49 protein-coding genes (2 of these 49 cut by a window edge) are annotated in these 57671 nt (G+C 33.6%); 30 read left to right on the forward strand and 19 right to left on the reverse strand.

Features of this window, described 5'->3' with window-relative positions; genetic code table 11:
* The 8 genes from MODO_RS03755 to MODO_RS03790 all read right to left on the reverse strand — a co-directional run.
* On the reverse strand, positions 1-380 hold the 5' portion of the coding sequence (locus MODO_RS03755) for a redoxin domain-containing protein (RefSeq protein ID WP_006259042.1). It extends 751 nt beyond the left edge of the window; 380 of the gene's 1131 nt are visible here — the first part of the coding sequence; the start codon lies at positions 378-380; its stop codon lies off the left edge, out of view.
* Between the two features lie 99 nt (positions 381-479).
* Positions 480-866 (reverse strand): DUF423 domain-containing protein, encoded by a 387-nt coding sequence (locus MODO_RS03760; RefSeq protein WP_006259041.1) that lies wholly within the window; start codon positions 864-866, stop codon positions 480-482.
* An 8-nt stretch (positions 867-874) separates the two neighbouring features.
* Positions 875-1819: a transglutaminase domain-containing protein gene (locus tag MODO_RS03765; protein ID WP_006259040.1), complete on the reverse strand. Its 945-nt coding sequence runs from the start codon at positions 1817-1819 to the stop codon at positions 875-877.
* Positions 1820-1842: 23 nt separating this feature from the next.
* Positions 1843-2688, reverse strand: coding sequence for a substrate-binding domain-containing protein (locus tag MODO_RS03770; RefSeq protein WP_006259039.1), 846 nt, complete (start codon positions 2686-2688; stop codon positions 1843-1845).
* A gap of 118 nt (positions 2689-2806) precedes the next feature.
* Positions 2807-4312 (reverse strand): succinyl-CoA:acetate CoA-transferase ScpC, encoded by a 1506-nt coding sequence (gene scpC / locus MODO_RS03775; protein WP_006259038.1) that lies wholly within the window; start codon positions 4310-4312, stop codon positions 2807-2809.
* A 688-nt stretch (positions 4313-5000) separates the two neighbouring features.
* On the reverse strand, positions 5001-5873 hold the full coding sequence (locus tag MODO_RS03780) for a nucleoside phosphorylase (protein ID WP_006259037.1): 873 nt from the start codon (positions 5871-5873) through the stop codon (positions 5001-5003).
* Positions 5874-5889: 16 nt separating this feature from the next.
* Positions 5890-6237: a translation initiation factor gene (locus MODO_RS03785; protein WP_006259036.1), complete on the reverse strand. Its 348-nt coding sequence runs from the start codon at positions 6235-6237 to the stop codon at positions 5890-5892.
* A 230-nt stretch (positions 6238-6467) separates the two neighbouring features.
* Complete coding sequence (locus MODO_RS03790; RefSeq protein WP_059050638.1) at positions 6468-7415, reverse strand: isopenicillin N synthase family dioxygenase; 948 nt, start codon at positions 7413-7415, stop codon at positions 6468-6470.
* Between the two features lie 246 nt (positions 7416-7661).
* On the opposite strand from MODO_RS03790, the gene MODO_RS03795 reads away from it, so the two are divergent.
* The 3 genes from MODO_RS03795 (at position 7662) to MODO_RS03805 (ending at position 9482) form a co-directional block, all read left to right on the forward strand.
* Positions 7662-7898 (forward strand): hypothetical protein, encoded by a 237-nt coding sequence (locus MODO_RS03795; RefSeq protein WP_006259033.1) that lies wholly within the window; start codon positions 7662-7664, stop codon positions 7896-7898.
* A 40-nt stretch (positions 7899-7938) separates the two neighbouring features.
* Positions 7939-8427 (forward strand): Cys-tRNA(Pro) deacylase, encoded by a 489-nt coding sequence (ybaK, locus tag MODO_RS03800; protein ID WP_059050640.1) that lies wholly within the window; start codon positions 7939-7941, stop codon positions 8425-8427.
* A 269-nt stretch (positions 8428-8696) separates the two neighbouring features.
* Positions 8697-9482 (forward strand): hypothetical protein, encoded by a 786-nt coding sequence (locus tag MODO_RS03805; RefSeq protein WP_006259031.1) that lies wholly within the window; start codon positions 8697-8699, stop codon positions 9480-9482.
* 45 nt (positions 9483-9527) lie between these two features.
* Here MODO_RS03805 and MODO_RS03810 read toward each other — a convergent pair whose 3' ends face one another.
* The gene (locus tag MODO_RS03810) at positions 9528-10508 is read right to left on the reverse strand and encodes a PhoH family protein (RefSeq protein ID WP_006259030.1); all 981 of its coding nucleotides are present in this window, start codon (positions 10506-10508) and stop codon (positions 9528-9530) included.
* Positions 10509-10601: 93 nt separating this feature from the next.
* Between MODO_RS03810 and MODO_RS03815 the strand changes: the two genes are divergently transcribed.
* The 5 genes from MODO_RS03815 (at position 10602) to dnaN (ending at position 15355) form a co-directional block, all read left to right on the forward strand.
* Positions 10602-11438, forward strand: coding sequence for an SAM hydrolase/SAM-dependent halogenase family protein (locus tag MODO_RS03815; protein ID WP_006259029.1), 837 nt, complete (start codon positions 10602-10604; stop codon positions 11436-11438).
* 10 nt (positions 11439-11448) lie between these two features.
* A complete protein-coding gene (locus MODO_RS03820) occupies positions 11449-11745 on the forward strand; it encodes a putative quinol monooxygenase (RefSeq protein ID WP_006259028.1) in 297 nt (98 codons plus the stop codon).
* Between the two features lie 8 nt (positions 11746-11753).
* Positions 11754-12470, forward strand: a complete 717-nt coding sequence (gene gldF / locus MODO_RS03825; RefSeq protein ID WP_016649504.1) for a gliding motility-associated ABC transporter permease subunit GldF — start codon at positions 11754-11756, stop codon at positions 12468-12470.
* Positions 12470-14155: a gliding motility-associated ABC transporter substrate-binding protein GldG gene (gene gldG, locus MODO_RS03830; RefSeq protein ID WP_059050642.1), complete on the forward strand. Its 1686-nt coding sequence runs from the start codon at positions 12470-12472 to the stop codon at positions 14153-14155. Before gldF ends, gldG begins: the two co-directional genes overlap by 1 nt.
* An 81-nt stretch (positions 14156-14236) precedes the next feature.
* A complete protein-coding gene (gene dnaN / locus MODO_RS03835) occupies positions 14237-15355 on the forward strand; it encodes a DNA polymerase III subunit beta (protein WP_006259025.1) in 1119 nt (372 codons plus the stop codon).
* Positions 15356-15489: 134 nt separating this feature from the next.
* Here the strand turns inward: dnaN and MODO_RS18940 are convergent, their stop codons facing one another.
* Entirely contained in the window at positions 15490-15711 is a 222-nt protein-coding gene (locus MODO_RS18940) for a hypothetical protein (RefSeq protein ID WP_006259024.1), read from the reverse strand.
* A 167-nt stretch (positions 15712-15878) separates the two neighbouring features.
* Positions 15879-16382 carry a hypothetical protein gene (locus tag MODO_RS03840; protein ID WP_006259023.1) on the reverse strand — a complete coding sequence of 168 codons (504 nt, stop codon included), beginning with the start codon at positions 16380-16382 and terminating at the stop codon, positions 15879-15881.
* A gap of 351 nt (positions 16383-16733) precedes the next feature.
* Here MODO_RS03840 and MODO_RS03845 point away from each other — a divergent pair, with 351 nt between their 5' ends.
* The 4 genes from MODO_RS03845 to MODO_RS03860 all read left to right on the forward strand — a co-directional run bounded on the left by MODO_RS03845 (position 16734) and on the right by MODO_RS03860 (position 22191).
* Positions 16734-17474 (forward strand): sensor histidine kinase, encoded by a 741-nt coding sequence (locus tag MODO_RS03845; protein WP_006259022.1) that lies wholly within the window; start codon positions 16734-16736, stop codon positions 17472-17474.
* The gene (locus MODO_RS03850; protein ID WP_006259020.1) at positions 17440-18150 is read left to right on the forward strand and encodes a LytR/AlgR family response regulator transcription factor; all 711 of its coding nucleotides are present in this window, start codon (positions 17440-17442) and stop codon (positions 18148-18150) included. Before MODO_RS03845 ends, MODO_RS03850 begins: the two co-directional genes overlap by 35 nt.
* Before the next feature lie 111 nt (positions 18151-18261).
* Complete coding sequence (locus tag MODO_RS03855) at positions 18262-20529, forward strand: cation:proton antiporter (RefSeq protein ID WP_006259019.1); 2268 nt, start codon at positions 18262-18264, stop codon at positions 20527-20529.
* A gap of 171 nt (positions 20530-20700) precedes the next feature.
* Positions 20701-22191, forward strand: a complete 1491-nt coding sequence (locus MODO_RS03860) for a hypothetical protein (RefSeq protein ID WP_006259018.1) — start codon at positions 20701-20703, stop codon at positions 22189-22191.
* A 22-nt stretch (positions 22192-22213) separates the two neighbouring features.
* Here the strand turns inward: MODO_RS03860 and MODO_RS03865 are convergent, their stop codons facing one another.
* From MODO_RS03865 to MODO_RS03875, 3 genes are read right to left on the reverse strand one after another with little or no spacing between them, the layout of a single operon-like run.
* On the reverse strand, positions 22214-22627 hold the full coding sequence (locus MODO_RS03865; protein WP_006259017.1) for an EamA family transporter: 414 nt from the start codon (positions 22625-22627) through the stop codon (positions 22214-22216).
* A gap of 9 nt (positions 22628-22636) precedes the next feature.
* Positions 22637-23965 (reverse strand): hypothetical protein, encoded by a 1329-nt coding sequence (locus tag MODO_RS03870; protein ID WP_006259016.1) that lies wholly within the window; start codon positions 23963-23965, stop codon positions 22637-22639.
* 23 nt (positions 23966-23988) lie between these two features.
* A complete protein-coding gene (locus MODO_RS03875) occupies positions 23989-24936 on the reverse strand; it encodes a metallophosphoesterase (protein WP_006263470.1) in 948 nt (315 codons plus the stop codon).
* A gap of 659 nt (positions 24937-25595) precedes the next feature.
* Here MODO_RS03875 and acnA point away from each other — a divergent pair.
* Positions 25596-28322, forward strand: a complete 2727-nt coding sequence (gene acnA, locus MODO_RS03880; protein WP_006263471.1) for an aconitate hydratase AcnA — start codon at positions 25596-25598, stop codon at positions 28320-28322.
* A 202-nt stretch (positions 28323-28524) separates the two neighbouring features.
* Here acnA and MODO_RS03885 read toward each other — a convergent pair whose 3' ends face one another.
* From MODO_RS03885 to MODO_RS03895, 3 genes are all read right to left on the reverse strand, one after another.
* On the reverse strand, positions 28525-29358 hold the full coding sequence (locus tag MODO_RS03885) for an OmpA/MotB family protein (RefSeq protein WP_006259013.1): 834 nt from the start codon (positions 29356-29358) through the stop codon (positions 28525-28527).
* A 79-nt stretch (positions 29359-29437) separates the two neighbouring features.
* Positions 29438-30436, reverse strand: coding sequence for a glycosyltransferase family 2 protein (locus tag MODO_RS03890; protein WP_059050644.1), 999 nt, complete (start codon positions 30434-30436; stop codon positions 29438-29440).
* A gap of 346 nt (positions 30437-30782) precedes the next feature.
* Positions 30783-31247: a type I restriction enzyme HsdR N-terminal domain-containing protein gene (locus MODO_RS03895; RefSeq protein WP_059050646.1), complete on the reverse strand. Its 465-nt coding sequence runs from the start codon at positions 31245-31247 to the stop codon at positions 30783-30785.
* Between the two features lie 54 nt (positions 31248-31301).
* Between MODO_RS03895 and holA the strand changes: the two genes are divergently transcribed.
* From holA to MODO_RS03960, 13 genes are all read left to right on the forward strand, one after another.
* Positions 31302-32306 carry a DNA polymerase III subunit delta gene (holA, locus tag MODO_RS03900; RefSeq protein WP_006261083.1) on the forward strand — a complete coding sequence of 335 codons (1005 nt, stop codon included), beginning with the start codon at positions 31302-31304 and terminating at the stop codon, positions 32304-32306.
* A gap of 12 nt (positions 32307-32318) precedes the next feature.
* Positions 32319-32507 (forward strand): CAL67264 family membrane protein, encoded by a 189-nt coding sequence (locus MODO_RS03905; protein ID WP_006259008.1) that lies wholly within the window; start codon positions 32319-32321, stop codon positions 32505-32507.
* A 1370-nt stretch (positions 32508-33877) separates the two neighbouring features.
* On the forward strand, positions 33878-34807 hold the full coding sequence (locus MODO_RS03910) for a DUF6731 family protein (RefSeq protein ID WP_059050648.1): 930 nt from the start codon (positions 33878-33880) through the stop codon (positions 34805-34807).
* Positions 34800-35237, forward strand: coding sequence for a hypothetical protein (locus MODO_RS03915; protein ID WP_059050650.1), 438 nt, complete (start codon positions 34800-34802; stop codon positions 35235-35237). Before MODO_RS03910 ends, MODO_RS03915 begins: the two co-directional genes overlap by 8 nt.
* A 109-nt stretch (positions 35238-35346) precedes the next feature.
* Entirely contained in the window at positions 35347-37692 is a 2346-nt protein-coding gene (locus MODO_RS03920) for a type I restriction-modification system subunit M (protein WP_059050653.1), read from the forward strand.
* 11 nt (positions 37693-37703) lie between these two features.
* On the forward strand, positions 37704-38723 hold the full coding sequence (locus MODO_RS03925) for a virulence RhuM family protein (protein WP_059050655.1): 1020 nt from the start codon (positions 37704-37706) through the stop codon (positions 38721-38723).
* 1 nt (position 38724) lies between these two features.
* Positions 38725-40005, forward strand: coding sequence for a restriction endonuclease subunit S (locus tag MODO_RS03930; protein WP_059050657.1), 1281 nt, complete (start codon positions 38725-38727; stop codon positions 40003-40005).
* Positions 40006-40261: 256 nt separating this feature from the next.
* The gene (locus MODO_RS03935; protein ID WP_059050658.1) at positions 40262-40627 is read left to right on the forward strand and encodes a GxxExxY protein; all 366 of its coding nucleotides are present in this window, start codon (positions 40262-40264) and stop codon (positions 40625-40627) included.
* A 5-nt stretch (positions 40628-40632) separates the two neighbouring features.
* Positions 40633-41274: an 8-oxoguanine DNA glycosylase OGG fold protein gene (locus MODO_RS03940; protein ID WP_059050660.1), complete on the forward strand. Its 642-nt coding sequence runs from the start codon at positions 40633-40635 to the stop codon at positions 41272-41274.
* A gap of 9 nt (positions 41275-41283) precedes the next feature.
* Positions 41284-44334 (forward strand): type I restriction endonuclease subunit R, encoded by a 3051-nt coding sequence (locus MODO_RS03945; RefSeq protein ID WP_059050662.1) that lies wholly within the window; start codon positions 41284-41286, stop codon positions 44332-44334.
* Between the two features lie 147 nt (positions 44335-44481).
* The gene (locus MODO_RS03950) at positions 44482-46647 is read left to right on the forward strand and encodes an McrB family protein (RefSeq protein WP_081316879.1); all 2166 of its coding nucleotides are present in this window, start codon (positions 44482-44484) and stop codon (positions 46645-46647) included.
* A 6-nt stretch (positions 46648-46653) separates the two neighbouring features.
* Positions 46654-47961: an McrC family protein gene (locus tag MODO_RS03955; RefSeq protein ID WP_059050666.1), complete on the forward strand. Its 1308-nt coding sequence runs from the start codon at positions 46654-46656 to the stop codon at positions 47959-47961.
* A gap of 331 nt (positions 47962-48292) precedes the next feature.
* Positions 48293-49087, forward strand: coding sequence for a YoaK family protein (locus tag MODO_RS03960; RefSeq protein ID WP_006261103.1), 795 nt, complete (start codon positions 48293-48295; stop codon positions 49085-49087).
* Between the two features lie 143 nt (positions 49088-49230).
* Here the strand turns inward: MODO_RS03960 and MODO_RS18945 are convergent, their stop codons facing one another.
* Positions 49231-49413 (reverse strand): hypothetical protein, encoded by a 183-nt coding sequence (locus tag MODO_RS18945; RefSeq protein ID WP_006259006.1) that lies wholly within the window; start codon positions 49411-49413, stop codon positions 49231-49233.
* A 397-nt stretch (positions 49414-49810) separates the two neighbouring features.
* Here MODO_RS18945 and ettA point away from each other — a divergent pair, with 397 nt between their 5' ends.
* Both ettA and MODO_RS03970 read left to right on the forward strand, forming a co-directional pair.
* Entirely contained in the window at positions 49811-51499 is a 1689-nt protein-coding gene (gene ettA / locus MODO_RS03965; protein ID WP_059050668.1) for an energy-dependent translational throttle protein EttA, read from the forward strand.
* A gap of 382 nt (positions 51500-51881) precedes the next feature.
* The gene (locus MODO_RS03970) at positions 51882-52613 is read left to right on the forward strand and encodes an MBL fold metallo-hydrolase (RefSeq protein WP_059050670.1); all 732 of its coding nucleotides are present in this window, start codon (positions 51882-51884) and stop codon (positions 52611-52613) included.
* Positions 52614-52768: 155 nt separating this feature from the next.
* Here MODO_RS03970 and gltS read toward each other — a convergent pair whose 3' ends face one another.
* The gene (gene gltS, locus MODO_RS03975; protein ID WP_039329418.1) at positions 52769-53977 is read right to left on the reverse strand and encodes a sodium/glutamate symporter; all 1209 of its coding nucleotides are present in this window, start codon (positions 53975-53977) and stop codon (positions 52769-52771) included.
* Positions 53978-54220: 243 nt separating this feature from the next.
* Between gltS and guaA the strand changes: the two genes are divergently transcribed.
* A complete protein-coding gene (gene guaA, locus MODO_RS03980) occupies positions 54221-55747 on the forward strand; it encodes a glutamine-hydrolyzing GMP synthase (protein ID WP_006263496.1) in 1527 nt (508 codons plus the stop codon).
* A 70-nt stretch (positions 55748-55817) separates the two neighbouring features.
* On the forward strand, positions 55818-57671 hold the 5' portion of the coding sequence (locus tag MODO_RS03985; protein WP_059050672.1) for a LysM peptidoglycan-binding domain-containing protein. The gene runs 204 nt beyond the window's last position; only the first 1854 of its 2058 coding nucleotides appear in the window; its start codon is at positions 55818-55820; its stop codon lies beyond the right edge, outside the window.

The raw sequence follows: 57671 nt of genomic DNA on the forward strand, positions 1-57671 counted from the left end.
TCAACTTTTTTAGTGAATGCTGTATATTCATCATTGTTTTTAGTACCTGTTACGCTACTGTTTTCTGCTTTTTCATTATCGTATTGAACAACGATTTTACCATTTTCTAAAACGAAAGGTAATTTTCCTGGTTCTTTACCAAATGAAAAGAAGTTTTGGTCTAGACTTTCAGCAGCTCCTTTGAAGGTGAATGCATTGTCTTTAATTTCAGTAGAGTCAATAGCTACTGTACTACCAGTTGCAATATCAATTTTCTCAATATATACTTTAGTTCCATCTGTTAGACCTTTAGTTTCACCATTGATTGTATAACCAGTAGCTTCTTTGTTACATGAAGCTAGTACAGCTACAGCTCCAAGTACTGTTAAAATTTTTTTCATCGATTTTGTTTTTTAGTATTAGAAATACAAGTTATAATTGCATTATATGAACAAATATACTTAAAAAACTAGATTAAGCTAAAATCAGCCTAAAAAAGTCTATAAAAGTTTTATGAATTGAATTAACAGCATTATCCAACCAATTACTAAACACACTCCTCCTAAAGGAGTTATAGGGCCAAGTATTTTTATTTTCTTCTTAAATGTAGCACTTAAGGTTAATCCATAAATACTGAAAGAGAACAAGAATACACCAATGATGATGATATTAACTGCTCTTGTAATATGAATATGTGCAGGCATTAATCCTAAGATTAGTAATAGGATAGCGTGGTACATTTGATATTTTACGCCTACTTCAAAGCTTTCTAAACGTTCAGCTGTCATGTGTTTTTTTAGAGCATGTGCTCCAAAGGCACCAAATATAATAGCTAGTGCGCCATATATTGAGCCTGCTATGAGGGGTGTTGTATTAACTAATTCCATATATTTATTTAATTAAAAGTGAGTTGTCCTAATATTTCTTCTGACATAAACGGTCCGCCAGGGTATCTAGCGGTGTAATCCATGTTTAACCATATTTGACCACGTTCGTCTATGTGATAATGTATCTCTTTACCTTTACTTTCTTCTTTAAAAAGAACTTCTTTAATAAGGTAGATTACCTGTTCTAGATCTCCTTTATTTGGGATTAGTAGTTCAGGATACATATGTTCTTTAGTATGTATCAATCTTGGGGTTGCGCCTATAGCTCTGAGAAGTCCTGCCATTAATACAGAATAGTCATCACAATCTCCTGAGAAATGCTGTAATGATTCTGATGCTGTAGCGATATATTCTCTTCCCTTAGGGTCATTTACATAATTCCACTTCGTACGTACTTCTTTAAAAATAGCTAAAGATTGTACTATTTGTCTATAATGTTGAGTATTTGGAATATTGCTAAAGTGTTTACGTGTAGTTGCTAAAGCATAATTCCTTACTATAGGTTTATCATATTCTATCGCTGGGATTATTTTACTCTTATTAGGAAAAGGGAGTAGTTTAGAAATGATAAGATCTTGCGGTTTAGGATCTTCTGCCATCGCATAGATCATAACTTTATAGTCTTCAAAAACAGCATTATAACCATAACCACCAAAGAAAGAATTTACAATAAGAACAATCAAATAAATGATAATCAGCATATTCAAGACTAATTTCATCTTTTGAAGTAAGAACTGTAATATACCTACAATAGATAAAAATAGAATGATACGATCTAGTTGGTATGGCCAGTTCGGGTCATCTATATTTTGATGAATAATAATAAAAATAGGAATAGTGATCAGTACGTTAAGTATAAGTATGATGATATTGTCCCAAGGTTTTGGGACTCTCAAGTACTTAAGCCAACTTTTTTCAGAAACTTTATCCGGTAATTCTGTATTATTACTCATCGTAGTCTATGGTCAAAACTATATTATAAAACGGTTTCGCTGTATTTAATAGTATTAGTGATTATATTTAAATCTACTAATTGTTCTTGTGTTTTATTAAAGTGTTTTTCTGACAGTTGTCTTTGAGACCATTTAGTCATACTTAGCCATTCTTTAACATCATCTATATTGATATTATATTTACTAGATAATGTACGGTCAATAGAAGGAATCATTTTGAACTCTTCTGTAGTAGCGTTAATACATTCCAGTAGATTGTCAATTAATCCTTTGTTTTTATTTAGGAATTCATTGTTCGCAACTAATACAAAAGAAGGCCAAGGAGTAGGACAGTCGCCTAATCTTCTAAATATCCCTTGGTCAACTATTGGTTTAGTCATAAAATGCTCCCACATAAAATAGTCTGCTTCACCTTTAGTTAGAGCTTCTATAGCATTGTCTAAGGTATTAACAATTACGAACTCAAGATTAGCAATGTTCCAGTTCATTTTTTTTGCATGAACGATTGCCATAAGATGTGAGCCAGATCCATATCTACTGATGGCAATTCGTTTACCTTCTAGGTCTTCTATTTTTTGATATGGAGAATTATGTGCTACATGTATTCCCCATTGTAGAGGAGAGGCTACATATTCTTGTATGATAGTTGTTGGATTTCCTTCAGATATATCTTTTATAATTCCTTCAGTAAGTATAACAGCGAGATCTGTTTCTTTATCTCTTAGCATCTGACACATTTTACCTGTGCCTTCAGGTACATCTGTCCATTTTAAATTTATGCCAAGTTCTTCGAATTCACCATTTTCTATACATAATTGCCACGGTAGGTTGAAGTGCTCAGGCACTCCGATAATATTTACATTTGCCATTTTAAATCGTACTACATTTTTATGCTAAGATAGTAAAATAGGGCATTTTTTAGATAATATTTTAAGAGTAAAACAAAAAAAAACTCTACTAAAAAGAGAGTAGAGTTTTTATTTATTATTAAGGTTTCATTGAACCTTTTTCTTGGAAGCGAATGTGGAATTTGAAAGCTTCTTCTAATACATGTGGAGTATGTCCTCCTCTTTCTTTTGCTCTTTCGTAGTAATCTCTTAATTCTGCTTTGTATTCTGGGTGTACACAGTTCTCTATGATTACCTCTGCACGTTCTCTAGGAGATAACCCTCTTAAGTCTGCTAGACCTTGGTCTGTAACTAGGATGTCTACATCATGCTCAGTATGGTCTACGTGAGATACCATAGGAAGTACGTGAGAAATATTGTTTTCTTTAGATGCTGCCTGTGTAACGAAAATACTTAAATAAGCATTTCTAGCGAAGTCTCCAGATCCACCGATACCATTCATCATTTTACTACCTCCGATATGAGTAGAGTTTACGTTTCCGTAGATGTCAAATTCGATAGCAGTATTGATAGCGATAATACCTAATCTACGAATAACCTCAGGAGCATTACTAATGTTCTGTGGGCGTAGTACTAGTTTATCTTTATATTGTCCAAAGTTGTTAATGATTTTTCCATAGCACTCTTCAGTAACAGTAATAGAAGATCCTGATGCAAAAGTCATTTTTCCAGAGTCAATTAAATCAAAAGTACTGTCTTGTAATACTTCAGAATACATCGTTAAGTCGTGGAATGGGCCATCAATAAAACCAGTTAATACAGCGTTAGCTACTTTTCCGATTCCTGCTTGTAATGGTAAAAGAGAGTGAGTTAATTTGCCTTTTCTAACTTCTTCTTCGAAGAATTTAAGTAAGTGACCAGAGATAGCAGAAGTTTTAACGTCTGGTTCTGGTAATTGAGCAGGAGTATCTTCTATACTAGAGTAAACAACTGCAATCACGTCATCTGGATTTAGACGAATAAAGTTTTCTCCTATTCTATCTTTTACTGTGTGAATAGGGATGATTTCTCTACGTGGTTGTTTGATAGGTACACTATTATCGTGTACTCCTTCTATTTCTAAAGGAATAGCTGTATTTACTTCAATGATTATTTTTCTAGCTACACTAGCGAAGTAAGCAGAGTTACCAATAGATGTGGTAGGAATGATAAATCCTTCTTCGTTAATATAAGTAGCCTCAATGATAGCGATATCTACTTGAGGAATATGTTTCTCTTGAAGTTGTTCGATTGTTTCACTTAAGTGTTGATCGATATATTTTACTTGCCCACTGTTTATAGACTTTCTTAATACTGAATCTGCTTGGAAAGGCATTCTTCGGATTAAGGCATTGTTAGTTGCTAAGTCAGCGTCAGTAGTTTGTCCTAATGAGGCACCAGTTATTAAGGTAATTGCAACATTTTCTTGTGCTGCACGTAGTGCAAATGCAGGTAATACAGATTTACTATCTCCAGCTTTAGTGAAGCCACTAGCTCCTACTACTGCCTGGTCATGTATTAAGAGAGCAGCATCTTCTGCTGATACAATACGCTCTCTGTACGGTGCGTATTTTATCCTCTCTAGTTTCGAGTCTTCTTTCGTCATTTCAAATAAAAATTTTAAGCACCTTAAATTAAGTGCATTTATTTGAAAGAGTCAAATAAAATAAACGTATATATTAATTATATTGATTAATATAATTTATTTATTAAAAAAATACGATAATGTTTAAAAAAATAAGATATAAAAATGATACTGTTATGTGAGGGGTTTTTTGTTAATTTTTTGCTATTATTTTATAAGTACTAAACTTGGTAATAAGGCTTTTTGTAACTTACTTTATTGAATTAATCTTGAGAAAGACAATGAAAGAGGGTTTTTTAGTAGTAATACTTCTTTAGTTTTTGTGATTTATTGATCTTGTATTTTGAATTAGGAGAAGTTCTTTAGAAGAGTTTTTTTTGAACTATCGAGATTTGTTTTTCTAGAGGAAGGAATAGGATAATAAATATTCAATATTACGAAGAGAGGAATAGTTGTACAGTTATAGTAGGACGAGATGTATTTTGTTTTGAATGAGTCCGTAGTGAGTCCGATATGAGTCCGTAGTGAGTCCGTTATTTTGGGTAAAATAACGGTGTCATAACACTGGTGTATTGTACTTAAAGTTAAATCAACTGCATTATAATCACTTTCAGTGTGCTACTTTAGTAATTAAGAGGTAGTGAGCAGTGAGGAGTAGATATAAAAAAAGCTACCTCTATAAGGTAGCTTTTTAGAAAAAGTAATCTTATTATATTGCGCTAAGTTTGTCTAATGTATATACAATTAGTTTGTCAACAGCTGCATAAGGATCTTCTGAGAATGTTCCGTTAGCTCTATTTGCAATAATTGTATTAAGAGATACTGCATGATGTCCTAATAAGTTACATAAACCATAGATAGCAGAAGTTTCCATTTCGAAGTTTGTAATACGGTATTCACCGAATTTAAAGTTGTCGATTTTATGGTTTAGTTCTGGATCTTGGATTTGTAGACGAAGTACACGTCCTTGTGGACCGTAGAATCCACCTGCTGTACCTGTAATCCCTTTGAATGTTAAGTCGCTTTCTAATTTAGCTTCTAACTCTGCACTGTTTTTAATGAAGTATGGGCGTCCTTTTTTAAGATCCCAATTTGTGTGTTGAATAAAAGCATCTTCTAAAGCAACATCTGTAACTCCGTCAATAAGGTAAGAACGCATTAAGTTATCAAGTCCTAATCCATACTGAGATAGTACAAAGCTATTCACAGGGATATCTGTTTGTAAAGAACCTGATGTACCTATTCTTACAATATTTACAGAAGTAAGATCTTTTTTAATTTCTCTAGTTTCTAAATCAATATTAAATAGAGCATCGATTTCATTAACAGCGATATCGATATTGTCAGGTCCGATACCTGTAGAGATTACAGTTAGACGTTTTCCTTTATACGTACCTGTAGTTGTTTTAAACTCTCTTTTTTGTGTTGAAAATTCAATAGCATCGAAGTGCTTAGTGATTCTGTCTACACGGTTTTGGTCACCTACGAATATGATGTCTTTAGCAACATGTTCAGGTCTTAAGTTTAGATGGTATACACTACCATCAGGGTTTAGAATTAATTCAGATGATTTAATCTTCATAATATTAAATTTTTAATTAGCCGCCTACACGTTTTACTTTGTAGCCCTCTTTTATTAAATAATCCATTATTTTATCGCGAAAATTACCTTGTATAATTATTTCGCCATCTTTTGTACTTCCGCCAACACCACATAGTGTTTTTAGTTTTTTAGCTAAATCTTTAAGGTCGTCTTCATTTCCTTCAAAACCTTTAATAAGGGTAGCTACTTTACCACCTCTATTCTTTTTGTCTATATGTGCTTCTAATCTTTGAAGATTAGGGGCAAGAGTTTCTGTGGATTCTTCTTGTTCGAATTCAAAATCTTTATTAGTAGAAAAAACAAAGCCTCCTAAGGCATCTAAGCTATTTAACTTTTTACTCATTTAGTTATGTAATATGGTGCTTATAAAAATGATTAATCTAAAAGCGTATTCTAGTCTTTCTACAGGAGAATGATTAGAGTGCTATGTATATAAGTAAAGATACGAAATATGTTAAAATCAATCAATATAAATAGGGTAAAAAAATGACCTTTTACGAAGTATATCGCATGAAATAAAAAAGAGGGAGTAATGGGCTCCCTCTTTTAAGAATATGTTATTATTAGGATAGATTATTTAATCAAGCCTAATTCAACTAGTCTTTGGTGTAAGAATTCACCTGCAGTGATATCTTCGTATAATTTAGGGTTGTTTTCGTCTATACAGTTCTCTAAACAGTTTAGTGGCATTGTGCTCACTGGGTGCATAAAGAATGGAATAGAGTATCTAGAAGTTCCCCATAGTTCACGAGGTGGATTTACCACTTGGTGGATTGTTGACTTTAGTCTGTTGTTAGAGTGACGAGATAACATATCACCTACATTGATTACTAATTCGTCTTCAGCTGCGATAGCGTCAATCCATTCTCCATTGTGGTTTTGTACTTGTAGTCCTTTACCTTGAGCTCCCATTAACAATGTGATTAAGTTAATGTCTCCGTGAGCAGCAGCTCTTACAGCGTTTTTAGGCTCATCTTTAATAGGAGGGTAGTGGATAGGACGTAAAATACTGTTTCCGTTTTTAACGAATTTGTCAAAGTAGAACTCATCTAATCCTAAGAATAGAGCAAGTGCACGTAATACGTATACTCCTGTTTTTTCTAACATTTGGTAAGTTTCTTTTCCTACAGTGTTAAAGTGAGGAAGTTCTTTTACTTCTACGTTAGCAGGGTAATTTGCTTCTAATACAGGATCATTGTCAACGTATTGACCGAAGTGCCAGAATTCTTTTAGGTCACCTTCTGTTCTTCCTTTGGCATGTTCTTTACCAAAAGATACATATCCTCTCTGTCCTCCAATTCCTGGAACTTCATACGAGTCTTTAGTCTCTAATGGAAGATTAAAGAAATTACGAACTTCTTTATATAGATTCTCAACTAATTGATCATCTAAAAAGTGTCCTTTTAATGCTACGAATCCAATTTCTTCGTAGGCTTGGCCGATTTCATTTACAAACTTTTGTTTACGTACCGGGTCATCCGATAGGAAATCACGTAAGTCAACACTAGGAATGTTTTGCATTTTCTAAGTTGTTATATATGCTTACTTGAGTTATTTGACACAAATGTATATTTTTTTTCCACAAAATAGTGTTGATAACTACTATTTATGTTTTTTTTAGGTCTAGATTAGTCAAGATATGCGAGGTGGTACATTGAAAATTTCGAAAGAATGGTGAGTTTAATTGATTGTGATTTTTTTAATGAATGTAAAAAATTAATGAATTTTTTTATAAATTGCCGTAATAACCATTAAAATAAAAAAACTATGAAATTACCTATTGAATTAAAATCAAATGAATTTGTCGTATTAGTAGCTGTAGATATTGATCCTAAATATAAGGTGTCTAACGCAGATGAGTTTTATAATACATTGCCTAAAAGCTTTAAGCCAATTTTTAAAAAAGTGGTTGGGTCTAATATGAATATTTATTGTGTATGTAATAATCAGGATGATTTTATGTTCTGTCTAAGACAAACAGGGTATAAGACGACTTTATTGTAAAAAATAGTAATTTTGCTCCTGATAAAATTAAGATAGTAGAATGAGTAAAAAGGTAGCAAAGACTAATGCTTTACGTATATTAGATAGTAAGAAGACAAGTTATGAGATGTATGAGTATGATATTTCTGACGAACTAATAGATGGTAAATCTGTCTGTGAAAAGTTAGGAATATCTGAACTAGAGTCGTTAAAGACTTTGGTGGCTCATGGTAAGGGGAATGCGATATATGTTTTTGTGGTTTCTATTAATAGTGAGTTAGATTTAAAAAAGGCAGCTAATATCTGTGGAGAAAAAAAGATAGAAATGTTAGCTGTAAAGGATTTGTTAGGAATAACAGGATATATTAGAGGAGGATGTTCTCCTATAGGGATGAAGAAGTTATATCCTACATTTATAGATATAGAAGTAAAAGATTTAGAGACTATCTACGTAAGTGGTGGACGTAAAGGACTGAGCATTGGTATTAGTCCTGGGGATTTAGCGAATATTGTGAATGGTGAGTTCGGTGATATCGTTAAAAAAGAGTAATCCTAAAATGAAATGTGTGTATAAATTGCGTGATTAGTACAAAACAAATGATTTAATATGCATGTATTTATTAATGTTTTGTTATAATTATGACAATAGGTGTCAAAAGGAAATGCAGTTTAATTATTGTTGTTGTATCTTTGCAAGGACAAATAAGATGAAAGTTTAAAGAATGTAGTCATTCAGAGTTAAATTAATACTAAAAGAGAGTGAATAATTCTTTTTAGAAGATAGTAGGATTTATCTTTGCATACTGTAAAATTGAAAATATGATATTGGCGTTAACTGTTTCGTTGTTTCCTTCTTGTGGGGTAGATCAATCTAAAGAAAAAAGCTTTAAAGAAGCTAGTAATAAACAAATTGACCTATTGAGCAAGAATGATTTAGATGGTACTTTTTTTAAAGCAGTAGCTCAAGATTTACCACAGGTTGTATCAATTGGGAAAAAAGGAATTGTTTATTCAAGTACAAAACCTAATCAGAAGATAATTTTTCCATTTGTAGAACCATTAGTGGATGGAGAATCTAGAATATATAAGTCTTATACGAAGCATGAGGAGATAGAGATCGTGATTTATGAAGATGAGACTGCGAAGGACTTTGCAGATGGTAGATTTGATCACTCTGTTGCAGTGCGTTTAATTAAGAAACATGATGGTGTGGAAGATGATGTAATTGATTTTGCTTGTTTTGGACACTATTTATATACAGATAAATTATCTGGTAACTGGATTTTTCAGTCTTATGAAGATAAGAGAGTAGAAGAATTAGGTATTAATCAGATTCCTATGATTTGTATTGATATTAATACACGTAGTTTCTCTGGAAGTGGAGGGAATCATATGATTTATGGAGATGTTAGATGTGAAGGGGATTCAATCTTCTTTAAAGTTGTACTTTCTCCAGAATATGTGACTGAGATGTATCAGAAAGAGAAGGAGCTATTGGCAGTACTAGATAGTTGTGATCGCTTTGAGCTTAAAGATGATTACTTGTATCTATATGAAGAAGGAAAGCAAAAGCTTATGTTCTTAAGAGATACATACAATATGTAGAATAATTGTATTGAAATAAATAATAAAAAATGGAAGGTTAACTAGTTAACCTTCCATTTTTTTTAGTTCTTCTATAGACATCTTATCAGGTCTTTCTTCAATAGTCTTATAAGCATCTACGATTTTCTTTACTAATCTGTGTCGTACGATATCTTTATCATCTAAATACAGCATTCCTATTCCATCTACGTCTCTTAGGATATAAAGAGCTTCTTTTAATCCAGAAGATACTTTACGAGGTAAGTCTATCTGACCAGGGTCTCCTGTGATGATGAATTTAGCATTTTTACCCATACGTGTCAGAAACATCTTCATTTGAGAATGGGTCGTATTCTGAGCTTCATCTAGGATAACAAAGGCATTATCTAATGTACGTCCACGCATAAATGCTAATGGTGCGATCTGTATAACCCCTTTAAGGATATAGTCGTCTAATGTTTGTGGAGGGAGCATATCTCTTAGAGCATCATAGAGTGGTTGCATATAAGGATCTAGCTTCTCCTTCATATCTCCAGGAAGGAAGCCAAGGTTCTCTCCAGCTTCAACAGCAGGTCTAGTAAGTATGATTCTCTTTACCTCCTTGTTCTTTAAAGCCCTTACAGCTAGTGCTACTCCTGTATAAGTTTTACCAGTACCAGCAGGTCCTATTGCAAAAACCATATCGTTCTTTTCAACGAACTTGACTAGTTTTTGTTGATTAGGGGTGATTGCTTTGATAAGTTTTCCAGATACTCCATGTACGAGAATGTCGTCTGTAGGAAGAGAAGGAGGTGCGCTATCAAGGACTAATCTTTCGATAATGTTTTCATCGATGCGATTATATCTGATAAAATATTTGACTAGTCGGTCAAAACTCTTCTCAAATTCATCTAAAATTTCTGGATCTCCATAAATCTTTAGGACTGATCCTCTTGTCACAATTTTAACTTTTGGATATAATTTTTTAAGTATATCTAAATGAGTGTCTTGTGGACCCCAAAAATCTTTAGGGCTAAAATCTGTTAATTCTATTATCCTTTCGTTCAATACCTGTAGAGTTAATTAAAAAAAATAATCTAATTTTGTATATTCAAATCTACTATAAAAAAATCATTTTTCTTAAAAATATATTGAAAAATAATGCAGAGAATAATTACACTAACAACAGATTTTGGATATCGAGACCACTATGTAGGAGCTTTGAAAGGGAAGATCTATTCGAATATCATTGGCTGTAATTTAGTTGATATCTCACACGAAATAAGTAAATATAATACCGAGGACGCTGGATTCGTTATCGGGGCAGCATATAGCCAATTTCCGAAAGGTACTATTCACATTATAGCAGTTGATGCTTCTGTGACCGACTATACAAAGGCAATTTGTGTAGAATTTGATGGACATTATTTTATTACAGCAGATAATGGAATAGTTAGTATTATTTTAGGAGATGAGGATTTCGATAAAGCAATAGAGATTAATCATGATGGTATGATGAAATCAAATGATATATTTGTCTATTGTGCATATCAACTAAATGAAGGTCGTCAATTAGAAGAAATAGGAGTGATGTTAGAATCTATCTATAGTCCTAGTAGACTGGCTACAAATGTCGTCTTAAATAGAAATAAAATAACAGGTAAGGTGATCTATGAGGATTCTTATGGTAACCTTGTGACTAATATCCATAGAAGTGACTACGAAGTAGTCTCGGAGGGGAGAGAATTCGCTATCAGAGTTAAGAATTATAGAATCAATCGAATAAATGACTATTTTGCAGACTTCAAGCTTAATGATAGAGCTACCTTAAAAGAAAGGGCAGGCGAACTAGTTGCTATATTTAATGATATAGATTTGTTGACTATTGCATTGTTCTATTCTAAACCTGACACACCAGGAGGAACTCCGCGAAAATTAATGAATCTTCAGTTAAATGATACTATTGTCATTGAATTTGATTCTGAAACACAATATTAAAATAAAAAGTATGTTTATAAGAATTGTAAAGCTAACCTTGCTTGAAAATAAGGTACATGATTTTTTAGAGCATTTTGATACGATTAAGGATAAGGTAAGACATTATCCTGGTTGTCAATTCTTAGAAGTATATCGTGATAAGGATCAATCTAATATTTTCTTTACTTATAGTTATTGGGAAGATGAAAGTAATCTAGAAGCATATAAAAAATCAGAACTTTTCGGGGAGATATGGCCTTACACAAAGACTTTATTCAAAGAGAAAGCAGAGGCGTGGAGTGTGGATAAAGTCGTTACTCTTAAATAGATGTTTTTATGAAGGCAATTAGTCTTAGAGAAATTAGAGCTTTCTTTAGCTCATTGACAGGTTATCTTGTTATCGTCCTATTTTTAGTGATAAATGGAGCTCTACTATGGTTTATAGATGGAGAATATAATGTGTTGCAAAGTGGTTTTGCAGATTTATCTCCATTCTTTTATTTAGCCCCTTGGGTATTGATATTTTTGATTCCCGCTGTTAGTATGAAGAGCTTTTCAGAAGAGCTTAAAAATGGAACGATAGAGTTGCTGTTGACTAAGCCTTTATCTGTTTGGCAGATTGTACTAGGAAAATATCTAGGAGTATTCACATTGATATTTATGGCTATTGTGCCTACTGTAGTTTACGTTTTTGTGCTGAATAATATTGTATTAGAAGGACAGGTAATTGATTATAGCAGTATAATAGGTTCATTTATAGGATTGTTATTTTTAGTGAGCTGTTATGTTTCGATGGGGGTATTAGCTTCTTCATTGACAGAGAGCCAGATCGTAGCCTTTATAGTAGGTGTTGTTTTGTGCCTGTTTTTTTCATTGGGAATCGATATGTTAGCAGGGCTATTTGGAGAGTGGTTTGAAAAAATAGGGATTCTATATCACTTTAGAAGTATTTCGAAAGGAGTGTTAGACACTAGAGATTTGATTTATTTCGGATCTATGACTGTTTTGTGTCTAGGATTAACTGTCTTTAAAATTAAAACACTGCGCAAATAATGAAAAAGTTTCAAAAAAGAGATGTAAAGCTACTGGTTCGATTATTAGTTGTTTTGGTTATTATTAACGTTATCAGTGCTCTAACTTATACACGTATTGACTTTACGCAAGATCAGAGATATACTTTGTCTAAAAGCACAGTTGGGATAGTAGATAATGTTCAGGATCTGTTAATCGTAGATGTGTTTTTAAAAGGGAGCTTCCCATTAGAGTTTAGAAGGTTACAGAACGAGACAAAGCAATTACTAGAGGAAATACAATCTAGAAATGAAAATATTAAGTTTAGATTTATAGACCCAAATGAAGAAGGAGCTAATAAGGCAGAAACTTTAGAACAATTATACGAGTATGGATTAAAACCTGTAACCATTACAGTAACGGATAAAGGGGCTCAAAGTCAACAGCTAGTTTTTCCTTGGGCATTAGTAAGTCAAGGAGAGAAGGTTGCTAGAGTACAATTGCTGAAGAATATGATGGGGGCGAATACAGAAGAAAAAGTGATTTCGTCTGTACAGCATTTAGAATATGCATTAGCTGAGGCTATCAGTAAAGTAACAACAGATAAGAATAAGAAAATAGCTATTCTTAAAGGGAATGGAGAGTTAGATGATGCTTATATAGCAGACTTTCTGATGACTTTACGTGAGACTTATCACTTAGCACCATTTACATTAGAAAGTGTGTCTAATGAGCCTCAAAAAACCTTAGATCAGTTAAAAGAGTTCGACTTAGCAATCATTGCAAAACCAACAAAAGCTTTTTCTGAAGAGCAGGTAGGTGTGTTGGATCAGTTTGTTATGAATGGAGGTAAAACAATGTGGTTGTTAGATCAAGTTCAAGCAGATTTTGATAGCTTGCGCTCGAATGGGACTATGTTAGCGTATAATAAAGATCAAAGCTTAGGAGAATTGCTTTTTAGATATGGTATACGCATCAATCCTGTGCTTGTAAAGGATGAAATTAGTACAAAAATAAAATTAGCATCAGGTAGACAAGGGAGCGAAACTGTGTATACAGACTTCTTATGGAAGTTTGCACCATTTGTTTATCCTGATATAGACCATCCTATTGTAAAGAATATAGAAGGAGTGAAGTATGATTTTACTTCTCCTATCGACACTCTAAAAAATGGAGTTAAAAAGACTATTTTAGCTAAATCCTCAAAGTACTCTAGTTTAGTAGGAGTTCCAGGTGAAATTAGCTTTAATGTTTTAAAGGAAGAAGTTACTCCTGAGTTTTATGAAGGAAAAGGGAATTACATTCTAGGAGTTCTTTTAGAAGGAGAATTTCCTTCTGTTTTTAAGAATAGAGTCTTTCCTTTTGGGCTAGATAAGCCGATTTCTGAGAGTAGACAGACTCAAATGATTGTGATTTCTGATGGAGATATTATTAGAAATCAACTAGACGATAAAGGAATGCCTCTAGAGCTGGGGTATGATAAGTGGACTAATATGCTTTATGGTAACAAGGAGTTATTAGTTAATTCAGTAAATTATCTTTTAGATGATACGGGGCTTATTAATTTGAGAACCAAAGAGGTTAAGATTCCGATGCTAGATAAAGTTAGTGTAGAACGAGAATATACTTCTATTCAAATGAAAGTATTAGTGATACCTATAGTTCTAGTTGTGGTTTTCGGAACTATATTTATTCTTATAAGAAAACGCAAATTCAATAAAAAGTAACGTAATAATCCTTTTATTATTGGTAATAATCGGATATATTTGTAACTGTAAAAGTATTTTTACATATAAAACAATTATAGTATGAAGTTTATAGTATCGAGTTCCTACTTGTTAAAGCAATTACAAGTTCTAGGTAGTGTAATAAACAGTAGTAATACCTTACATATCTTAGATAACTTCTTATTTGAGTTAGATAATAATGTATTAAAGGTATCTGCTTCAGATTTAGAAACTACAATGTCTGCTACTTTAGAAATTGAATCTACAAGTCAAGGAAGTATAGCTGTTCCTGCAAAGTTATTGTTGGAAACATTAAAGACATTTCCTGAGCAGCCATTGACTTTTTCAGTTAAGGAAAACAATACAATTGAAATTAGTTCAGACGTAGGTAAATACGTTTTAGCATATGCGCAAGGAGATGAGTTTCCTAAAGCAGAATCATTAGAGGATCCTTCTAGAACAGAAGTTCCTGCAGGAGTTTTAGCAACAGCTATTAGCAAAACTATATTTGCTGCTGGAAATGATGATTTACGTCCTGTGATGTCAGGAGTATTTTTTCAATTCTCTCCTTCAGGATTAATCTTTGTGGCAACAGATGCACATAAGTTAGTAAAGTATTCTCGTACAGATATCGTTTCTTCGAACGAGGCTAGTTTTATTATGCCTAAAAAACCACTTAATATTCTTAAGAGTATTTTAATGGCTTTAGGAGCAGATGTCGTTATAGAGTTTAATGAATCTAATGCACAATTCTCATTTGAGAATTATACTTTGACTTGTCGCTTGATTGATGGAAAATATCCAAATTATGAGGCAGTTATTCCTAAAGAGAATCCTAATAAGCTTTTAATCAATAGAACACAGTTTTTAAGTTCTGTAAGACGTGTTTCTATTTATGCTAATAAAACAACACATCAAATAAGATTAAAAGTTGCTGGTACAGAATTAAACATATCTGCTGAAGATATTGATTATTCTAATAAAGCAGATGAGCGTCTTACTTGTGATTATCAAGGAGATGATATGCAAATCGGATTTAACTCTAGATTCTTATTAGAGATGTTAAATAACTTACAGTCTGATGATATTTTATTAGAGATGTCATTACCTAATAGAGCTGGAATCTTGACACCTGTAGATGGGTTAGAAGATGGTGAAACAGTTACGATGTTAGTAATGCCTGTAATGCTTAATAGTTAAGAAATAAGCTATATAATATATAAGCCTCTCTTCAATTAGAAGGGAGGTTTTTTTGTTTCTATTAGTCAAAGATATCTGATAAGTGTATTTGAATACATAGCAATACAATAAGTTTAAAATTGCTTGAAAATGCACTAGGTAATTCGTTTAGTGATATGCTGTACTATACCCCAAATAAAGTAAGTGAATGTCAGTAATGTAATAATAGAAGAAATTACAGTGATACCAAGTGCTATACCAAAGATGTGATCTAGATCTGTATGTATATATTGAATCAAGTAATCTATTGCTAGACTATTAAAGTAGATGGAGACAGATAGAGTGATTATCTGAATGATAAAAATTGACGGTTTCATAATAATAGATGTTTATCTAGAAGACCGCTAAGACTATACCAAGATCAAGTAAATGTTTCAATAGAAACATTATAATGTTGTATACTTTGAATAGTATATTAAATAATCTGAATATAGTAAAAAGTATTTGTTGTTTTTGTTGTTGTTTGTGAGTTTGGCTATTACTGCTAGATTACTACTTCCGTCATTGAGTTAGTATATAGATTAGTATCTAAAGTCATATTTAGCTCTGGAGTAGGTATTCCTAATAATCTCTTTAGGCTCTTTAGGTTCTTCATGATATCTAATCCGTTGTTTTTACATTTGTTTTCTAGAGTAGAAATCTGTTGTGTTATAATGTCTTGAATTTCATACGTTTTATAGCTTAGAAGTTCTTGTTCGTTGATTTGGAATAGGATTTTTAGTTTGTTTAGATCCTGTAAATGGTCTTCTGTTAGGTATCCTATAGCATCTAGTATTTCTAGTTTAATATCTATGAATAAATTGATTAAAGCCTTTTTAATGCTTAAGATATTTTCTATTTGGTTATTCTCCAGCATGCCATAAAAACCAATTGGCGTAATGGTGTTTTGTGTCAAATAAGAAAGTATGTAATTGGTGGTGTTTTTACTTTCCTTTTTAGCATTTAGATTTGACAAGTGATTTTGTAAATCAGATTTGAATACTATCATATTTATGGTGTTTTTATTTGATTTATTACATATGCTAAGATAATTATTATTGTTAAAATAATGGTTTATTTTTATATATTTAGTTTGTTTTTAGAATTCAACAGTATAATGTGTTTAAATTGATTAATAATAGTTTGATATGCGTGTTTTTTGTGTTTTTTAAATAAAAGTTTAGTTTTATGTAATAATTATATATTGCAACTTTTAGTCAGTACGCTGTTTTAGTGTTTCTTAAGTATTAAAAAAATGTTTATTTATCTGTATTAGTCTTGAATTAGCCAAATTGTATCTATAAATTATGATATTAAGAAATCGATTTATTTCTTTAGTTTTGTTTTAAAATAAAGGTAGATGAAAGCTTTTTTAGTCATAGTAATTTTTTTATTGATAGTAGCTATTGTATGTTTAGTGTACTTAATTGTACAGAATAATAAAAAGCGTTTAGAATTAGAAAAGGAAAAATATCTCTTTGATTCTAAGATGCGTTATTTACAATTAGAAAATCTTGAGTCAAGATTAGATCCTCACTTGTTTAAGAATATTCTAAATTCTATTCAGTCTCATGCTTATCAGACCTACTATGCATTAGATAAGATGGCAGGTGTATTAGATTATATTTTATATGATAGCCAGAGAAAAATGGTTTCTCTTAAAGAAGAACACGAATTTGCTTTGCGACTTATCGATATCAATAAGATTAAGCTTAATCCTCTTTTTAGGCTTGATATACGATCTAATATAGGTGAAGGGGAGGTGTTTTATACAGAAGAGTTAATCGCTCCTCTTATATGCGTAGAATTGATTGAAAATGCTTTTAAGCATGCAGACCTGGCAAGTACAGATGCTTTTATCTCTATTTTGTTTAAACTGAAAAATGGGCATTTCGATTTGTTAGTTTCTAATAAAAAATCCCGTATGAAGACCCTACATAAAGAAAAAGGAGGTTATGGCCTTACAGCTTTGAATAAGCGACTCGAACTGATATATGGGACTGCTTATAAATTAGAAAAGAACGAGGATGATCATATTTACTCTACGCACTTAAAAATTAATTTACATGATTTCAAAACTAAAATGCATACTACTAGATGATGAACTTTTAGGGTTAAAGTATTTAAAGATGCTATGTGAGCAAATAGAGGAAATAGAAATCGTAAAAGCATATAACGATCCAGCAGTCTTTTTAGAAGAAGCACCACATCAAGACTTTGATGTGGTCATATTAGATATCAATATGCCTGGATTAGATGGTCTAAGTGTAGCGCAACTGCTCCCTAATAAAGGCGTTATCTTTGTGACAGCTTATAAAGAATATGCTTTAGAGGCTTTTGAAATAGAAGCGATAGACTATATTGCCAAACCAATTAAAAAAGAAAGACTTCACAAAGCAGTACTAAAAGCAATGCGACAGTATAAACCAGTCGATGAAGCTACTTTTATTACTATTAATTCTAACAAAGGAAAAGCACTGCTATACTTCTCTGATATTCTTTATATCACAACTAATGAAATGGACAGTAGAGATAAAGATGTATATTTAGAAAACAACCAAGTAGTGATAGCTAAGAATATGTCTTTAGATAAGTTCGTTTCAGCTTTGCCTAGTTCTAAGTTTTGTCGTATCAATAAAGGGGAATTAATTGCTCTGAGAATAGTTCGTTTTTTTAGTCATGATGAGATAACGACTACACTTAAAGGAGTAGACGGGAAACCCCTAGAATTAACACTTGGGATGACTTATAAAACTGACTTCTTAGAAAAGATATAAAATTCATTACAGAAAAACATACTTTCATTACAACTTGGTGGTCTTTGGATTCATTCTTGCTATTTACAAATATTATTATAGAGATGTTTGTATCGTTAAAAAGTAAGTAGTATGTCAAAGTTTAAAAATTCTCTTTTATATTTCTTTATTATAGGAGGGTGTTCCGCCTTAATGTATTGGGTAGTTTCTAAAGGAGTTAAATTAGAATCGAATGTCGTTAAAGTAGTGTCTGATAAAAGTATTTTTGAAAACTTCTTAGATACTATACAAGATAACCTAAATTTCCCATTGGCTTTATTATTAGCTCAGATTGTTACTATTGTTTTAGTGGCTAGAGTATTCGGATGGATTTGTAAGAAGATAGGACAGCCTTCTGTAATTGGAGAAATCATTGCAGGTATTGCCTTAGGTCCTTCTTTTGTAGGAGCTTATTTTCCAGAATTCTCAGAAGCGTTATTTCCTGTACATTCATTAGGAAACTTAAGCTTCTTAAGTCAGATAGGATTAATCCTATTCATGTTTGTCATCGGAATGGAACTAGATTTAAAAGTGTTGAAGAATAAAGCACATGATGCTGTTCTGATTAGCCACGCTAGTATTATCATTCCCTTTGCTTTAGGGATGACACTTGCTTATTATATATTTACATCTTTTGCACCTGAGGGAGTCGAGTTCTTATCTTTTGGGCTATTCTTAGGGATTTCCATGAGTATTACAGCCTTTCCTGTATTGGCACGTATTGTTCAGGAGAGAGGTTTACAAAAGACACGTTTAGGAACCATTGTGATTACCTGTGCAGCGGCAGATGATATCACGGCTTGGTGTCTATTAGCAGCTGTAATTGCGATTGTACAAGCAGGAAGTTTTGCTAGTTCACTTTACATCATGGCTCTAGCTATTATTTATGTAATCGTGATGCTAAAATTAGTCAAGCCATTCTTGGCGCGTATTGCTAAGTATCAGCCAACGAGTAATATGTTCTCTAAAGGAACAGTAGCTATATTTTTATTGACATTAATTATTTCTTCTTATTGTACAGAGGTAATTGGTATCCATGCTTTATTTGGAGCTTTTATGACAGGAGCTGTAATGCCTGATAATATGAAGATCAGAAATATCTTTATTGAGAAGGTGGAAGATGTAGCAGTAGTTTTATTCTTACCTCTATTCTTTGTTTATACAGGGTTACGTACAGAAATAGGTCTTTTAAATGAACCTTATCTATGGAAGGTGACAGGAGTAATTATCTTAGTAGCAACGATAGGAAAGTTTGTCGGTAGTGCTTTAACGGCCAAGATAGTTGGTATATCTTGGAAAGATAGCTTAACGATAGGAGCACTGATGAACACTAGAGGGCTAATGGAACTGATTGTATTGAATATTGGTTTTGATCTAGGTGTATTGACAGGAGAAGTGTTTGCTATGATGGTGATTATGGCTTTAGCAACGACCTTTATGACAGGCCCAGTATTAGATTTAATTGCAAAGGTATTCGGCCCATTAGGAGATGATGAAGTAAAAACAGTAACTCCGAATTTAGGAAAATATCAAGTATCTCTTTTCTTTGAAGACAAAACAAGCTTGGCTCCTCTGATGAGACTGGCTAGTAGCTTTGTAGGTAAAAATAATGCAGATACAGGAATTACAGCGATGCACTTAGTGGATAGTATTGAAGTAAATGCTTTTACCTCTACAGAGTATGAGAATGAAATATTTGAAGCAGTACAAGAAGAGGCAACAGCCTTAGATCAAGAAGTACAAACCTATTATAAGGTATCCAATGATATCGAAAGTGATGTGGTCAATGTAGTTAATGAGCAAATCAGTGATTTATTGTTAATTGAGGTAGGATATTCTATCTATAGAGGGTCTTTATTAGGGAATATTTTAGGCTTTACCACTCGTATTATCAATCCAGATGTGCTATTAAACAAGGTAACAGGAAAAGAAAAATTCTTTGAAAACTCGTGGTTTAATGCTAGAACTCAACAAATACTTAATAGATCTAAAGTACCTGTGGGAATTTTTATCAATAAAGACTTCGATAAGGTAGAACAAATCTTTTTACCTGTGTTCTCTAAACAAGATTTGAAGTTGTTAAGTTATGCACAGAAGTGGATTCGCAATAGTGAAGCACAGATTACGGTGTTAGACGCAACAGGGCAATTAGAAAGTTATCCCGAGTTTAAAGAACAGATTAGATTGATTGAACAATTTAAACCTAACCATATCCGCATTGTAAACGCAAAAGAAGTTAATAATGAGTTTGTCAAAGATTTTAATCTAATGTTGATTAGTTTAGAAAGCTGGAAAACATTAGTGGAAGAACGAAAAACATGGCTAAACAGTGCACCATCTATGTTGTTAATTCAACTTTAGTAATTGTTGTGTGTTTTATATTAATTTGTGGTACTGCTCTCCGTCCAGGGAGCAGTTTTTTGTTTAGAATACAGAGATTACTGGATAGTATTGTATTGTTGTTTGCTTTGAAATATGTGATTAACCTCAGAATTATTTAATATCTTCACATAGATATTCCAGGTTTAAGGTATGATAGACATAGAAACAAGTATTCATGATGCTTACTCGATAGAGGTAAAGGTTGGTTTTAAAACAAAAAAGATAGGTCAGACAGCTGAGTTTGATATTAATACCTGGTTTTTTATTCCTAATAGCCTAGACATTAATGCATCTACATATACTAAAGATCAGTTCTATTCAGATGTTAAGTCTAAAGTTAGATTTATTACCCCTATTTACCTTCTAAAAGAGATTGTTGATAACGGAGCAGTTCCATTGAATAATTTGCGTTCAGCCTTAAATGATGTGTTGCAATCAGAAGAAGATTCATCTGAGTTATTAATGGAGTATGAGTTTCAGTTGAAGATGTTCATGGCTATCTTTAGAAGTGCCATCCGAAATCATTTGACAGAGATTAAAAAATGCTATCAGACTGATGATTTAGAGGTAAGATGCCTTGAGTTTGCTTCTGCAGTAGAGAATATCTCTATTCAATTTAGAGGTTTGAGAGAATTGTTGGTAGGAGTAGAAGAGGGAAGTGAGACGAGAAATTATTATGATTTTGCAGATGAATATTTATCTTATGCTATAGTACATCAAGTTTTCGGTTTTTTAGAGCTGTTAGAGGGAGAACAATACGATTTGTCAGAGAAAGTGCGTCAACATCTAATCGGATTGATAACACGAGAAAAAGAGTATATGAAAATACACAACTATCTAGATATTAAGAAAGGGGATAGAGAGAATAACCAGAAGGTGGTGTATAGACATACGATGTTAGATAAGTATATAGAATCTGATTTAGCTCTAATTTCGAATAAACGAAAAGATGAAGATGGCGTGATTGCACAACAGATTTATTATAGTTTAGCAGCAGGTTTATCTATGATTTTTGCTACTATTATTGCTTTCTCTTTTCAACAGAAATATGGCAACTTTACGATGCCTTTATTTGTAGCATTAGTTATTAGTTATATGTTGAAAGATAGAATTAAGGAGCTAATGCGTTATTACTTTATAGGGAAGTTAGGAGGGAAGTATTTTGATAATAAAACGAATATTAGTGTAAAGGATCAGAAGATAGGATGGATAAAGGAATCTGTAGACTTTATAGCAGAAGAAAAAGTGCCTGAAGAAGTGCTTAATTTGCGTGATCGTTCAGCCTTATTAGAAATAGAGAATAAGATTCACAACGAGAAGATTATGTTGTACAGAAAGAAAGTACACTTAGATAATAAAAAAGTGATTAAAGAAAGTACATATGCTTTTGACGGAATTAACGACATCATTCACTTTAATCTAACTCGACTTACCCAAAGAATGAATAACCCTTATGTGACAGTGTATACTTTAGATCAAAATGATTTAATAGGGGAGCCAGAAAGAATATTAGCAGATAAGATCTATTATCTTAACTTCATAGCACAAATAAAGTATGAAAATATAGTAGATTATAAGCGATTTAGAATTGTATGTAAACGAACTGGTATTGAGACAATAGAAGAACTTTCTTTGAGTTAATTTTAGAACCCAAAGAAAGTCTTTATAAGATTAAGACTAGTGTACCTCCTACAATAAGACATCCACCAATGATAGTTTTCAGATCCATAGGCTCTTTTAAGAAGATAAAAGAGATAATCATCACAAATACAATACTCAGCTTATCTATCGGAGCTACTTTAGATACAGGACCCGACTCTAGAGCTTTGAAATAAAATATCCATGATAGTCCAGTTGCAATTCCTGAAGCGATTAAGAAGATAAGATTAGATTTGCTCAATTCTTTCATTCCTTTAAAATCGCTATTTGCAATCACTATTCCCCAAGCTAATACTAAGACTACACTGGTGCGTATAGCTGTCGCTAGATTGCCATTAATTCCTTTTACCCCTACTTTAGACAATATTGCAGTTAAAGCTGCAAATACAGCAGATAGTAAAGCATAGTATTTCCACATAATTCTTTATTATAAATAATCATCTAGAGGACACTGTATAGGTACAGGGATATCTCTTTTTATTTGTTCTTTAAATTTGCTCAAATCTACACTTTTAGAAGTAAAGATGTTTATAATTTCCATATTACTTCCATTTGGACGAATACTAAGTTTAGAATTTATAGATCCATCACTATGCTCTATGGTTTCTATACACATATATTTGACCTCTGCTAGAGGTATTATATGAGCATAGCGATCATCAGAGAAGCCTATTTCATCGTTATTATCATCTATCCAAATAAAGGGCTTATTTTGAGAGATTTCCTGTATAAATGTTGGTACTCTATAGATGTGTGCTGTTTCTTTATAGGTTTGTATATCCAGTGTTATATCGCCTGATAGTGTTGTACAATTGACTATAGATAGTTTAAGGATATACTCTGGGTAAATTACAGTATTTAAGTATTCTTTTAAATTAGTAATTAGGAAAAACACTTTGTTATTAGCGGCATCTAGCTCCACAGGATAAGCATTAGAGAAATAAAACTCTAGTTGCTCTGTTTTTACTTTTGTGCTAAATATTACAGTTTTATCTTCTTCTGTATCAATAGAAGCATTAGTAAGACTTTTGTTTTCTAACAAAGCATTTTTTAAGAAAGCATAAGGCTTATTAATAGCCTGTTTGTACTCGCAGTAAGAAAAGTAGTTACTTACTGGAATATTTTTTCGATGACAATCATAGAAACTAAAATCGTTTAAAACAAGGTTGCCTATTCTTACAGGAACTTTAAATGTATATTTAATTAAATCATCTTCATTAGAAGGTTGGGTGACTAAAACTTCGTCTAAAGCAATTACATCTTCATAAGGAGTTTCCCATGACACAAAGGTTTTTGCTTGATTCTGTAATTCATATCCTTGTAGTATTGTATCAGCATATTTACCTTGTTCTAGTACTTTACAGTTACTAGGGTTCTTTCTTGCCCATACAAACATATTTCTGTCACAGCTAAAAGTTTCCTCAAATATTGTTAGTAGAACAGGGTTAAAACCTAGTTTTTCTGCAAGATGTAGAAAAGTAGGAAGAAAGTTTACTGATGATGTAGGGATATGACTATTGTGCTTTCCTGCTATAAACAGCAAAGGTTTATTGTTGATGCAAGTAAAATATAATACCTGTATGTCATCGATATTCTGGTTACAATTGTAATAAGATATTTTGTTTTTGCTTATTAAGTGATTATCAAGTATAAAAACAGCGTTATCACAATTTTGTAAAGTCAAAAAATCTAATGACGTATTGTCTATTTCTTTGTTGTTTTTTCTTTTTAGAAAAAGTTTTAAATAGTTAATCATAGATTTGGAGAGAGAGTTTGACGTTATTTTACAAAGACGAGTTGCTTAGAGTCCAACTTGTCTTCCCCACTATATCTGTAGCATACAAGTATTCCATCTCCTTTAGCAACGCTAAAATCAACACAACATACATTATCCTTAATTATATTAGGTCTAGTGCCTGTCTTGTGCTTCATCCAATAATGGCCAAAGAACACTGGTTTTTCTATAATTTGATAAAAGTTTTCACTCTCAAATTCGAATGGAGTATGAGGAAGTTCTTGTATAGGATGTACGCTGATAGAGTTATAAGTCATTTCTTTAGGGTCTTCCCACCATTTAGTTCTAAACTCAGTGCGTAGTATACGATCTTTATCAATAAAAGTTATGCCTTCAGGCATCTTCGCTTCTTTTCCTTTTAATGTTGTTTCTATAGCATTATATAATTCTGTTCCTTCTGTATTCGCTTCTTCTAACAGGTCATTCGTAATACAGTCGTTGACTAATCGGTTTCTTAAATAATTGATATGTTGATCATCCCAGCATGCGTGAACAGCTCTAAACGAATCATTCTCATAAAATAAAGGAAGTGATTTAAACCACTCTATATACATTTTGTACATATTAGGCACTTGCATAAACGCAGCCATGGTCACAGCATGTTGATTAAAGTTTTTAGGTGTATGCTCTCTAAGGTACTCTCCATTAGTAGAGAGTGTATTATAACAGATTGCATTGTACTCATGATTTCCCATCAACGCAATAGCTTCTCCATTGTCCACCATCTTTTTTACGATATCTAATACCTCTATGATATTAATACCTCTGTCTATATAATCTCCTACGAATAGTACTTTTCGCTCCGGATGTTGGTAGTAACCTTTTTTGTTAGAATAACCTAAAGCAGATAATAGTTGCTTTAAATCATTGCTATGTCCATGTATATCTCCTATTATATCAAAGTCTACAAAATTTTTGTCAATTGCTTTCATTATACAAGTTGTTGGTGTTATTAAATGTACGATAATTTGCGAATAAATTATCAAAAAAATAAAATTAAAATGAGAATATAGGATATATACAATAAAATTAGTTTATGATAAAAGTATTATATGAAATAAAAATGAAAAGAGCATGATGATGAGAATAGAGTAATGTTTTAGGAGTTAGTTTTGATATTTAGCAAAATACTGGATGAATGGATTGTAGCAGTTTACTGGAGTTTTTTTGGGAAATATTAACTGTTATTAGGATATGGCGATACCTTGTTGATTAAACCCAGATTAAGCATTAGCCAAATACTGCAAAGCAATTCTACTTCATATCTCTTTCATTTCTTCTAAAACCATACTACAGTATGCTTTTTTCTTAAAATCAGAGCTATTTTGTATAATTACTTTTCGTTTATATGTCTATCGCTTAATCTGGGTTAAAAATATAGTATTGTTCATTTGTAGGTAATAGGAGTCTATTAAAAAAGTTTATGTTTTCTAAAAAAATAAGAGTCAAATTGCCAATATAATAATTTTTAAAGAAGTCCTATTTTGCTGTTTATAAGTCGGATATATTATAATGTTAGCGGATTTTTAATAAATTTTTAATAGCTAATCTAGTTTGTTTTCAGTAACTTAACCTTTATAAACTAACAATTATGACAAAGTATAAAATTGCATCATTAAAAGAGTTACAAGACAAGGGTAACAATATCGAAAGATTGCCGTTTTCGATACGAATTTTATTGGAGAATGTTTTGCGTAACCACGATGGTTATGTAGTGACTGACGAACATTTAGACACTCTAGTTAACTGGGATCCAAAGGGTACCGATAAAGATATCCCCTTTAAACCAGCACGTGTTTTAATGCAAGATTTCACAGGAGTGCCAGCTGTTGTAGATATTGCGTCTTTGAGGGATGAGTTCATCAGACAGGGAAAAGACGGAAATAAGATTAACCCAGCAATTCCTGTAGATTTGGTTATTGACCACTCTGTTCAGGTAGATTATTACGGAACAGACTACTCTTATAAGGGAAATGTAGAAAAAGAGTATGAGCGTAATTCTGAACGCTATGAGTTGTTAAAATGGGCTCAGCAGGAGCTAAATAACTTCACAGTAGTTCCTCCAGGAATGGGTATTTGTCACCAGGTAAATTTAGAGTACTTAGCTAAAGGTGTTATCGAAAGAGATGGTTGGGCTTTCCCAGATACTCTAGTAGGTACAGATTCACATACACCGATGGTAAACGGGATTGGAGTTATTGCTTGGGGAGTAGGAGGTATTGAAGCTGAAGCGGCTATGCTTGGACAACCAATTTACTTTACCTGTCCAGAGGTAATCGGATTAAAATTAACGGGTAAAATACCACAAGGTGCTACCGCTACTGATATGGTATTATCTATTACGAAGATATTGCGTCAGGTAGGCGTAGTAGGTAAATTCGTAGAAGTATTTGGCGATGGCTTAGATAATCTATCTGTTACAGATAGAGCGACTATATCTAATATGTCACCAGAGTTCGGATGTACAGTTACTTATTTCCCTATTGATAACCGTACCTTAGATTATATGCGTGCTACGAATAGAAGCGAAGAGCAGATAAAACTAGTAGAAGACTATTGTAAAGACAATATGCTATGGAGAACAGGGAAAGAGAATATTGAATATACTACAGTGATCGAATTAGATCTAAATACATTAGAGCCTACAGTATCTGGACCTAAACGTCCACAAGACAAAATATTAGTAAAAGATTTAGCGACATCATTCTCTACTTTATTAGAGCAAGAGTATAATCGTACTTATACAGAGACTAAAGAGCGTAGAGAACACGCTTGGCTATCAGAAGGTGGTTCTGGTACTGAGTTTGCTTACGAAGAGAATAAAGTCACTAATCCTACTACAGAAGTTGTTAAAGACAGTCTGCGTACAGTTCGTATTAAACAGAAGAACAAAGAGTATGTAATAGGAGACGGAAGTATCGTTATCGCTGCTATTACGAGTTGTACGAATACGTCTAATCCAGAAGTGATGATTGGAGCAGGACTAGTAGCTCGTAAAGCTATCGAGAAAGGTCTGAGAACGAAGTCATGGGTTAAAACAAGTTTAGCACCAGGGTCTAAGGTTGTGACTCAGTATTTACAGCGTTCAGGTTTATTAGAAGACCTAGAGGCACTTCGCTTCCATACAGTAGGATACGGATGTACTTCATGTATTGGTAACAGTGGACCTCTTCCATTACCTGTAGCAGAGGCAGTGACTAAAGGCGATTTAGTTGTAGCATCTGTATTATCAGGGAATAGAAACTTCGAGGCTAGGGTACACCCACAAGTAAAAATGAACTTCCTAATGTCTCCGATGTTAGTTGTTGCTTATGCACTTGTAGGTAGAGTAGATATTGATTTAATTAATGATCCTTTAGACTATGATCCTAATGGACAGCCAGTGTATCTAAAAGATATATGGCCTACGCATGAAGAGATTAGAGCAGTAATTAATGAATCATTGAAACAAGAAGATTTTGAACAAGTATACAGTGTGATTTTTGAAGGTGAGCAAGATTGGAAGAACTTACAAGCGCCAACAGGTCAGAAGTTTGAGTGGGATCAACCTTCTACTTATATCAGACAAGCGCCATTCTTCGAAAACTTACCAGCTCAACCTAAACCTATTGCAGATGTACACAATGCTAGGGTATTGTTGTATTTAGGAGATTCAGTGACTACAGATCATATTTCGCCGGCAGGAGCGTTTAATGAGAGTTCAGCAGCAGGTAAATATTTACTGTCACAAGGAGTAGAACCAAAAGATTTCAACTCATACGGATCTAGACGTGGTAACCATGAAGTGATGATGAGAGGTACCTTTGCCAATGTGCGTATTAAGAATAAAGTAGCACAACGCGAAGGAGGATATAGTACTTATTTACCTACGAATGAATCTCTTTCTGTGTTTGATACAGCGATGAAGTATCAAGAAGACAAGACTCCTTTAATAATCTTGGCTGGTAAAGAATACGGAAGTGGATCTTCTCGTGACTGGGCAGCAAAAGGAACTTATCTATTAGGAGTAAAAGCTGTTATTGCAGAAAGCTTTGAGCGTATTCATAGAAGTAACTTAATTGGTATGGGAATAGCTCCATTACAATTCTTAGAAGGCCAAACAGCTGAATCTTTAGGTTTAACTGGAAAAGAGACATTCACTATCACAGGAATCGAACAAGATTTAGTACCACACAAAATACTAGAGGTAAAGGCTGTAAAAGAGAATGGAGAAACTCTTTCTTTCCAAGCTAAAGCTCGTTTTGATTCTTTAATTGAAATAGAGTATTATAAAAATGATGGTATTCTACAATATGTATTGAGAGACTATCTTAAATAGGTTTTTTGTTTTTTGTGAAAGTGTGAAATCGTTTTAGATGATTATATCAATACATAGTGTATCATATCATCTAAGTATATTATGCCCGCAGGGCAATGTCGTAAACTGATTACTGTAAACCGAAAACCAATTTAAATTCGTAATTAAAAAAGGGCTGTCTTATTTAAAAGACAGCCCTTTTTCTTTATTTTAATAACTAAAATTATTTAGTCATATTTTTCATTTCTTTCTCGATCATATCGTAGAATTGATCAATCTTAGGAAGTAAAACGATTCTAGTTCTTCTGTTTCTAGCTTTGTTCTCAGGAGTATCGTTTTCTACTAATGGCACATACTCTCCACGTCCTGAAGCAACTAATTGAGAAGGGTTTAATTGGAAGTCATTTTGTAAAACTTGAACGATAGATACCGCACGTTTAACACTTAGATCCCAGTTGTCTCTCATCATTGCGTTTTTGATAGATACGTTATCTGTATGTCCTTCTACCATTACTTCGAAGTCTGGTTTGCTCTTAGCGATAGCAGCTACTTTAGCTAATACACGTTTAGCCTCAGAACTTACTTCATAACCAGCTGTTTTGAATAATAATTTGTCAGCGATAGAGATATATACTACACCTTTTTCTACGTTAACTTGGATATCTGGATCATCGAAACCAACTTCTTTCTTCACACTTCTTACTAAAGCTAAAGTAACAGAGTCTTTCTTCGTGATTGCATCTTGAAGACGAGTGATCTTAAGATCTTTCTCTTTCATGCTCTCCAAAGTTTTCTCTAAGTTTTCAGCACCTTTAGAAGTTAACATAGTCATGTTACCCATATTGCTTAATAAGTCAGAGTTGTTCTTTTTCAAATGCTCGATCTCGTTAGAGAAAGCATTTCTCTCAGCTAAAGCAGAGTTTAGTTTTATAGTACATGTATTTAATAAATCTTGTACTTCTTTGTTTTTAGCTTCTAAGTCTGCAATTTTCTGTTTTGTACCACAAGAACCTAATGTCAAGGCTAAAACAGATAATCCTAAAACTACTTTTTTCATAATTAAAAAATGATTGAATTGTTTTGTCAAATATAGCAAATAGATGGCAATATAGAAAGAAAAGCCTAAACTATTTTAATTAGAATATTCTAATATAAGTCTTACGTTTTTGAATATAATATAATTTAACAATTGATTTAGTTCGATAATACTCTTTTACAGGAGATTTTGATACCTTTTTTTTGAAGATAGGAATACGTTTGTAAAATGCAAAGTGAGAACGAACAATTGCAAAACAATGTTTAGGTTGTAACATAAGCATATACCTTACCCCTGCGATGCCATCTAAGCACAATCTCAAAAAGATAGTAGAGAACTTGCCTTTAGAAGGAAGGTTTTTATACAAAGTAAGTAGAGAGTTCCTAAAGTTAAGATAAGTCTTCTTTGGGCTCTGATACTTTAAAGTTGCTCCACCAACGTGATACACAGTAGAATACCCCGTGTATTTAATCTTATGTCCTAGATGATGTGCTCGCCAGCATAAGTCTATTTCTTCTTGATGGGCAAAGTAATCTTCATCGAGTCCACCTAGTTTTTGGTAAACTTCATTACGGATAAAAAAGCAAGCACCTGACGCCCAGAATATATCTATAATATCGTTGTATTGTCCTTTATCTTCTTCTATGGTATCGAAGATACGCCCTCTACAGAATGGGAATCCGTACGAATCTATAAAACCACCTGCAGCACCTGCATACTCAAAGTGCGTTTTGCGTTTATAGTCAAGAATTTTAGGCTGTACAATAGCTACTCGAGGTTGTTTATCAAATATTTCTTCTACCGAGTCTAACCAATTTTCGGTTACTTCGATATCTGAATTCAACAGTACTAAGTAAGGCTCTTTTATATCTTTTAACCCTTCATTATATCCTTGAGCAAAACCATAGTTTTGCTTATTCTGAATAATATGAACAGAAGGAAACTCTTGTTCTAGAACAGCTATAGACTGATCAGTAGAAGCATTGTCGATAACGTATATATTAGCTTTGTCCGAATACTTCAGTACAGAAGGAAGAAACTGTCTTAACAGCTGTTCTCCATTCCAATTTAAAATAGCTACGGCAAACTTTTTATTCATTTTGTTTTTCTTTAGTGTGAAATCGTTTTTTTGTGATGTTGTGATGTTGTTTTTTTTGTGAAATCGTGATGTTGTTTTTTTGTGATGTCGTGATGTTGTTTTTTGTGATGTCGTTTAGCATATGTTATCAATATATAGTGTATCACATCATCTAAGTACATTATGCCCTTAGGACAATACTGTAAACTGTTAACCGTTCACTGTCAAGTAATCAGTGAAATCGTGATGTTGTGTGGTATATGTTATCAATATATAGTGTATCACATCATCTAAGTACATTATGCCCGTAGGGCAATACTGTAAACTGTTCACTGTCAACCGTTCACTGTCAACCGTTCACTGTAAACTAATTCTTCATTCCTAATTCCTCATTATAATTCGGTAATTCTCTTAAGAACACATATTTGCTATTCTCATAATCCATTTGACAGTAGTAATGATTTAGCCCATTGCTGACATACAGATAGGTTGATCTTAATTGAAAATTATAACGAGCAATCTGATCAAATGTTGTTTGGGTAATTTTTATCTCAGGTGCTTTACACTCTATGAGCATAAAGATTTCACCATTAGGTCTAAAAATCACCACATCATATCGTTTCGTCATTCCATTAATTCTCACTACTTTCTCTACACTGATGAGGGAAAGAGGATAACCTTTAGTATAGATCAAATCATGTACCACATGCTGTCTTACCCATTCCTCAGGAGTAAGCTGAATAAACTTTTTACGGATAACATCAAAAATAGATAGCTTATTTTCACTATTTTTGAAACGAAAATCAAACGGTGGGAAATTCAGTCTTTGCATAAAGCAAAGATATTTTTTTTCTACTGGTATTGAGCAATATTTAAAACTAATATTTTGGATCAAGTAAAGGACATAATAAAGAATATAAAGGCAGGGAATGCTGCTCCTATATATTTTTTGATGGGGGAAGAACCGTATTATATTGATAAAATCTCTGAGTATATTGAAGATAATCTATTGACAGAAGAAGAGAAGGGGTTTAATCAAATGGTATTATATGGGCGAGATGTCACTGTTCAAGACATTGTTTCTAATGCAAAGCGATTCCCTTTAATGGCAGAAAAGCAAGTTGTCATAGTTAAAGAAGCTCAAGAGTTAGCACGTTCTATAGACCAATTAGAATCTTATGCTGCACAAGTACAACCATCTACGGTATTAGTATTCTGCTATAAGTACAAAACATTAGACAAAAGAAAGAAGATTTATAAAGCGATAGAGAAGTCTGGTATCATATTTGAAAGTAAGAAGTTAAAAGAGTATCAGATAGAAGCTTGGCTTAAGAAATTACTAACTGCAAAAGGGTATAGTATAGATCCTAAAGCTTCTGCAATGTTAGTAGAGTTCTTAGGAACAGATTTGTCTAAAATAGCGAATGAGATAGATAAACTGGCTTTAATCGTACCAAAAGGAGTACAAATCACAGCAGAAGTAGTAGAAAAGAATATCGGAATAAGTAAAGATTTTAATAATTTTGAATTGATTAAAGCTATTGTAGACCGCAATCAGCTCAAAGCGTATAAAATTGCAAATTACTTTGCACAGAACCCAAAGAATAACCCAATCGTATTGACAATGGGGCTTGTTTATTCTTATTTTTCTAAGCTTTTGTTGTACCATGGGTTGAAAGATAAGTCACCATCTAACGTGATGAAACAATTAAAAGTGAGTCAATACGCAATAAAAGACTACGAAACGGGTTTTAGAATCTATAAGATGAAGCAAGTTAGTAGTATCATTGCACATCTAAAGGATGTAGACCTTAAAAGTAAGGGAGTAGGAGCTCAGGCGATGCCACAAGGAGAACTGCTTAAGGAGATGTTAATCAAAATATTTAATTAAAATAAATAAATAATGCCGAACAATTTAAACAAGAATAAGATTCTAGGATATGCTACGTTGATTATGATTATGATGGGTATCTTATTAATCTGTCTAGGAGCATTTAAATATTCCGAAATCGCAGGGTGGGGATTCACAGCTGTAGGAATCGGTTTCTTTGCAATAGCATGGGTTTTTAACGCCTTAAAAGGAAGAGTATAAGTTTAAAAAAGAAGAGGAGAGCATTGCTCTCCTCTTCTTTTTTAAACAATTAAGAATTAGGAATTAAAAATTAAGAATGTTTGGCTTCGCCATGAGGTATGTATATACGTCCTATCGGTATACATATCATGCAATCGCTACGTTCGTGTTATCGCGGATTTAAGGTTTTAATCCGTGAGATATAACGATTTAATATGTCTTCTTGAGTGTAACGAAAGATCCCATCTCCCTTAGGGAATTACGAATTTCAAATTAATAATTATGAATCTTAGCCCTTCGGGCTTTAGGTGCGTACATTACGTCTCGTTATCGCGGATTTTTAATCCGTGATATATAACCGTCCAGTATATCTATTCAACTTCAATTAAAAAATTGATCAACTTTTATCAAAAAAAACACTTTCTTTTTTTCAAAAAAGCACCTATTTATCATCAAAAAATCTTATTTCTCCCTTAAAATTCCCTTCTTTTTACCGCATTTTCTTCTTATTTCAGTGAAATAAGGCTTGAAAAGCAAAAAAATGTATACTTTTTTTTAGTTTATTTTTTATATAACTAACTAATATTCAGTTGTTTGTTATGAATTGGTCTATTGTAGTACTCAACGTTATATAGCTTTTAACCCTAGTAAAATCAGGGCTTCTTCTTGGATCCTTGGACAGTTGTAGGACAATGCTAGGACTTTAGTGGGCTAAATAAGGCTTTTGTCGAAGGATGCTCCTTTTATACTCTGTGTATTCATCTTGTATGTAGTGAAAAGGTGTGGTGGTGATTAATATAGCTATTAAAATAAGGATGTAGGGAGGGAGCTTCTGATGAATTGTTATTCCCAAAAAGAACATATTATAAGAGTTGTAAAAGGTGTCTTTGTAATTAAAGATAAAGTGCCGATGCTACAACAGCGAATAAATAACCCAATTAAGACTAATAAATTAGCAAGGAGTTTAGATAGTTGACCTTCGATGTTATATAGGGTTTGCTTAGATTGTTATGTGAAGAGTCAATAGAGAGCTGATATTAGAATGTATAGATGTGATGCGTCATGTGTACTAAGTTCGCCACATCAGTAGAGACGGAATACTTCCGTCTAACACACAGCTAGACCCCCAATGGATAGGAAGCTCTTATTCAGGGGGTTGATGTTTAAACTTGCCTCACAGTGTTTCATATGCTGTGTTCTGTGTTTAAAGCCGTCCACTGAATCCACAATATATGTTATCCCGACGATAGGAGGTATCTCATCCTATTGGTGTGTAGATATTTATGAGAGACTGTTGTTTACTCAATAATTCTAGGTGTTTACGGAAAACCGTATAGTATATTCTCATAAAGAGGGTAAGTTTGTTAGAATAACAACAAAACGACATAAATATGGCTCAAAAAAAGAAAAAAGTAGAGTTTTTGCAAGTAGCTCTTGAATTGTTTGATTCAGCACCTAAAAGTTTAGATTTTATAAGTATTTTGAAAGACAAGATATTTAAGAATAATGAGGTTTACCTAAAAGGTAAAAATTACGAACTGAAATTAATTGAGGAAACAGATGATTATTTAATTGGAATTATTGAAACGGCTAATAGAAATGGTATACCTCCTAAAAAGAACAAAAAATCAAAAACTGTCAGTAAAATAGGATTAACTAATGAAGAAGGATTGGCTTATGCTAACGTGTTTTTATATCAAAAGAAGACTCAAGTCCTCCTGTATGAGGTAAATAAGTTTGGATGTTTTATTGATAATATGATTAGTTTTATTTATCTTGTATGGAAAGAAAAAGAAGAAGGTAATCAATTTAAGCTTAGGTTTAACTTAGTTTTGAATAAGGATGAATATAAAAGGATTATTGATTTGTCATTTCATAAGTCTTTAGAAATTAGATTAGCCAACCCTACACAATTATTGAAGGAAGATTTACATAAAAATAAGTCTTTAATCAGCTTATGTCAAGTGGCAGAAGAAGTGAATTCGAAAGAAGTCTTTGCAAAGTTTGATGTTAAAGCGAGAAAGAATAAAGTTCCACCTTTAAATTCAGAGAAAATAGGTGGGATTGTTAATGCCTTACAGGATATTCTATTAACTGTAAATGCAGAAAATGTTAAAAAAGTTATTGTTAAAGGATATGCAGAAGATCAAGATCAAGAAACAACGATTGACTTAATCGCAGATAGAATGATAAAATTTATGAAACTTGAAGAACCGCGTGAAAGTTCAGATCTGCTAATTTCTCAACGAAAAGAAGAAATAAGAAAAATATACGAAGAAACGAAAAATGAGTTATCTACAATTTTTATAAGTCATGAATAAAAGTCCAGGTTATTATATAGAGAAATATATAGGATATGCTTTTGGTATAGGTCTATTTTTATACCTCTATTGTGGTAACTTAGATTTTATTATGAATGCTAATTTATACGATAAAATGTTAGCTTTTTCTTCTACTCTGTTTGGTTTTCTATTAGCTATTTTAACTTTAGTTGTTCAAAGTAATAGTGAATTTGTAACAGAGATGAGGACTTACGATAGTTATGATAGGTTTATAGAGTTTAATAAGAGGATAGTCTTTTTATCTTTGATTGAAGCTGTTTTAACGCTTTGCCTATTTATGCTTCATAAACATATACCACAAAATGTAGAGTATGTGGCTTCTTGTATAAGTCTGTCAATATTTTTTGTAATTATAGTCAATACCTTGATATTTCTTTCAATTTTCTATATAGTTATAAAGGAAAAATAAAAACCGAAGCGTTGCTTCGGTTTTTTACTAACTCCCTTGTCCACTTTACGGTTTTCCGCTTGTGGGGTTCTAATGATGGTAGTATATTTACCTTGAAAATATTAGAAGAATGACAGTAAATACACATAATAAGTTAGTTTCGTTTATCTGGTCTATTGCAGATGATTGTTTAAGAGATGTTTACGTAAGAGGGAAGTATAGAGATGTGATACTGCCGATGGTAGTATTAAGACGTATAGATGCTCTTTTGGAAGAGAAAAAGCAAGAGGTATTAGAAGAAGTAAATAGACAAGTAGTAGAAGAGGGAGCTATAGAATATAGTTCTAAGAGAATTTGTTATGTTTCGGGTTATCCGTTTTATAATACCAGTAAGTGGACTTTGCAGATGCTTTTTAATACCGTGTCAAATTCTAAACAACAACTTATAGCAAATTTTGAAGAGTACTTAGATGGGTTTGATGTTAATATCAAAGAAGTAATTAGCAAGTTTGATTTGCGCCGTCAGATACGCCATATGGCTGATAAAGATGTGTTATTAGATGTAATAGAGAAGTTTACTTCGCCTTATATTAACCTTACTCCAGAGGATAAGTTAGACCCAGAAGGGAATGTTATGGGTGGACTTTCTAACTTAGGAATGGGGTATGTATTTGAAGAGTTAATTCGTCGATTTAATGAGGAGAATAATGAAGAAGCAGGAGAGCACTTCACACCAAGAGAAGTAATACAACTGATGACGCATTTAGTTTTTGAACCTATTAAAGAACAGTTGCCAAACATTATCACTATATATGATCCTGCCTGTGGAAGTGGTGGGATGCTGACAGAGTCAGAAAACCTATTAGTGGATGAGAATGAAGGTTTCGGATTTAAAAAAGATATTTATCTATATGGTAAGGAGATTAACGATGAGACTTATGCTATCTGTAAGTCAGATATGTTGATTAAAGGTAAGAATCCAGAGCATATAAAAGTAGGGTCAACTCTATCTACGAATGAGTTCTCAAGTTTGAAGTTTGACTTTATGTTATCTAATCCTCCTTACGGGAAGTCATGGGCGTCTGAACAGAAATATATTAAAGACGGTAAGGATGTAATCGATAGCAGATTTATTGTTAAACTAAAGGACTATTGGGGGAAGGAAGAAGAGGTAGATGCTACTCCTCGTAGTTCGGACGGACAGCTACTATTCTTAATGGAGATGGTAGATAAGATGAAAGATGTGTCTAATACAGGTGTTGGGTCTCGTATTGCATCTGTACACAATGGTAGTAGCTTATTTACAGGTGATGCAGGAGGTGGAGAGAGTAACATTAGACGCTACATCATAGAGAATGATTTGTTAGATGCTATTGTGCAATTGCCTAATAATATGTTTTATAACACAGGTATTACTACTTATATCTGGCTTTTGACAAATAATAAACCTACCAATAGAAAAGGAAAGGTTCAGCTAATCGATGCAAATAAGTTATTTCAGAAAATGCGCAAGAACTTAGGGAGTAAGAACTCTGAGTTCTCTCAAGAGCACATACAGGCTATCTTAGATGCTTACTTAAACTTTAGTGAAGGAGAACTATCTGAGGGGATGCTAAATGTAAAACTGTTTGACAATGCTGACTTTGGGTATTATAAAGTGAATATAGAGCGCCCTAAGCGATTAAAAACGCAATTTACAGAAGCAAAAATAGAAAGTCTGCGTTATGACAAAGCTTTTTACAATCAAATGGAAAGCCTGTATGCATACTTCGGTGAAGAAGTATATGCGAAAGGATTAGAACATAGACAGGCAGAAGTAAGTAAGTACGCGGATAGTCAAGACTGGGGATTAAACAAAAAACAGCTTGTAAAACTGTGTGAACGAGATACGTGGACGAAGAGTAAGGAACTCTTTGAACAAGCGATTACCATCTGTGAAGCTTTTGGACAAGAGGTGTATATGGACTTTAACCAAGTGCAAAAAAGATTTGATGCTATATGTAAGGATATCAATGTCAAACTGAATGCTACTGATAAAAAAGCAATCTTAAATGCAGTAAGTGAATACGATGCTACAGCAGAGCGTGTAGTGAAAAAGGTAGAAAAGCTCAACGCTGATAAGTTAGCACAGTTAGTAGCTCGTCTGGGGTGTACAGAAGCACAGTTGGCAGACTATGGATACTATGCTACAGCCAAAAAAGGAGAGTATATCACGTATGAGACAGAGAGTGACCTTAGGGATAGTGAACAGATACCGTTAAGTGAAGCGATATACAACTACTTTATCCGTGAGGTAAAACCACATGTAGAAGAAGCATGGATTAACTTAGATAGTGTGAAGATAGGATACGAAATATCTTTTAATAAATACTTCTATAAACATGTACCACTGCGTTCGATAGAAGAGGTAAAAGCAGAGCTATTAGCTTTAGAAGAACAAGCAGACGGAATACTAAACGATATCTTAAATTTTTAAGTAATTAGGTTATGGAAAGTAGTATAATTATTTACCAAACGGATGACGGAGGGACAGCGATAGAAACGCGCTTAGAAGGAGAGACAGTATGGCTATCTCAAATGCAGATAGCAGAACTGTATCAGAAAGGAAGAACGACTATATCAGAGCATATAACACATATCTTCGAAGAAGGAGAATTAGAAGAAGAAGTGGTATGTCGGAAATTCCGACATACCACTTCACACGGTGCTATAGAAGGGAAAACGCAAGAGAGAGAGGTAAAATATTACAATCTCGATATGATAATTGCTATCGGATATCGCGTGCGAAGTTTGCAAGGGACAAAGTTTAGACAGTGGGCAACTGCACGCTTAAAAGAGTATATCGTCAAAGGCTTTACGATGAATGACGATTTGCTTAAGCAAGCAGGTGGCGGCAACTACTTCGACGAGTTATTAGCACGCATTCGAGATATTCGCTCAAGTGAGAAAGTGTTTTGGCGCAAGGTATTGGATATCTATTCTACCAGTGTGGATTATGACCCGAAAGCAGAAGTGTCTCAGTTGTTCTTTAAAACAGTACAGAATAAAATGCACTGGGCAGCACATGGCAACACTGCTGCTGAACTAATCTATAAGCGAATAGACGCTGATAAAGCACATTTAGGATTGACTAACTTTAAAGGAGTATCTCCTACTAAGCAAGAGATTCATACTGCTAAGAATTATCTAAGTGAAGAGGAGTTAAACGTGCTGAATAGAGTAGTAACAGCTTATCTGGAGTTAGCAGAACTACAAGCGCTAAACCGCAAACCAATGTATATGGCGGACTGGATAACCAGATTAGACGAGTTTATCCGTATGACAGGTAATGAAGTATTAGAGCATGCAGGAGTGGTTAGTCACAGCCAAATGCTCGATAAAGCAAATGCTGAATATGCCAAATACAAAGAGATGATAAAAAATGATTTGTCTAAAGTAGAACGTGACTTTGTGCAGTTTATTGATCAAACAGGCAAAGTGTTAGAACACAAAAAAAAGACAAAGTAGCATGAAGAAATACGATAGTTATAAAGATAGTGGTATAGAGTGGCTTGGAGAGATACCAAGTCATTGGGAGGTGAATCGTTTAGGAATTTGGTTTAAAGAGAGAAGAGAGAAAGTTTCAGATAAAGTATTTGAACCATTGTCAGTTACGAAGAATGGAGTAGTTCCTCAGCTTGAAAGTGCTGCAAAATCAAATGACGGGGATAATAGAAAGTTAGTTAAAAAAGGAGACTTTGTTATTAATAGTAGATCTGATCGTAAAGGCTCAAGTGGCTTGTCTTATTTAGATGGTTCAGTGTCACTGATTAATATTGTTTTACAACCAATTAAAGTGAATGGAAATTATGTTAACTACCTTTTGAAGTCTAATTCGTTTATCGAAGAGTTTTATAGAAATGGACATGGTATTGTTGCAGATTTATGGACTACAAGATATGAAGATATGAAGTTTATTGGTTTAGGTATACCACCTATTAAAGAACAACAAGTCATAGCAACCTTTTTAGACGATAAGTGTGGACAGATAGATAAAGCGATTGAAATCAAAGAGAAGCAGATAGGGTTATTAAAAGAGCAACGTCAGATAATCATTCATAATGCAGTAACGAAGGGTATAGATAAGAATGTGAAGCTAAAAGATAGTGGTGTAGACTGGATAGGAGATATCCCCGAGCACTGGGAGGTGAAGAGGTTGAGGTATTTAGGGATAACACAAAATGGGTTAAGTAAAGGAGGTGAGTTTTTTGGAAAAGGAACTCCCTTTGTAAACTATAGTGATGTGTATAAGAATTTTACATTACCCACTTTCGTAAATGGTTTGGTTGATGTGTCGGAGGATGAAATTGTACAGTATTCTGTGAAAAAAGGAGATATTTTCTTTACTCGTACATCTGAAACTGTAGAAGAAATAGGTATTTCATCAGTAGCTCTTGAATCATATAATAAAACTACATTTGCAGGTTTTTTAATTAGATTTAGACCTAATAGTAGAGTGTTCTTACCTATGTTCTCTAAATATTTTTTTCGAAGTGAAATTAATAGATTTTATTTTATTGGGAATATGAATATAGTGATTAGGGCATCTTTAAGTCAGGAATTACTAAAAGGATTACCGATTTTACTTCCGTCATTACAAGAACAACAGCAGATAGTTGATTATTTAGATGAGCATATCACTAAGATAGATAAATCTGTAGCTATTAAGGAACAGCAGATAGAGAAGCTAAAGGAGTATAAGCAGAGTCTAATAAATGAAGTGGTGACAGGTAAGGTGAGGGTGAGTTAGAGGTTGTCAGCACCAGGACTTACAGGATTAGGAAGATTAACAAGATGAGGGAGTGATATACTATGTGTGATTATCTGCATTAGGATTAATAAGATAATGAGATGATGTTATAAGAGCACTGAATATTCGGCACGATCTTGTTAATCCTGTAAATCTTGAGAATCGTGGTTAAGACTATTCGGTACGATCTTGTAAATCCTGCAAATCTTGAGAATCTTGGTTAAGACAGTGAGGAGTAACATTCAATATTAATTATATGGATATTAATCAATTAACGCATCAGATTATAGGAGCGGCTATGGAAGTACATTCTATATTAGGTAATGGCTTTCAGGAAGTTATTTATCAGCGTGCTCTTCAGATAGAGTTCTTTAAACGAGGTATTCCATTTGAGCGAGAGTTCGAAATGAGTATTGAATATAAGGGCTTTAATGTAGGAACACGACGTGTTGATTTTTTTATAGCTGGTCAAGTGATGTTAGAGATTAAGGCAGTTATCCATTTAGAAGATGTGCATTTAGCACAGGCTAAAAATTACTTAGAGGCATATAAACTGACTGATGGGTCGTTGATTAATTTTGGTAGTAAGAGTTTAGAGTTTAAGAGGATGTTTAATAATTAGTAGGGATGAAGTTGTATTTAAAAGATTATAAAGATTTGATTCAGTTTTTGCCTGTTAGAGAACAATCATTTGAAGTAAAAGCAAGTGTTTGGGAGAATCAGATTAGCAAGGAGGATTATACCTCTTGTTTTGAAGGATTATTGAATATTACTATTAGTAGGCAAGATGTTTTTGATACAGAAGATATACGATCTCTAATTTTAAAAACGATTCTTTGGGGATATCCTAATGGGCATAGAGGGAATAATTTTGAAAAGATATATAATTGTGAAGACTTACGAGGTTTAGTTGAGATTATTAAAGGTGTTAGAAACTGTTCATTGAATAAAGAAGAATGGGGAGAAGTATTAAGTCGTTTTAAAAAGATAAAAGGACTAGGTATATCTACCTATTCAAAGTTGTTGTATTTTAGTAATGTATCTATTGATAAAGCTCCTGCTATAATCTTAGATGAACGTATCATTAAGGTATTAGGTAAAGGTGTTTTTGAAGAATTAGAAGGATTAAAAAATATTACAAGAGTAAATGCAGATAGACATTATCCAACATATTTGAAGACGATACAAAATATAACATTAGAATTAAAAACACATCCTGAGAATATAGAACAATTCTTGTTCTTGTTTGGGAATAATTTGAAAAATTAGAAGACAATCATGAACACCAACTATAACGAGCAAGCATTAGAATCATTAATAGAACAGAAGTTAGTAGGTATCTGCACGGAGGTTTTAAAGAAAGAGGATAAGAGCTATATAACATTTAACGAAGATAGGAGTCATTATACGTCAGGACATGGGTATTACTTAGGACATACACATGATTATGATAAAAAGTATGCGATAGATACTGTTCGTTTATGGCATTTCTTAGAGGCTACGCAGGGTGATGAACTCGAAAAGTTGAAGAGATATAGTGACTGGCAATTAAAGATAATAGAGCGTTTAGATCGTGTAATTAGTAAGAATGGTGTACTTCATGTACTAAAGAAGGGAATAGAAGTAGATGATGCATGTTTTACCTTCTTTTATGAATATCCTAATAAGAATAGCTCCCGTAATACACATGATTACTTTAGGGCTAATGAGTTCTCTGTGACTCGTCAGTTACAATATTCTACTGTTAACCCTTTAGAAGAGGTGGATTTGGTGATCTTTATTAATGGACTACCGATTATGACAATGGAGTTAAAGAACCCATTAACAGGCCAAACTGCGGCTATACAAGGGCAAAAACAATATCGTGAAACAAGAGATGTAAAACAGACTTTGTTTAACTTCGGAAGATGTATTGTACACTTTGCAGTAGACACAGAAGAGGTGTATATGACAACTAAGTTACAAGGAAAAGACACTTACTTTTTACCCTTTAACAAAGGGAATAATTATGGAAAGGGAAACCCTGTTAATCTTAATGGACATCGATCAAGTTATTTATGGGAGGAGGTATTATCCAGACCAAGTTTGGCTAATATTATACAGCACTTTGTATTATTAGAAGGTAAAAAAACAGATTCATTAGATAAGAAGTTTTTTATTTTTCCTCGTTATCATCAATTAGATGTTGTAAATCGTTTAATAGAAGATGTAAGTGAACATGGTGCGGGTAAAACATATCTTATACAGCATTCAGCAGGGTCGGGTAAGTCAAATTCTATTACTTGGGCTGCTTTTAAATTAATAGATGTGTATGAACAGGGGCATACAATAGTAGCTGGTAATCAGAAAATTTATAAACCACTATATGATACCGTGATAGTAGTAACGGATAGGAGGATATTAGATAAACAGATAAGAGATAATATACGCAGCTTCTCACAAGTATCTGGATTAATAGCTCCAGTACATAGTTCGTCTGATTTGCGTTTAGCCATTGAGACTGGTAAGCGCATCGTGATAACAACTATACAGAAGTTTCCTTTTATAGTAAAGGAAATTGGAGATATGAGTGATAAACGTTTTGCTATTATTATAGATGAGGCACATAGTAGTCAGAGTGGAACTACAGCAGATAGTTTAAACTATGTTATAGGTAATAAGGATGATGAAGACAATCAAGATTTGATCCTAAAAGCGATGAAGTCTCGTAAAATGAGCTCGAATGCTTCTTATTTTGCCTTTACAGCAACTCCTAAAAATTCTACATTAGAACGTTTTGGCGAAAAACAAGGGGATGGTAGTTTTAAGCCATTTCATTTATATTCTATGAAACAAGCGATAGAGGAAGGGTTTATCTTAGATGTTTTATCTAACTATACAACTTACAAGAGTTATTATAAGTTAGAGAAGTCGATAGAGGACAATCCTATGTTTGACTCTTCACGTGCTCAAAAGCGTTTAAAATCTTTTGTAGAACGCGATCCGAGAACCATAAAAGCGAAGGCTAAAATTATGTTAGAACACTTTATCTCTAAAGTTTATAACACAAAAAAATTAAAGAACAAAGCTAAGGGTATGGTGTTGACACAGAGTATAGTGTCAGCTATTCAATATTATCAAGCTTTGAATGAGTTGTTGGAAGAAAAAGGCAACCCTTTTAGGATATTAATAGCTTTTTCTGGAGAGAAAGAAGTAAAGGGGATTAAGTACACAGAGAGTGGGTTAAATGGTTTTTCTGATACTGAAACAGCTACTAAATTTGATGAACATGAGTATCGTTTATTAGTAGTCGCAGATAAGTATCTGACTGGATTTGATCAACCTAAGTTGACAACGATGTATATCGATAAAAAGTTGCAAAACGTATTATGTGTACAGGCATTATCACGTCTTAACCGTGCCGCACCTAAGTATGGTAAGCGCACAGAGGATTTGTTTGTATTGGATTTCTTTAATGAGGTAGATGATATACAAGCGTCTTTTGAGCCTTTTTATACATCTACAGTATTAAGTGAGAGTACAGATATAAATGTATTACATGATTTAAAAGAAGCTTTAGATGAGTCTGGTATTTATGAAGAGGAAGAGGTAGAATTGTTTAGTCAGTTGTATTTTAATAACGCTACTTACGAAGAGTTAATAGCAGTATTAAACTTACCAGCTGAACGATTTAACAAAGAGTTAGAATTAGAAGATGAGGTAAAAGCAGATTATAAAATTAAGACAAGACAATTTATTAAAATATACAGTCAAGTAGCTGCTATCTTAGAATTTAATAATGTCAGATGGGAGAAATTATACTGGTTCTTAAAGTACCTTATTCCATTTATGATTGTAACGAATAAACAAGATGCACTATTAGATGAGTTGTTGGAGTCTGTAGATCTGTCTACTTATGGTTTACAGAGAATGACTATTAATGAACATATAGTTTTAGATGATAAAGAAAGTAGTCTTAATCCGCAGAATCCTAATGCAAGAGGAGTATTTGCAGATGAAAAAGAAGAAGAGGACTTAGAGACTATTTTGGCTGATTTTAATAAGCGCTTTTTTAATATTGATGGGATTGATGAGAGTAATATAGAAATAGTAAATTTTATAGAGCAGAGAATTGTTAATCACCCGGATTTTCAGAGTCATTTTGTGGAGAATAATGATGAATATACCATAGGTATTGCCTTGCAGAAAATAATGGATGAGGTAGTACTTCAGAATAGAAATGGTAATGTGGCATTTTCGAAAATGTATAATAATGATCGTTTCTGTAAAGATTTCTTTGATACAATGTTTCAGGCTCTTTCATTGAAGTATAGAAATATGATGAAGTAGAATTGTAACGATGAAAATGAAATATCTATGAGAATGTATCTGATGAAAGAAGAATTAATATGCTTTTTAAGTGATTTAAAGAATTAAAAAAAAGTGTGTCTATATACATTTGAGAAGATATATACCTTTTACAATAGTCAGTAATTAATGTTGAAAATGACAGAAGAACAGAAGAAAAAAGCTTGGCAAGAAGCATTACAGTATGCTTTTGATCAGGCAGATGTTAGGGGTTGGCCACATAATGAAAGGGCAAGAATATATGGAATAAGTAATAATGGAAAAGTTTATCCTAATAAACATATCTATCGTTATTGTTTAGAATATTTAAAGTCTATAAATATAACTCTTTATAAGGAGGCAATTTTAGAAAGTAAAGGTGTTCATAATGGAGAAAGACTGAATAATTATTTAGCAAATAAAGGAGCTAAGGCTATTGTAGTAGATTCAAATACTATTCTATATAGAATCTTAAAAAAGCTGTCTCATCGAATATTACCTTATTTTGAAGTACTGGATTATTTAGTTGAAGAATTAGGATTAGAGAGAGGATCAGAGAAGTTTTATTTTCATTATAAAGGAGATAAGATTGTTTTCATTATTGGTCGTCGATATATATGGAATGTCGAACCTATGCGATATGCATATATTTCATTAAAAAATGATGGGGAAGAAGTAGAGAAGTTTGCTAAAAGTAAGAACGGAAAGCAAGCATATTACAATAAAGTTTCTTGGGTAAATGATTTTGGTGCATTAGCAAAAGATATTTTAGAACCTTCAAAGTTAGAATTAGATATAACAACGAGGTCAAATAGAATTGATTCTAATAAAGCAGATCTTGAAGAATTGGTGTTTAATAAAGAATATAGAAACGAAGTATTTACAGAGTTAGGAATTTATGATGAAGAGATAGTAGATACTTATATAGCAAATAGAGAAAAAAACATGAACCACCCACTAAACCAAATACTATATGGTCCTCCTGGAACTGGGAAGACGTATCATACGATTAATAAGGCGTTGTCTATAGTAGAAAATAGACTAACAAGTGATTTAGAGCAGGAGGATAGAAAGAAGCTTAAGGAGCGTTTTGATAGTTACATAGCGAATGGGCAGATCATGTTCACGACCTTTCATCAGAGTATGACATACGAGGACTTTGTGGAGGGAATAAAACCTAAAGTGGATGAGGGGACAGAGGATAAGTCAGTGTATTATGAGGTAGAGAAGGGAATCTTCACTCAGACAACAGAGAGAGCGAAAGAACACAGTGTGGATAAGGTGGAGAGTAAGAAGGTTTATACTTTTGAAGATGGGTGGAATGATTTGGTTAATCAAGCTTTAGAAGAGTTAAATGAAAATAAAGAGTTGATATTACCTATTCAGACTCCGAATATGGGATTAAAAATAGTAGAGATAACGGATAGAGGTAACCTTCGCTTACAGCCTAAATCTACTGAAGGGGCTGGTGTGTATACGGTATCTTTAGCAAGGGTGGAGAAGTTGTACAACGCTTTTGCTGATCTGAGTGCGGTTAGGAATATAGATAAAGAGTTTCGCGGTGTAATAGGAGGGAGTAATTCTACAGCTTATTGGGCAGTGTTAAACGATATTATTAATAAGGTTAACGCTTCTAACGATATCGTGTTTGAGAAGCAAGAGAGAAAGCCTTATGTCCTTATTATAGATGAAATCAACCGAGGGAATGTATCTGCTATCTTCGGGGAGTTGATTACCTTGATAGAAGAGAGTAAGCGATTAGGAAATGAGGAGGCATTAGAGGTTACTCTGCCTTATTCAAAAGAGAAGTTCGGTGTACCGAATAACTTACACATCATCGGTACGATGAATACAGCGGATAGAAGCGTGGAGGCTCTGGATACAGCGCTTAGACGTCGCTTTACCTTCGAAGAGATGATGCCTGATTATGATGTAATCGAGTCAGAAAACAGCTTTGGAATTGATCTGAGTGAATTATTAAGAACGATTAATAGCCGTATAGAGGTGCTGTTAGATAGAGATCATCTGATAGGACATAGTTACTTCTTAAATATAGACTCTCTTGAAACGTTACAATCGAGATTTATGAACAACATCATTCCGCTGCTGCAAGAGTATTTCTATGGAGATTATGGCAAGATAGGATTGGTACTTGGTGAGGGATTTGTAGAAAAATCAGAAGGGAATAAGGTTGTATTTGCGTCTTTTAATTATGACAGTGATATGTATAGTGAGAAGAGTATTTATGCTTTAAAGAAAGAGTGGAAAGAAGGGGAGTTTAAGGTAGCTATAGATAATTTGTTGGGTAAAAAATAGTAATAAGTGAGTAAGCTAAAGATTACAGTTTTTGAGCATAATACGTTAAGAATAGGAGATGTACTATCTGAGGGTGCAGTGTTTGAAGAAAAACATTTGACTCTATTAGAAGCATTCTATGGAACGAATGGTGTGCCATATTACTCTTTAATTCACAAAGGAGTGAAGTTTAACCAATATGTGGGGGTTCTACAGTTGGGTAACTTGACTATCGAGGTATTGCCTAAAGTGGATAATAATGGAGAAGAAAAGGATACTTGGCGGAATCTGTTGATTAATATGATTTGGCGTGTAGGTACTTTTACTACGCATGCTCCTACCTCAAGTGCCTTATCGTTAAAGTCAAATGCTATCTTAGATGTTTATATCGCGATGTATCTACAGGAGTTAAAGCGTTTAGTTCATCAAGGATTAATAAAGAAATATAGATCACAAGAAGGGAATACATTAGCCCTAAAAGGGAGTGTAGTGTTTAGTAAACACATTCAACAGAACTTGGTGCATCAAGAGCGCTTTTATACTCGGCATAGTGTATATGATGAACAGCATCTACTACATAAAGTGTTGTACAAAGCATTGAGGTTATTAAAACGCATTAATGTAAATACAGCTTTGGATAGTGAAATTAATCAATTGCTGTTTAGTTTTCCTGAAATGGAAGATATCAAAGTATCTGAGAGGACTTTTGAACAAATAGTACTTAATCGAAAAACAGCTTCTTATGAAACAGCATTAGGTATAGCTAAATTATTACTTCTAAATTATCATCCTGATATTAGAGGAGGTAGTAGTGATGTGTTGGCTTTATTATTTGATATGAATGCACTGTGGGAACGCTTTGTTTTTGTGACTTTGAGAAAACATTTAAAAGGATCTCATGAAGTGAAAGAACAGGTGAAAAGAGATTTTTGGCTTTCTCATACAGAGACAAACCGAAGTGTGAAGATGTTTGCAGATATTGTGATAACAGAAAAAGGGGAAGAATCAAGAGTCTTTGTGATTGATACGAAATGGAAGAATCTAAATGGGAAGCCTTATCCTTCTATAGAGGACTTGAGACAGATGTATGTATATCACCACTTTTACAAGGCGGATAAGGTAGCGTTAGTTTATCCAAGTCAAAAATATAATGAGCATAAAGGAAAATATTTGAATAGCCAAGATAATATGTGTTATTTGATTCATCTTGGGGTGAAAGATGATATTGCTAATTTTGAAAAGCAGATCGTTGATGTTGTTAAGGAATGGTTTACAGTCATGGATTCAGAAATCTGCGACAACTATAAAACGCAAAGTCGGGAGACTATTGTGTAGCTGTGTGTAGTTATGAATTCGAGAATCCTCGACAACTAGAAAACGCAAAGTCGGGAGACTATTGCGTAGCTGTTTATAATCACAGTTCGAAAATCCTCGACAACTAGAAAACGCAAAGTCGTGAGACTATTGCGTAGTTGTTTGCAGTCACGGATTCGGAAATCCTCAACAACTATAAAACGCAAAGTCAGGAGACTATTGCGTAGCTGTGTGTAGTCACGGATTCGGAAATCCTCGACAACTCAACAAATCCTTCTACCACACCCCATATATTTGTAATTCTCTTTAAATTTGTTATATTATAGTTTGAGGAGGAGTAATTTATAAGTTTATGTTATCACACAGAGGTAAGGAGAGAAGTTTTATGCAGAATCTGCGTTTAGCAGTGTTGTTATCATTTGTAGGAGGAGTGGTGAATGTAAGTGGTTTTTTGGCTTTAAAGCTGATGACAACCAATGTGACTGGGTATTTATCTAATTTTGCTCAGGAGGTACTTACCTTTAATAAACAAGCTATTTTGAAGTCAGTGTTGTTATTGGTTTCGTTCTTTTTAGGATCTTTTACTTCTCACGTGATCTTACAGTTGCAGAAGTTGATTTGGAATAAGGTGTATTTTACAGTGCCCTTGATACTAGAGGCTATCTTATTAGGAGGAGTGGCTTATCTCGAAGGAGATATATTGTTTCAATATCCGATGAAGATAGCCTACGTACTGTTATTTGCGATGGGATTACAGAATTCTCTTGTTACTTTTATTTCTAAGGCGGTAGTGAGAACTACGCATATTACGGGTATAGTTACCGATCTAGGGATAGAGACAGCGAGGTTATTGTTTAATCTAACAAGAGCCAACCTTCGCAATCTTTTGCTTTCTCATATAGGACTTAAACTTGCCATTGTCTTTTCGTTTGGGGTAGGAGGGATTACCGCAGCATTTTGCTTTGAGTACCTTCATTTGCGTACCTTATACATTGGTGTAGTAGTTATTCTATTTACTACCGTTTATGACTATTTAGTGGTTAAAATGATGAGGGTATTAGAGGAAGGAAAACAGATAGTGGACTGGAGTAAGAAAGTAGTGACTAAGGACTATAAAGTTTACCATATCTTAAGAAGGAAGAAGTAGGCTATGTGGTTTTAAATATAGCAATCACTTTAAAGTAGAGATAAAGCATCTCGTCCTTCGGACACCTCTCCAAAGTAAGGGAATAAAAAAAATCTTGTAATTAAGTCTCTCACATTAGAGTTAATTACAAGATTCTGTCGACCTTAGATTCCAATATGCAATTCGTATTCATCGTCTGTCTTCTCTTCGAAATCATAAATAGAATTTGCTGGTGAAATTGCGTTGCATGTTGAGCAAACGTAAGCATCTATTGATGGGTCATAGTAGTGATTTTCGTGATTGTTTTCACAAGTTTCACTTTTTGCAAAAAGTAAATTTTCTGTCATATATGTGAGTTTTTTAAAGTTGTCTCTAAGATAGTACTTAAAAGTGTAGAAAACAAATAATAATAGGCTTAGGTGTGTGTTTTTGTTGTTAATATTTTCTAAACATTGTGTTTTTGTGTGTGGTTTAGGTTTAATCGATGTGAAATGATGAATTTTTTAGAGATAAGAGGTTTTATAGAAATATTATTCTATAAGATTCTGTAGTCCAAAAAGGTCTTATGAGGTAAATAGAAATTCAGGTAGAGACCATAATGATATAAGATCAAATAGTCTATCAAGACAAAATCAAAAAAATGTAGAACACATTTCCTAATCTCCTTAATTAATACTATTTTTGGCTAATATGCTATAGAACGCTTATAGCTTAGTAATCAATAAATTCAATATATTTTACTTTATGTCAGACGATAAAAAGGTAATTTTTTCGATGTCAAAAGTGAGTAAAACTTACTCATCGACAAATAAGACTGTATTAAAAGATATTTATTTAAGCTTTTTCTACGGGGCTAAAATTGGTATTTTAGGTCTAAATGGTTCTGGTAAATCTTCTTTATTAAAGATTATTGCTGGGGTTGATAAAAACTATCAAGGTGATGTGGTGTTTGCACCAGGATACACTGTAGGGTATTTAGAACAAGAACCTCAATTAGATGAAACAAAGACTGTTATCGAAATCGTTAAAGAAGGAGCTGCTGAAACGGTAGCAATCTTAGATGAATTCAATCAGATAAATGATATGTTTGGTTTGCTAGAAGTGTATGAAGATGCAGATAAAATGCAGAAACTGATGGATAGACAAGCTGAGCTACAAGATAAAATAGATGCTGTAGGAGGATGGGAGCTAGATACAAAACTAGCTATCGCTATGGATGCTTTGCGTACGCCAGAGCCTGATACTCCTATCAATATTCTTTCTGGAGGAGAGCGTCGTAGAGTTGCTTTATGTCGTCTATTATTACAAAACCCAGATGTATTATTATTAGATGAGCCTACTAACCACTTAGACGCGGAGTCTGTACACTGGTTAGAGCAACACTTACAACAATATTCAGGAACAGTAATTGCTGTAACGCACGACCGTTATTTCTTAGATAACGTAGCAGGATGGATTCTAGAATTAGATAGAGGAGAAGGTATTCCATGGAAAGGGAACTATTCTTCTTGGTTAGATCAAAAGTCTACAAGATTAGCTCAAGAGGAGAAGGTAGCTTCTAAACGCCGTAAGAACTTAGAACGTGAGTTAGATTGGGTACGTCAAGGTGCTAAAGGTCGTCAAACAAAACAAAAAGCAAGGTTACAGAACTACGATAAATTATTAAACGAGGATCAAAAAGTTCTAGAAGAGAAATTAGAGATTTATATCCCTAATGGACCACGTCTTGGAACAAATGTGATTGAAGCAAAAGGTGTAGCGAAGGCTTTCGGAGATAAATTGTTATATGATGATTTAAACTTTACTTTGCCACAAGCTGGGATTGTAGGTATTATCGGGCCTAATGGTGCTGGTAAGTCTACTATATTCCGCATGATCATGGGAGAACAACAACCTGATGCGGGTACATTCGCTATCGGAGATACGGTTAAGATTGCTTATGTGGATCAAGCACACTCTAATATAGACCCAGAGAAATCAATTTGGGAGAACTTCTGTGATGGTCAAGAGTTGATCATGATGGGTGGTCGTCAAGTGAATTCTCGTGCTTATTTGAGTAGATTTAACTTCGGTGGTTCTGAGCAAAATAAAAAGGTATCAACGCTTTCTGGAGGTGAGCGTAACCGTCTTCACCTAGCAATGACATTGAGAGAAGAAGGTAACGTATTGCTACTGGATGAGCCTACGAATGACTTGGACGTAAATACACTACGTGCATTAGAGGAAGGTCTTGAGAACTTCGCTGGATGTGCAGTGGTTATTTCCCATGACCGTTGGTTCTTAGACCGTATCTGTACGCATATCTTAGCTTTTGAAGGTGATTCTCAAGTGTATTTCTTTGAAGGATCATTCTCTGACTATGAAGAGAATCGTAAGAAACGTTTAGGGGATGTAGCTCCAACTCGTTTGAAATATAAAAAATTAGTTCGCTAATTAAAATAGTAAAGGCCTAATTAGTTTTCTAGTTAGGCTTTTTTTGTGATGTCGTGCGCTCCGTTTCACTTCGCTTACTAGGGAGGCGCTGCGCTAGGGAGGCGTGCACTCCGCTTCACTTCGTTTACTAGGGAGGCGCTGCGCTAGGAAATAGGGAACAGGGTTACTCAAAGTCGGGAGACTTTGCGCAGCGAGGTTACATGTCACGGATTGCAAATCCGCGCCAACCGTAGGGTCGCTACGCTAGGGAGTCGTGCGCTCCGTTTCACTTCGCTTACTGGGGAGGCGCTGCGCTAGGGAATAGGCGAGACATCACAGTTTCACGGTTTCACAAACAAACAAACAAACAAAAAGACGATTTCACGATTTTACAAAAAAAACAATGAATATAGAGATATTACATATAAATGCCCAGTCTGCGGAAGGACAACCTGCAGTATTTAATCCTGTGGTAGTTGGATTTGCAGACGGAACTTCTTATTTAATAGATTGTGGTTTTACTTATAATTTTCAAGAGTTTAAACAAGAGTTAATGCATCTAGGACTAATGGTAGCTGACTTGAAGGGAATTATTATTTCTCATGATGATATTGATCATTTAGAAGGATTGCATAAATTTAAAGAGGAATATGTTTCTCTAGAGGTTATCAGTAGTGCTATAGAGGCTGACTCTGTTTCTGGTCGAGTAGAGTCTGAACGTCTTGTACAGGTTAGGGAAAGCCTTTCTCATATACCTGAGGAAATGAAAGAATGGGTAAATGACTTTATTAAACAACTTGAGGCAATTCAGCATTTTGAGGTTACTCAAACTTTAGAGGATGGGCAGTTCTTTAAAGATACATTACAGGTTATAGGTACACCAGGGCATACGAAAGGACATATTTCATTCTTTGATACAGAGAGTAAGACATTAATTGCGGCAGATGCGATAGTGGTAGAGGAGGGTGAGTTTAATATCGCTAACCCTCAGTTTACTCTGGATATGGAGGCTGCTTTAGCTTCTGTTGTGAAAATGAAGAGTCTTAAACCGAACCGTGTAATTTGTTATCACGGTGGTGTGGTAGAAGAGGGGATAGAGGAAAAATTAGATCGATTAATCAAGAGGTATTGTTAGTTTACAGTTTATAAATCCGCGACAACTGTAGGAACGTATTACCATACGCCCACGATTACAAATTCGTTTGAAAGGTTACAAATAATATCAACAAAAAAGGCTACTTAAATCTAGTTTAAGTAGCCTTTTTTATATGTAATTTTGTGTTTCGTTTTCTATAAAAATGTAACAAATACATTTAAGATTAATGCATTCAGGATGTCTATAAAGAATGCTCCTACCATAGGAATAATAAGGAATGCTTTAGGTGATGGACCAAAACGGCTTGTTACAGCTTGGATATTTGCTACAGCTGTTGCTGTTGCTCCTAATCCAAATCCACAGTGCCCTGCACTTAATACGATAGCATCGTAATCTTTGCCCATAGCTCTGTAGGTAATAAAGTAAGCAAATACGAGCATTAAACATACCTGTACTACTAAGATAAGTAAGATAGGCAAAGCAAGTTCTGTAATCGTCCACATCTTTAAAGACATTAGTGCGCAAGCCAAGAAAATAGAAAGACCAGCATTACCTAGTATTTCAATAGATTCGTCATGCATCTTTACTTTAAATAGGTGTGGTAGTACATTTCTGATGATTACTCCGATAAATAAACACCATACGAAAGTAGGTAGTTTAAATGTGTACTGTGCATTCCAGTCTGATAAGTATTGTCCTAAAACTAAACAGATAGATAGAAGAGTGATTGTAAGCATAATACTCTTATAGTTTACTTTCTTATCCGTTACTACTGAAGGAACAGATATTTCGTGTGTTTCTTCGTGTTCTTGAATTTTTTCAGGGGGTAACTCTTTGTAATTATTCTTGCGCAATAGTTTGTAGGCTAGTGGACCTCCTATTGTTCCTCCAAGGATTAAGCCGAAAGTAGCACAAGCCATACCAATGTCTTTAGCTCCTATTAGAGGATTGTTGCTTGTCATAAAGGTGTCAGCCCATCCACCAGCTGTACCATGACCTCCCGTAAGTGTGATAGAACCGGCTATTAATCCAAATCTAGTGTCAAGATCTAATAAATATGCTAAAGATACTCCTAGAGAGTTCTGACATATAATGAATGTAGCTGCTATAAGTAAGAATATGATTAATCCTTTTCCTCCTTTTATAAGTGTTCTAAAATCTGCATTTAGTCCAATAGAAGAAAAGAAGATAAACATCATTCCTTGTTGAATACTTTCGTCAATAGTAAATTCCTTGCCAGTAACAGAATAGGCAATCCAAGAAAACATAGCAACAATAAAACCACCTACAACAGGTTCGGGGATATTAAATTTTTGAAAAAAGTTTACTTTTTGAACTACAAAGTGTCCTAGTAATAACACAAAGCAGGCAAGCATTAATGTTTCATAAATTCCAAAATCCATATAAGTTTGTTCTATTAAAGGTGAAAAAATAATGGTCTAAAGGCAGACCTTCGTTCGCAAATATAAATAAACTAGGGTGGAGTAACCTAAAAAACTTCTTTTTATTCTTGTTTAAATGATGTTTTTAATTGTTAACTAGTTTGTTTTGTACTGGTTACTGGGCTTGGGTGTAGAGGTAAATAAGAAATAGAAAGAAATTCTAAAAACTTTTTTGAGATACGTAGAATATAACTATTTTTGCGCATGCAACACAATGTACTTATTTTAGATTTTGGATCGCAATACACACAGTTGATTGCGAGAAGGGTTCGCGAGTTAAATATATTCTGCGAAATCTTACCTTATAATGATATGCCTAAGGATTTGACAGAATATAAAGCTGTTATTTTATCAGGTAGTCCTTATTCAGTTCGCTCAGAAGAAGCGTTACACCCAGATTTGTCGAATATCAAAGGAAAAATGCCTCTATTAGCAGTATGCTACGGTGCTCAGTACTTAGCTCATTTCTTCGGAGGAGAAGTAGCACCATCTGATACACGTGAGTATGGTAGAGCGAATTTAGACTTTATAGCAGAGGATGCTTTCTTTAAAGATATTCCTCATAATAGTCAAGTTTGGATGAGTCACAGTGATACTATTAAACAATTACCTACTAATGGGGTGTTGTTAGCTAGTACTAAAGATGTGAAAAATGCTGCTTATAAAGTAGAAGGAGAACAAACTTATGCTATCCAGTTTCACCCAGAGGTTTACCATTCTACAGATGGAGCACAGCTGTTGAAAAACTTCTTAGTAGATATCGCTGGTGTTAGTCAAGATTTTACTCCAAATGCTTTTGTTGAAGAGACAATAACAGATTTAAGAAATAAAATTGGATCAGAGAAAGTTGTTTTAGCTTTATCTGGAGGGGTAGATTCTACAGTAGCTGCTGTGTTATTACACAAAGCAATTGGAGAGAATTTACACTGTATCTTTGTAAATAATGGATTATTACGTAAAAACGAGTTCCAAAATGTATTAAATCAATACAATGGAATGGGGTTAAACGTAAAAGGAGTAGATGCTACTGATCGTTTTATGGAAGCTCTAGCAGGTCTAGAAGATCCAGAGCAAAAACGTAAAGCTATTGGTAAGTCTTTTATCGATGTATTTGATGATGAATCTAGATTAATCGAAGATGCTACTTTCTTAGGTCAAGGTACTATATATCCTGACGTAATCGAGTCTATCTCTGTAAAAGGGCCATCGGCTACTATTAAATCTCACCATAACGTAGGAGGTTTACCTGACTTTATGAAATTAAAAGTAGTAGAGCCTTTGCGTATGTTGTTTAAAGATGAGGTACGTAGAGTAGGAGCTTCTTTAGGTATAGACCCTGAGTTATTAGGAAGACACCCTTTCCCAGGACCAGGTCTTGCTATTAGAATCTTAGGAGATATCACTCAAGAGAAAGTAAGATTATTACAAGAAGTAGATGCTATCTTTATAGAAGGACTTAGAGAACATGGTCTTTATAACTCTGTATGGCAAGCAGGAGCAATCCTTCTACCTGTAAATAGTGTAGGTGTAATGGGGGATGAGCGTACTTACGAAAAAGTAGTAGCACTAAGAGCAGTTGCTTCTACAGATGGTATGACTGCAGACTGGGTACACTTACCTTATGAGTTCTTAATGGAGATTTCAAATAAAATAATTAACCGCGTAAAAGGTGTAAACAGAGTGGTTTACGATATTAGTTCTAAACCGCCTGCAACAATTGAGTGGGAATAATTTAAATAATTCAATAAGTCGCTGTAACTTTGTTATAGCGACTTATCGTTTTTTATAAATTGTATTGCTAATGAAAAAGAAGATATTTATAGCCTTAACGGCATTTGTTTTTACATCGTCTGTTCTAGCTCAGTCGGGTTCGTTTATTCAGTATAGAGTGAATAAGGGAGATACTGTAAGTAAGATCTCTAGAGATTATGATATACCTGTGAGTGAAATACTGAAGTATAATCCTGATGCAAAGAATGGAATCAATGAGAATAGTTTTTTATTAATTCCTACGAAGGACTTTGTAGAGAAAGAAAAGAATAAGGGGGCTAATCCTTTATTGAAAAATGATGAGAAGACAAAGAATACTTCTACTTCTAAAGGAACGCATACTGTGCAACCTAAGGAGACAATGTATAGTATTAGCAAAAAATACAATGTATCTATCAATGATCTACATACATGGAATCCTTCTTTAAAAGAAACGGGGTTATTAGCAGATAGTGAGATTATTGTTGCTCCTAATACTAAGAAATCATCTTCTATGGATGTAACTCAGTATGAACAGGATAAACCAAAGAAGATACCAGCTACATTACCATCGTCTACAGCAGATACAATTAAGGATATTAATAATATCTATTACAGAAATATAGATGTAGAACCTAAGGCAACGCTTTATAGTCTAGCTGTAACGTACAATACTTCAGTACAGAGATTACTAGAGCTGAATCCAGAGCTAAAAGATGGTCTTAAAAGTGGGCAAACGATAAAAGTACCTGCTTATGGTTTTCAGGCAAAGGCAAAGGTAGTGGAGGTAACTCCAGAGACTCCTAAAGAGAATAAGTTTATTCGCTTAATAGTAGAACCACAACAAACGCTATATAGTATAAGTCGTAAGTATGATGTGCCTATTAAGGAGATTATTAAGCTTAACCCAGATCTTCAACAAGGATTAAAGAGCGGTATGGAGTTAATATTGCCTTATAAAGAAGGTCTAGATATTGCTGTAGAAGAAAATATGCCTAAAGAGGAGAATGAAGGTTATTTGACAGTTGATACAACAGGAGGTTATGTTGATTTGAGTAATTCTATTAGTCGCTTAGATCATAAGGAGTTAGCGTTATTGTTGCCTTTTAATATCGATAAGTTAGGAGATAATATAGATGCGAAATTGAGTTCTGATGGGTTCTTGAATATGACTTTAGACTTCTACTCAGGAGCTAAGATGGCTGTAGAGTATGCAGAGAGTCTTAATCTACCTTTAACCGTAAATGTCTATGATTCTAGTGAAAGCAAGAATAGTAGTGGTGTGAAGAGCTTATTTAACTCTAAAGACTTTAGTAATACAGATGTGATTATTGGGCCATTTTATCAGAGTAATGTAGATGCTGCTGTAAAGGCTTTGCCTAATGACAAAGTAATACTAGTGTCTCCATTGTCAAATGAGAAAGCTACTGCGTCTAATAGACTTGTACAGACTATGCCTTATAGTAATGTACTTAAAAATCAGTTGCTAGAGTACTTTAAGAAGTCTGGAGCTAAGATTACCGTAATTGTAGATGATAAAAAACAATCGACAAAGCAGTTTATGAATCAGTACTTTCCAGATATTAAAATGATTAGTACTAGTCAAATAGGAGAGATAGATAAAACGCTAGTAAAAGATAAGAAAAATGTCTTTGTACTAGATTCTAATAGTATCGCATCGGCATTATTATTCACGGATAAGTTAAAGAATAAAACAAAGGATTATGATATTCAGATTGCTTCTTTTGACAAGTCAGATGTCTTTGATTACAGTGAGATTAGAATAGAGACTTTAGTTGATTTAAAATACACTTTCCCTTCAGTGACGAGAGATTCAAGAGAGTCTAGATCTGAATCTTTATTTGGACAAGAGTATAAAAACAGATATAATGTGTATCCTAATCGT

This window comes from Myroides odoratimimus, from assembly GCF_001485415.1.
Lineage (GTDB): Bacteria > Bacteroidota > Bacteroidia > Flavobacteriales > Flavobacteriaceae > Flavobacterium > Flavobacterium odoratimimum.

Coding starts and splice junctions, on each gene's coding strand:
- MODO_RS03970 (WP_059050670.1), top strand. CDS start 51,882: ATGAATATAGAGATATTACATATAAATGCCCAGTCTGCGGAAGGACAA.
- MODO_RS03885 (WP_006259013.1), bottom strand. CDS start 29,358: ATGAAAAAAGTAGTTTTAGGATTATCTGTTTTAGCCTTGACATTAGGT.
- scpC (WP_006259038.1), bottom strand. CDS start 4,312: ATGACGAAAGAAGACTCGAAACTAGAGAGGATAAAATACGCACCGTAC.
- MODO_RS03945 (WP_059050662.1), top strand. CDS start 41,284: ATGAACACCAACTATAACGAGCAAGCATTAGAATCATTAATAGAACAG.
- MODO_RS03820 (WP_006259028.1), top strand. CDS start 11,449: ATGTTTATAAGAATTGTAAAGCTAACCTTGCTTGAAAATAAGGTACAT.
- MODO_RS03895 (WP_059050646.1), bottom strand. CDS start 31,247: ATGCAAAGACTGAATTTCCCACCGTTTGATTTTCGTTTCAAAAATAGT.
- MODO_RS03915 (WP_059050650.1), top strand. CDS start 34,800: ATGAATAAAAGTCCAGGTTATTATATAGAGAAATATATAGGATATGCT.
- MODO_RS03785 (WP_006259036.1), bottom strand. CDS start 6,237: ATGAGTAAAAAGTTAAATAGCTTAGATGCCTTAGGAGGCTTTGTTTTT.
- ybaK (WP_059050640.1), top strand. CDS start 7,939: ATGAGTAAAAAGGTAGCAAAGACTAATGCTTTACGTATATTAGATAGT.
- MODO_RS03815 (WP_006259029.1), top strand. CDS start 10,602: ATGCAGAGAATAATTACACTAACAACAGATTTTGGATATCGAGACCAC.
- MODO_RS03905 (WP_006259008.1), top strand. CDS start 32,319: ATGCCGAACAATTTAAACAAGAATAAGATTCTAGGATATGCTACGTTG.
- MODO_RS03925 (WP_059050655.1), top strand. CDS start 37,704: ATGGAAAGTAGTATAATTATTTACCAAACGGATGACGGAGGGACAGCG.
- MODO_RS03855 (WP_006259019.1), top strand. CDS start 18,262: ATGTCAAAGTTTAAAAATTCTCTTTTATATTTCTTTATTATAGGAGGG.
- MODO_RS03795 (WP_006259033.1), top strand. CDS start 7,662: ATGAAATTACCTATTGAATTAAAATCAAATGAATTTGTCGTATTAGTA.
- guaA (WP_006263496.1), top strand. CDS start 54,221: ATGCAACACAATGTACTTATTTTAGATTTTGGATCGCAATACACACAG.
- MODO_RS03760 (WP_006259041.1), bottom strand. CDS start 866: ATGGAATTAGTTAATACAACACCCCTCATAGCAGGCTCAATATATGGC.
- MODO_RS03920 (WP_059050653.1), top strand. CDS start 35,347: ATGACAGTAAATACACATAATAAGTTAGTTTCGTTTATCTGGTCTATT.
- MODO_RS18940 (WP_006259024.1), bottom strand. CDS start 15,711: ATGAAACCGTCAATTTTTATCATTCAGATAATCACTCTATCTGTCTCC.
- MODO_RS03930 (WP_059050657.1), top strand. CDS start 38,725: ATGAAGAAATACGATAGTTATAAAGATAGTGGTATAGAGTGGCTTGGA.
- MODO_RS03960 (WP_006261103.1), top strand. CDS start 48,293: ATGTTATCACACAGAGGTAAGGAGAGAAGTTTTATGCAGAATCTGCGT.
- ettA (WP_059050668.1), top strand. CDS start 49,811: ATGTCAGACGATAAAAAGGTAATTTTTTCGATGTCAAAAGTGAGTAAA.
- MODO_RS18945 (WP_006259006.1), bottom strand. CDS start 49,413: ATGACAGAAAATTTACTTTTTGCAAAAAGTGAAACTTGTGAAAACAAT.
- MODO_RS03940 (WP_059050660.1), top strand. CDS start 40,633: ATGAAGTTGTATTTAAAAGATTATAAAGATTTGATTCAGTTTTTGCCT.
- MODO_RS03780 (WP_006259037.1), bottom strand. CDS start 5,873: ATGAAGATTAAATCATCTGAATTAATTCTAAACCCTGATGGTAGTGTA.
- MODO_RS03840 (WP_006259023.1), bottom strand. CDS start 16,382: ATGATAGTATTCAAATCTGATTTACAAAATCACTTGTCAAATCTAAAT.
- MODO_RS03865 (WP_006259017.1), bottom strand. CDS start 22,627: ATGTGGAAATACTATGCTTTACTATCTGCTGTATTTGCAGCTTTAACT.
- MODO_RS03890 (WP_059050644.1), bottom strand. CDS start 30,436: ATGAATAAAAAGTTTGCCGTAGCTATTTTAAATTGGAATGGAGAACAG.
- MODO_RS03845 (WP_006259022.1), top strand. CDS start 16,734: ATGAAAGCTTTTTTAGTCATAGTAATTTTTTTATTGATAGTAGCTATT.
- MODO_RS03935 (WP_059050658.1), top strand. CDS start 40,262: ATGGATATTAATCAATTAACGCATCAGATTATAGGAGCGGCTATGGAA.
- MODO_RS03790 (WP_059050638.1), bottom strand. CDS start 7,415: ATGCAAAACATTCCTAGTGTTGACTTACGTGATTTCCTATCGGATGAC.
- MODO_RS03765 (WP_006259040.1), bottom strand. CDS start 1,819: ATGAGTAATAATACAGAATTACCGGATAAAGTTTCTGAAAAAAGTTGG.
- gldG (WP_059050642.1), top strand. CDS start 12,470: ATGAAAAAGTTTCAAAAAAGAGATGTAAAGCTACTGGTTCGATTATTA.
- MODO_RS03850 (WP_006259020.1), top strand. CDS start 17,440: ATGATTTCAAAACTAAAATGCATACTACTAGATGATGAACTTTTAGGG.
- MODO_RS03875 (WP_006263470.1), bottom strand. CDS start 24,936: ATGAAAGCAATTGACAAAAATTTTGTAGACTTTGATATAATAGGAGAT.
- MODO_RS03770 (WP_006259039.1), bottom strand. CDS start 2,688: ATGGCAAATGTAAATATTATCGGAGTGCCTGAGCACTTCAACCTACCG.
- MODO_RS03870 (WP_006259016.1), bottom strand. CDS start 23,965: ATGATTAACTATTTAAAACTTTTTCTAAAAAGAAAAAACAACAAAGAA.
- MODO_RS03910 (WP_059050648.1), top strand. CDS start 33,878: ATGGCTCAAAAAAAGAAAAAAGTAGAGTTTTTGCAAGTAGCTCTTGAA.
- MODO_RS03860 (WP_006259018.1), top strand. CDS start 20,701: ATGATAGACATAGAAACAAGTATTCATGATGCTTACTCGATAGAGGTA.
- gldF (WP_016649504.1), top strand. CDS start 11,754: ATGAAGGCAATTAGTCTTAGAGAAATTAGAGCTTTCTTTAGCTCATTG.
- MODO_RS03950 (WP_081316879.1), top strand. CDS start 44,482: ATGTTGAAAATGACAGAAGAACAGAAGAAAAAAGCTTGGCAAGAAGCA.
- dnaN (WP_006259025.1), top strand. CDS start 14,237: ATGAAGTTTATAGTATCGAGTTCCTACTTGTTAAAGCAATTACAAGTT.
- gltS (WP_039329418.1), bottom strand. CDS start 53,977: ATGGATTTTGGAATTTATGAAACATTAATGCTTGCCTGCTTTGTGTTA.
- acnA (WP_006263471.1), top strand. CDS start 25,596: ATGACAAAGTATAAAATTGCATCATTAAAAGAGTTACAAGACAAGGGT.
- MODO_RS03805 (WP_006259031.1), top strand. CDS start 8,697: ATGATATTGGCGTTAACTGTTTCGTTGTTTCCTTCTTGTGGGGTAGAT.